The sequence below is a fragment of the Variovorax sp. GW822-FHT04E09 genome (assembly GCF_058800845.1).
In genome coordinates this window covers 380067-433946 of sequence record NZ_JBXAMR010000003.1, presented here as the reverse complement: position 1 = coordinate 433946, position 53880 = coordinate 380067, and the positions used below count along the sequence as shown (strand labels likewise).

The 53880-nt window shown below is 68.9% G+C and carries 58 protein-coding genes (2 of these 58 running past the window's edge); 37 read left to right on the top strand and 21 right to left on the bottom strand.

Features of this window, described 5'->3' with window-relative positions; translation table 11 throughout:
• The 6 genes from efeB to AC1RL8_RS14320 all read left to right on the top strand — a co-directional run.
• Positions 1-1284: the 3' portion of an iron uptake transporter deferrochelatase/peroxidase subunit gene (efeB, locus tag AC1RL8_RS14345; protein WP_369629780.1), read on the top strand. 18 nt of this gene lie to the left of the window's left edge; the window shows 1284 of its 1302 coding nt (coding positions 19-1302); the start codon falls outside the window, past its left edge; the stop codon is at positions 1282-1284.
• 44 nt (positions 1285-1328) lie between these two features.
• A complete protein-coding gene (gene efeO, locus AC1RL8_RS14340; RefSeq protein WP_492684598.1) occupies positions 1329-2165 on the top strand; it encodes an iron uptake system protein EfeO in 837 nt (278 codons plus the stop codon).
• A gap of 140 nt (positions 2166-2305) precedes the next feature.
• The gene (locus AC1RL8_RS14335; RefSeq protein ID WP_070062301.1) at positions 2306-2605 is read left to right on the top strand and encodes a FeoA family protein; all 300 of its coding nucleotides are present in this window, start codon (positions 2306-2308) and stop codon (positions 2603-2605) included.
• Positions 2598-4493 carry a ferrous iron transport protein B gene (feoB, locus tag AC1RL8_RS14330; protein ID WP_492684597.1) on the top strand — a complete coding sequence of 632 codons (1896 nt, stop codon included), beginning with the start codon at positions 2598-2600 and terminating at the stop codon, positions 4491-4493. Before AC1RL8_RS14335 ends, feoB begins: the two co-directional genes overlap by 8 nt.
• Before the next feature lie 27 nt (positions 4494-4520).
• A complete protein-coding gene (locus tag AC1RL8_RS14325; protein ID WP_492684596.1) occupies positions 4521-4823 on the top strand; it encodes a DUF6587 family protein in 303 nt (100 codons plus the stop codon).
• 5 nt (positions 4824-4828) lie between these two features.
• Positions 4829-6013 carry an FAD-dependent monooxygenase gene (locus tag AC1RL8_RS14320; protein ID WP_492684595.1) on the top strand — a complete coding sequence of 395 codons (1185 nt, stop codon included), beginning with the start codon at positions 4829-4831 and terminating at the stop codon, positions 6011-6013.
• Between the two features lie 264 nt (positions 6014-6277).
• On the opposite strand, the gene AC1RL8_RS14315 is transcribed toward AC1RL8_RS14320, so the two are convergent.
• The 4 genes from AC1RL8_RS14315 to kynB all read right to left on the bottom strand — a co-directional run bounded on the left by AC1RL8_RS14315 (position 6278) and on the right by kynB (position 10418).
• Positions 6278-7531, bottom strand: a complete 1254-nt coding sequence (locus tag AC1RL8_RS14315) for an SMI1/KNR4 family protein (RefSeq protein ID WP_492684594.1) — start codon at positions 7529-7531, stop codon at positions 6278-6280.
• 93 nt (positions 7532-7624) lie between these two features.
• Positions 7625-8482, bottom strand: a complete 858-nt coding sequence (gene kynA / locus AC1RL8_RS14310) for a tryptophan 2,3-dioxygenase (RefSeq protein WP_492684593.1) — start codon at positions 8480-8482, stop codon at positions 7625-7627.
• A complete protein-coding gene (kynU, locus tag AC1RL8_RS14305; protein ID WP_492684592.1) occupies positions 8479-9759 on the bottom strand; it encodes a kynureninase in 1281 nt (426 codons plus the stop codon). The genes kynA and kynU overlap by 4 nt, the downstream gene beginning before the upstream one ends.
• A 14-nt stretch (positions 9760-9773) precedes the next feature.
• Positions 9774-10418, bottom strand: coding sequence for an arylformamidase (gene kynB / locus AC1RL8_RS14300; RefSeq protein WP_159273237.1), 645 nt, complete (start codon positions 10416-10418; stop codon positions 9774-9776).
• Positions 10419-10594: 176 nt separating this feature from the next.
• On the opposite strand from kynB, the gene AC1RL8_RS14295 reads away from it, so the two are divergent.
• Entirely contained in the window at positions 10595-11071 is a 477-nt protein-coding gene (locus AC1RL8_RS14295; RefSeq protein ID WP_062477192.1) for an Lrp/AsnC family transcriptional regulator, read from the top strand.
• 12 nt (positions 11072-11083) lie between these two features.
• On the opposite strand, the gene AC1RL8_RS14290 is transcribed toward AC1RL8_RS14295, so the two are convergent.
• The 4 genes from AC1RL8_RS14290 to AC1RL8_RS14275 are packed head-to-tail and all read right to left on the bottom strand — an operon-like array spanning position 11084 to position 14136.
• The gene (locus tag AC1RL8_RS14290) at positions 11084-11401 is read right to left on the bottom strand and encodes a YkgJ family cysteine cluster protein (RefSeq protein WP_492684591.1); all 318 of its coding nucleotides are present in this window, start codon (positions 11399-11401) and stop codon (positions 11084-11086) included.
• On the bottom strand, positions 11398-11958 hold the full coding sequence (locus AC1RL8_RS14285) for a hypothetical protein (protein WP_492684590.1): 561 nt from the start codon (positions 11956-11958) through the stop codon (positions 11398-11400). Before AC1RL8_RS14285 ends, AC1RL8_RS14290 begins: the two co-directional genes overlap by 4 nt.
• 34 nt (positions 11959-11992) lie before the next feature.
• A complete protein-coding gene (gene argF / locus AC1RL8_RS14280) occupies positions 11993-12928 on the bottom strand; it encodes an ornithine carbamoyltransferase (protein ID WP_139706507.1) in 936 nt (311 codons plus the stop codon).
• On the bottom strand, positions 12925-14136 hold the full coding sequence (locus AC1RL8_RS14275; RefSeq protein WP_492684589.1) for an aspartate aminotransferase family protein: 1212 nt from the start codon (positions 14134-14136) through the stop codon (positions 12925-12927). Before AC1RL8_RS14275 ends, argF begins: the two co-directional genes overlap by 4 nt.
• A 160-nt stretch (positions 14137-14296) precedes the next feature.
• Here AC1RL8_RS14275 and AC1RL8_RS14270 point away from each other — a divergent pair, with 160 nt between their 5' ends.
• The gene (locus AC1RL8_RS14270; protein WP_119558463.1) at positions 14297-14635 is read left to right on the top strand and encodes a DUF3579 domain-containing protein; all 339 of its coding nucleotides are present in this window, start codon (positions 14297-14299) and stop codon (positions 14633-14635) included.
• 163 nt (positions 14636-14798) lie between these two features.
• Here the strand turns inward: AC1RL8_RS14270 and rpsT are convergent, their stop codons facing one another.
• On the bottom strand, positions 14799-15113 hold the full coding sequence (gene rpsT / locus AC1RL8_RS14265) for a 30S ribosomal protein S20 (RefSeq protein ID WP_056571937.1): 315 nt from the start codon (positions 15111-15113) through the stop codon (positions 14799-14801).
• 117 nt (positions 15114-15230) lie between these two features.
• On the opposite strand from rpsT, the gene murJ reads away from it, so the two are divergent.
• The 5 genes from murJ to AC1RL8_RS14240 all read left to right on the top strand — a co-directional run bounded on the left by murJ (position 15231) and on the right by AC1RL8_RS14240 (position 19140).
• The gene (gene murJ, locus AC1RL8_RS14260) at positions 15231-16784 is read left to right on the top strand and encodes a murein biosynthesis integral membrane protein MurJ (protein ID WP_070062311.1); all 1554 of its coding nucleotides are present in this window, start codon (positions 15231-15233) and stop codon (positions 16782-16784) included.
• Between the two features lie 64 nt (positions 16785-16848).
• Positions 16849-17700 (top strand): SirB1 family protein, encoded by an 852-nt coding sequence (locus AC1RL8_RS14255; RefSeq protein WP_492684588.1) that lies wholly within the window; start codon positions 16849-16851, stop codon positions 17698-17700.
• A gap of 14 nt (positions 17701-17714) precedes the next feature.
• Complete coding sequence (locus tag AC1RL8_RS14250) at positions 17715-18143, top strand: bleomycin resistance protein (RefSeq protein WP_056571928.1); 429 nt, start codon at positions 17715-17717, stop codon at positions 18141-18143.
• 123 nt (positions 18144-18266) lie between these two features.
• Complete coding sequence (locus AC1RL8_RS14245) at positions 18267-18689, top strand: YciI family protein (RefSeq protein WP_492684587.1); 423 nt, start codon at positions 18267-18269, stop codon at positions 18687-18689.
• A gap of 31 nt (positions 18690-18720) precedes the next feature.
• Positions 18721-19140 (top strand): YciI family protein, encoded by a 420-nt coding sequence (locus AC1RL8_RS14240; protein ID WP_307694765.1) that lies wholly within the window; start codon positions 18721-18723, stop codon positions 19138-19140.
• Positions 19141-19147: 7 nt separating this feature from the next.
• Here the strand turns inward: AC1RL8_RS14240 and AC1RL8_RS14235 are convergent, their stop codons facing one another.
• Positions 19148-20041: a formylglycine-generating enzyme family protein gene (locus AC1RL8_RS14235; RefSeq protein WP_492684871.1), complete on the bottom strand. Its 894-nt coding sequence runs from the start codon at positions 20039-20041 to the stop codon at positions 19148-19150.
• Positions 20042-20184: 143 nt separating this feature from the next.
• Here AC1RL8_RS14235 and AC1RL8_RS14230 point away from each other — a divergent pair, with 143 nt between their 5' ends.
• Positions 20185-21477, top strand: a complete 1293-nt coding sequence (locus AC1RL8_RS14230) for an RNA polymerase sigma factor (RefSeq protein WP_492684586.1) — start codon at positions 20185-20187, stop codon at positions 21475-21477.
• On the opposite strand, the gene AC1RL8_RS14225 is transcribed toward AC1RL8_RS14230, so the two are convergent.
• The 5 genes from AC1RL8_RS14225 to purM all read right to left on the bottom strand — a co-directional run bounded on the left by AC1RL8_RS14225 (position 21474) and on the right by purM (position 25911).
• Complete coding sequence (locus AC1RL8_RS14225) at positions 21474-22469, bottom strand: GlxA family transcriptional regulator (protein ID WP_492684585.1); 996 nt, start codon at positions 22467-22469, stop codon at positions 21474-21476. The genes AC1RL8_RS14230 and AC1RL8_RS14225 overlap by 4 nt on opposite strands.
• Positions 22439-23068 carry a DJ-1/PfpI family protein gene (locus tag AC1RL8_RS14220; RefSeq protein WP_492684584.1) on the bottom strand — a complete coding sequence of 210 codons (630 nt, stop codon included), beginning with the start codon at positions 23066-23068 and terminating at the stop codon, positions 22439-22441. Before AC1RL8_RS14220 ends, AC1RL8_RS14225 begins: the two co-directional genes overlap by 31 nt.
• Positions 23065-23637, bottom strand: coding sequence for an isochorismatase family protein (locus AC1RL8_RS14215; protein WP_492684583.1), 573 nt, complete (start codon positions 23635-23637; stop codon positions 23065-23067). The genes AC1RL8_RS14220 and AC1RL8_RS14215 overlap by 4 nt, the downstream gene beginning before the upstream one ends.
• A gap of 112 nt (positions 23638-23749) precedes the next feature.
• On the bottom strand, positions 23750-24820 hold the full coding sequence (locus AC1RL8_RS14210) for an AI-2E family transporter (RefSeq protein ID WP_492684582.1): 1071 nt from the start codon (positions 24818-24820) through the stop codon (positions 23750-23752).
• A gap of 50 nt (positions 24821-24870) precedes the next feature.
• Positions 24871-25911, bottom strand: coding sequence for a phosphoribosylformylglycinamidine cyclo-ligase (purM, locus tag AC1RL8_RS14205; RefSeq protein ID WP_492684581.1), 1041 nt, complete (start codon positions 25909-25911; stop codon positions 24871-24873).
• Between the two features lie 152 nt (positions 25912-26063).
• Between purM and hda the strand changes: the two genes are divergently transcribed.
• The 5 genes from hda (at position 26064) to AC1RL8_RS14180 (ending at position 30962) form a co-directional block, all read left to right on the top strand.
• Positions 26064-26753, top strand: coding sequence for a DnaA regulatory inactivator Hda (gene hda, locus AC1RL8_RS14200; protein ID WP_492684870.1), 690 nt, complete (start codon positions 26064-26066; stop codon positions 26751-26753).
• A gap of 42 nt (positions 26754-26795) precedes the next feature.
• Positions 26796-28433 carry a polynucleotide adenylyltransferase PcnB gene (gene pcnB, locus AC1RL8_RS14195; RefSeq protein WP_492684580.1) on the top strand — a complete coding sequence of 546 codons (1638 nt, stop codon included), beginning with the start codon at positions 26796-26798 and terminating at the stop codon, positions 28431-28433.
• Positions 28430-29068, top strand: coding sequence for a 2-amino-4-hydroxy-6-hydroxymethyldihydropteridine diphosphokinase (gene folK, locus AC1RL8_RS14190; RefSeq protein ID WP_492684579.1), 639 nt, complete (start codon positions 28430-28432; stop codon positions 29066-29068). The genes pcnB and folK overlap by 4 nt, the downstream gene beginning before the upstream one ends.
• Before the next feature lie 222 nt (positions 29069-29290).
• Positions 29291-29935: a DUF47 domain-containing protein gene (locus AC1RL8_RS14185; protein WP_056571891.1), complete on the top strand. Its 645-nt coding sequence runs from the start codon at positions 29291-29293 to the stop codon at positions 29933-29935.
• A gap of 16 nt (positions 29936-29951) precedes the next feature.
• Positions 29952-30962 (top strand): inorganic phosphate transporter, encoded by a 1011-nt coding sequence (locus AC1RL8_RS14180; protein ID WP_062475084.1) that lies wholly within the window; start codon positions 29952-29954, stop codon positions 30960-30962.
• Between the two features lie 51 nt (positions 30963-31013).
• Here the strand turns inward: AC1RL8_RS14180 and AC1RL8_RS14175 are convergent, their stop codons facing one another.
• Positions 31014-31460 (bottom strand): TM2 domain-containing protein, encoded by a 447-nt coding sequence (locus AC1RL8_RS14175; protein WP_070062592.1) that lies wholly within the window; start codon positions 31458-31460, stop codon positions 31014-31016.
• An 8-nt stretch (positions 31461-31468) separates the two neighbouring features.
• Complete coding sequence (locus AC1RL8_RS14170; RefSeq protein WP_139701981.1) at positions 31469-31993, bottom strand: GNAT family N-acetyltransferase; 525 nt, start codon at positions 31991-31993, stop codon at positions 31469-31471.
• 179 nt (positions 31994-32172) lie between these two features.
• Between AC1RL8_RS14170 and rpsP the strand changes: the two genes are divergently transcribed.
• From rpsP to AC1RL8_RS14130, 8 genes are all read left to right on the top strand, one after another.
• Positions 32173-32436, top strand: coding sequence for a 30S ribosomal protein S16 (gene rpsP, locus AC1RL8_RS14165; RefSeq protein WP_007831311.1), 264 nt, complete (start codon positions 32173-32175; stop codon positions 32434-32436).
• Positions 32437-32451: 15 nt separating this feature from the next.
• Positions 32452-33006, top strand: coding sequence for a ribosome maturation factor RimM (gene rimM / locus AC1RL8_RS14160; protein WP_062475078.1), 555 nt, complete (start codon positions 32452-32454; stop codon positions 33004-33006).
• Between the two features lie 16 nt (positions 33007-33022).
• On the top strand, positions 33023-33769 hold the full coding sequence (gene trmD / locus AC1RL8_RS14155) for a tRNA (guanosine(37)-N1)-methyltransferase TrmD (protein WP_062475075.1): 747 nt from the start codon (positions 33023-33025) through the stop codon (positions 33767-33769).
• A gap of 110 nt (positions 33770-33879) precedes the next feature.
• Positions 33880-34263 (top strand): 50S ribosomal protein L19, encoded by a 384-nt coding sequence (gene rplS, locus AC1RL8_RS14150; RefSeq protein ID WP_056572437.1) that lies wholly within the window; start codon positions 33880-33882, stop codon positions 34261-34263.
• Between the two features lie 127 nt (positions 34264-34390).
• A complete protein-coding gene (locus AC1RL8_RS14145; protein WP_174250200.1) occupies positions 34391-35134 on the top strand; it encodes a CoA pyrophosphatase in 744 nt (247 codons plus the stop codon).
• Positions 35135-35192: 58 nt separating this feature from the next.
• Positions 35193-36194 (top strand): CobD/CbiB family protein, encoded by a 1002-nt coding sequence (locus tag AC1RL8_RS14140; protein WP_062475069.1) that lies wholly within the window; start codon positions 35193-35195, stop codon positions 36192-36194.
• Between the two features lie 4 nt (positions 36195-36198).
• Positions 36199-37275, top strand: a complete 1077-nt coding sequence (gene hisC / locus AC1RL8_RS14135) for a histidinol-phosphate transaminase (RefSeq protein ID WP_492684578.1) — start codon at positions 36199-36201, stop codon at positions 37273-37275.
• 17 nt (positions 37276-37292) lie between these two features.
• Positions 37293-38318 carry a hypothetical protein gene (locus AC1RL8_RS14130; protein WP_492684577.1) on the top strand — a complete coding sequence of 342 codons (1026 nt, stop codon included), beginning with the start codon at positions 37293-37295 and terminating at the stop codon, positions 38316-38318.
• A 25-nt stretch (positions 38319-38343) separates the two neighbouring features.
• On the opposite strand, the gene rsgA is transcribed toward AC1RL8_RS14130, so the two are convergent.
• The 3 genes from rsgA to AC1RL8_RS14115 are packed head-to-tail and all read right to left on the bottom strand — an operon-like array spanning position 38344 to position 40963.
• Positions 38344-39303: a ribosome small subunit-dependent GTPase A gene (rsgA, locus tag AC1RL8_RS14125; RefSeq protein ID WP_492684576.1), complete on the bottom strand. Its 960-nt coding sequence runs from the start codon at positions 39301-39303 to the stop codon at positions 38344-38346.
• A 12-nt stretch (positions 39304-39315) separates the two neighbouring features.
• On the bottom strand, positions 39316-39666 hold the full coding sequence (locus AC1RL8_RS14120; RefSeq protein ID WP_492684575.1) for a 4a-hydroxytetrahydrobiopterin dehydratase: 351 nt from the start codon (positions 39664-39666) through the stop codon (positions 39316-39318).
• Between the two features lie 31 nt (positions 39667-39697).
• Positions 39698-40963, bottom strand: a complete 1266-nt coding sequence (locus AC1RL8_RS14115) for a M48 family metallopeptidase (protein ID WP_492684574.1) — start codon at positions 40961-40963, stop codon at positions 39698-39700.
• 62 nt (positions 40964-41025) lie between these two features.
• On the opposite strand from AC1RL8_RS14115, the gene orn reads away from it, so the two are divergent.
• The 6 genes from orn (at position 41026) to AC1RL8_RS14085 (ending at position 47736) form a co-directional block, all read left to right on the top strand.
• The gene (orn, locus tag AC1RL8_RS14110) at positions 41026-41622 is read left to right on the top strand and encodes an oligoribonuclease (RefSeq protein WP_070062329.1); all 597 of its coding nucleotides are present in this window, start codon (positions 41026-41028) and stop codon (positions 41620-41622) included.
• A gap of 248 nt (positions 41623-41870) precedes the next feature.
• Positions 41871-43778: a DEAD/DEAH box helicase gene (locus AC1RL8_RS14105; protein ID WP_492684573.1), complete on the top strand. Its 1908-nt coding sequence runs from the start codon at positions 41871-41873 to the stop codon at positions 43776-43778.
• A gap of 215 nt (positions 43779-43993) precedes the next feature.
• Positions 43994-45067, top strand: a complete 1074-nt coding sequence (locus AC1RL8_RS14100) for an NAD/NADP octopine/nopaline dehydrogenase family protein (protein WP_492684572.1) — start codon at positions 43994-43996, stop codon at positions 45065-45067.
• Positions 45057-46061 carry a 3-hydroxybutyryl-CoA dehydrogenase gene (locus AC1RL8_RS14095; protein WP_492684571.1) on the top strand — a complete coding sequence of 335 codons (1005 nt, stop codon included), beginning with the start codon at positions 45057-45059 and terminating at the stop codon, positions 46059-46061. The genes AC1RL8_RS14100 and AC1RL8_RS14095 overlap by 11 nt, the downstream gene beginning before the upstream one ends.
• Complete coding sequence (locus AC1RL8_RS14090; protein WP_492684570.1) at positions 46058-46861, top strand: alpha/beta fold hydrolase; 804 nt, start codon at positions 46058-46060, stop codon at positions 46859-46861. The genes AC1RL8_RS14095 and AC1RL8_RS14090 overlap by 4 nt, the downstream gene beginning before the upstream one ends.
• Complete coding sequence (locus AC1RL8_RS14085; protein ID WP_492684569.1) at positions 46858-47736, top strand: quinone oxidoreductase family protein; 879 nt, start codon at positions 46858-46860, stop codon at positions 47734-47736. Before AC1RL8_RS14090 ends, AC1RL8_RS14085 begins: the two co-directional genes overlap by 4 nt.
• 14 nt (positions 47737-47750) lie before the next feature.
• Here AC1RL8_RS14085 and AC1RL8_RS14080 read toward each other — a convergent pair whose 3' ends face one another.
• Positions 47751-48227 (bottom strand): MarR family winged helix-turn-helix transcriptional regulator, encoded by a 477-nt coding sequence (locus AC1RL8_RS14080; protein WP_062475035.1) that lies wholly within the window; start codon positions 48225-48227, stop codon positions 47751-47753.
• Positions 48228-48371: 144 nt separating this feature from the next.
• Here AC1RL8_RS14080 and AC1RL8_RS14075 point away from each other — a divergent pair, with 144 nt between their 5' ends.
• The 4 genes in view from AC1RL8_RS14075 to AC1RL8_RS14060 are tightly spaced (at most 32 nt apart) and all read left to right on the top strand, a layout consistent with a single transcriptional unit that may run on beyond the window.
• A complete protein-coding gene (locus AC1RL8_RS14075) occupies positions 48372-50564 on the top strand; it encodes a thiamine pyrophosphate-dependent enzyme (protein ID WP_492684568.1) in 2193 nt (730 codons plus the stop codon).
• Positions 50565-50568: 4 nt separating this feature from the next.
• The gene (locus AC1RL8_RS14070; protein ID WP_492684567.1) at positions 50569-52074 is read left to right on the top strand and encodes an indolepyruvate oxidoreductase subunit beta family protein; all 1506 of its coding nucleotides are present in this window, start codon (positions 50569-50571) and stop codon (positions 52072-52074) included.
• A gap of 13 nt (positions 52075-52087) precedes the next feature.
• A complete protein-coding gene (locus AC1RL8_RS14065) occupies positions 52088-53074 on the top strand; it encodes a PDR/VanB family oxidoreductase (RefSeq protein WP_492684566.1) in 987 nt (328 codons plus the stop codon).
• A 32-nt stretch (positions 53075-53106) separates the two neighbouring features.
• Positions 53107-53880: the 5' portion of an aromatic ring-hydroxylating dioxygenase subunit alpha gene (locus AC1RL8_RS14060; RefSeq protein ID WP_159273261.1), read on the top strand. It continues 540 nt past the right edge of the window; only the first 774 of its 1314 coding nucleotides appear in the window; its start codon is at positions 53107-53109; the stop codon falls past the right edge of the window.

Sequence of the window (53880 nt, the reverse complement as noted above, 5' to 3'; positions counted from 1 at the left end):
AACGACACCGCTCCTGCCTCGCCGCACCGCCGCCGCATGCTCGGCGCCGCGGGCGTGGCCTTTGCCGGGCTCGCCGCCAGCGCGCGCGCCGGCGCGGCCATTCCGGGCCCGCCCGACACCGGCGCGCAGGTCACCGACGCGCCGCAGAGCACCCACACGCAAGACCGCGTGCCCTTCCGCGGCAAGCACCAGGCAGGCGTCGTCACGCCGCGCCCCACGGCCGGCATGATCGCCTCGTTCTACGTGCTGGCCGAGAACCGCGCCGACCTGGAGCGGCTGATGCGCACGCTCACCGAGCGCATCGCCTTCCTCACGCAGGGCGGTCCGCAGACCGACCCCGACCCCAAGCTGCCGCCCGCGGGCTCCGGCATCCTCGGCCCGGTGGTGCAGCCCGACGGGCTCACCGTGACGGTGTCGGTCGGTGCCTCGCTGTTCGACGAGCGCTTCGGTCTCGACAAGAAGAAGCCGCTGCGCCTGAAGCCGATGCAGCGCCACCCGAACGACGCGCTCGACGCCGCGCTGTGCCACGGCGACCTGTCGATCCAGTTCTGCGCCAACACGCCCGACACCAACATCCACGCGCTGCGCGACATCATCAAGAACACGCCCGACCTGCTGGTGCTGCACTGGAAGCAGGAGGGCTCCGTGCCGCCGATCCCGGCCGTGGCGGGCCAGCCCGCCGAGAGCGCGCGCAACTTCCTCGGTTTTCGCGACGGCTCGGCCAACCCCGACTCGGCGGACGACACGCTCATGAACAAGCACGTCTGGGTGCAGCCGAACGGCGACGAGCCGGCCTGGGCCGTGGGTGGCAGCTATCAGGCGGTGCGCATCATCCGCAACTTCGTCGAGCGCTGGGACCGCACGCCGCTGCAGGAGCAGGAGGCCATCATGGGGCGCCTCAAACCCAGCGGCGCGCCACTGGACGGCGGCAAGACCGAGCACGACGTGCCCGACTACACGAAGGACCCCGAAGGCAAGGCGACGCCGATGGACGCGCACATCCGCCTGGCGAACCCGCGCACCAAGGCCTCGGACGCCAACCTGATGCTGCGCCGGCCCTTCAACTATTCGAACGGCGTCACCAAGTCGGGCCAGCTCGAAATGGGCCTGCTGTTCATCTGCTACCAGGCCGACCTCGAGAAGGGCTTTGTCGCCGTGCAGACGCGCCTCGATGGCGAGCCGCTCGAGGAATACATCAAGCCCATCGGCGGCGGCTTCTTCTTCACGCTGCCCGGCGTGCAGGGCACCGACGACTGGCTCGGGCGCAGCCTGCTGGCCGCCTGATCGCTCCCTTTTTCATCACCACCGCACCGCATCCAAGGAGATCCATGACCGTGCAGTTCCGCCGCCGCTTCCTCGCCGCTTTCGTCGCAGGCTTTGCCGGGCTCTACGCCGTCGGTTCGCAGGCCGCCGTGTCGCCGCTCGAGCTGGTCGGTCCGATCTCGGACTACAAGATCTACGTGACGCAGAACGTGCGCAAGCTGGCCGCCGACGTGCGCGTGTTCACCGCCGCCGTGAAGGCCGGCGACATCGAGAAGGCCAAGAAGCTCTACGCGCCCACGCGCACCAGCTACGAGCGCGTGGAGCCCGTGGCCGAGCTGTTCACCGACCTCGACCAGTCGATCGACTCGCGCGCGGACGACCACGAGAAGGCCGAGAAAGACCCGGCCTTCATCGGCTTTCACCGCATCGAGTACAGCCTGTGGACGCTCAAGAGCACCAAGGACCTGAACCCCGTGGCCGACAAGCTGCTGGCCGACGTGCTCGAGCTGCAAAAGCGCCTGGGCGCGCTGACCTTCCCGCCCGAGAAGGTCGTGGGCGGCGCCGCCGTGCTGATGGAAGAGGTGGCCGCCACCAAGATTTCCGGCGAGGAAAACCGCTACAGCCACACCGACCTGTGGGACTTCCAGTCGAACTTCGAGGGCGCCTACAAGATCGTCGAGCTGCTGCGCCCGCTGGTCGTGAAGCAGGACAAGCCGTTTGCCGAGAAGGCCGACGCCAACTTCAAGGTGGTGTTCGACACGCTGGCCAAGTACCGCACGGCCGACGGCGGCTTCGAAACCTATTCGAAGCTCACCGAGCGCGACCGCAAGATGCTGGCCGGCCGGGTGAATACGCTGGCCGAAGACCTGTCCAAGCTGCGCGGGATGCTCGGATTGAACTGAGTCCGGCCCCGCGGGACGCGCTCATTTCCGGCTGACCCGGTACTTTTTGGGGTTGGTCAGGTTTTCGCGAGTGAGAATTGCTAGCATCTGGCTTTTGCTTACTGGCGTGCCCCGGGGTTTCCGGGGGGCGCACCTCCACCGTGCGAAACAACGACCTCGGCGCAGCGCCGACCACCACCGCGCTGAGCCTCGACCAGCTTCCGTCCCATCAGTGGGCCACCGTGCTCGACGTGGCCCGCCCCGACAGCGCGGACGACCGCGAGTTGGTGCTGCGCCTGACCGAAATCGGCTTCGTGCCGGGCGAGGCCGTGCGCATCGTCGCCACCGGCACTCCGGGCCGCGAGCCGCTGGCCGTGCGCCTGGGCCACACCACCTTCGCGCTGCGCCGCCACGAGGCCGCGCTGATCCACGTCACGCCGGGAGCTGCGAACCATGGTTGAAGCCGTCATCCAGGGGCCGGGCCGCCTCGGCGCCACCGCGCAGCCCGCGCGCATCGCGCTGCTGGGCAACCCGAACTGCGGCAAGACCGCGCTCTTCAACCTGCTGACCGGCAGCCGCCAGAAGGTGGCCAACTACGCCGGCGTGACCGTCGAGCGCAAGGAAGGCACGCTGCGCACGCCCACCGGCCGCCGCGTGTTCGTGCTCGACCTGCCGGGCGCCTACAGCCTGAACGCGCTGAGCGCCGACGAAGCCGTCACGCGCGACATCGTCACCGGCCAGGCGCAGGAAGCGCTGCCCGACCTGCTCGTGTGCGTGACCGACGCCACCAACCTGCGCCTGAACCTGCGGCTCGTGCTCGAAGCGCGCCAGCTCGGCCTGCCGATGGTGGTGGCGCTCAACATGACCGACATGGCCAGGAAGCAGGGCATCGCGGTCGACACCGCCGTGCTCTCGCGCGAACTCGGCGTGCCGGTGATCGAGACCGTGGGTGTCCACACCGGCGGCGCGAAGAACCTGCTCGAGGCGCTCGACGCACCGGTCGCCGCCGCGGCGCCCCAACCCTGGAAGGCGCCCGGGCTGGACGACGTGCTCGCTACGCAACGTGAGGTGCGCCGCATCCTCGGCCTGGCCGTGAAGGAGCCCGTGGGCAGCCTGGACACCAGCGACCGCATCGACCGCGTCGTGATGCACCCGGTGTGGGGCATGCTGGTGCTGGCGGTCACCATGTTCCTGATGTTCCAGGCCGTGTTCAGCTGGGCCAACGTGCCGATGGACGCCATCAAGGCCGGCACCGAAGGGCTGGGCAACCTCATCAAGACGCACATGCCCGAAGGCATGCTGCAGAGCCTGCTGGTCGACGGTGTCATTGCCGGCGTGGGCGGTGTGATCGTGTTCCTGCCGCAGATCCTGATCCTGTTCCTGTTCATCCTGGCGCTCGAAGACTCCGGCTACCTGCCGCGCGCGGCCTTCCTGCTCGACCGCCTGATGGGCACCGTGGGCCTGTCGGGCCGCTCGTTCATTCCGCTGCTGTCGAGCTTTGCCTGCGCCATTCCGGGCGTGATGGCCACGCGCACCATCAGCAACTGGCGCGACCGCATCACGACCATCATGATCGCGCCGCTCATGACCTGCTCGGCGCGGCTGCCGGTGTATGCGCTGCTCATCGCGGCCTTCATTCCGGCGCGCGAGGTGGGCGGCATCTTCAATCTGCAGGGCGTGGTGCTGTTCGCGCTGTATGTGTTCGGCATCGTCTCGGCGATGGCCGTGGCCTGGGTGATGAAGCGCTTTCGCGACAGCACGCGGCACTCGCCGCTCTTGATGGAACTGCCGGCTTACCGCTGGCCGAACCCGCGCAACCTGCTGCTGGGTTTGTATGAGCGGGCCTGGATCTTCATCCAGCGCGTGGGCACGATCATCCTTACGCTCACGATCCTGCTGTGGTTCCTGTCGACCTTCCCGTCGCCGCCCGAAGGCGCGACCGGCCCCGCCATCCAGTACAGCCTGGCCGGCATGATCGGCCGCGGGCTGGAGCACATCTTCGCGCCCATCGGCTTCAACTGGCAGATCTCGATCGCGCTGGTGCCGGGCATGGCCGCACGCGAAGTCGCGGTGGGCGCGCTGGGCACGGTGTATGCGCTCTCGGCCACCGGCGACGACGTGGCCAGCGCGCTGGAGCCGCTCATCGCCGGCAGCTGGTCGCTGGCGACCGCGCTGTCGCTGCTGGTCTGGTACGTGTTCGCGCCGCAGTGCATCTCGACGCTGGCGGCCGTCAAGCGCGAAACCGGCTCCTGGAAATACGTGTGGATCATGGCGGGCTACTTATTCGCCCTGGCATACGTGGCATGCTTCTTGACCTATCGCATTGCACTCGCTTTCGGCGCGGGGTAAAACCACAGGGAAAGGGTTGAAGAAGACATGACACAGCAACTGATCGTCGGATTGATCGTCGCGGCCGCCGCGCTCTACGCGGTCTGGCGCTGGATGCCTGCCGGCTGGCGCCGTGGCGCCGCGCGCAAGTTCGCGGCCGGCACGCAGCGCGCGGGCCTCATCGATCAGGCCCGCGCCGATCAGCTTGCCGCCTCGCTGGCCAAGACCTCGGGCTGCGGCTCGTGCGACAGCTGCGGCAGCTGTGCCCCCAAGAAACCCGCTGGCGCCGACCCGGCCGACAGCCACAGCAGCCCCGCGCTGACTTCCACCACGCCCAGCACCGGACACTGAGTCCGATGCCCGCGCACATCCTCGTCGCCGGGGGCGGGATCGGAGGGCTGGCCACGGCGCTGGCGCTGTCCCGCGCCAAGCACCGCGCCGACGTCTTCGAACAGGCCGCCGAGTTCGGCGAAATCGGCGCCGGTGTGCAGCTTGGCCCCAACGCCACCCGCCGCCTTCAACAGCTCGACCTCGGCCGCGGCCTCGTCGCCATCGCGGCGCGCCCCGAGGCGCTGGTGGTCCACAGCGCCGGCAGCGGCGCCGAACTGGCCCGCATGCCGCTGGGCGATGCCATGCAGCAGCGCTACGGCGCGCCGTACTGCTGCGTGCACCGCGCCGACCTGCACACGCTGCTGCTCGATGCCGTGCGTGCGCAGGGCACGGGCTCGCTGGTCACGGCCGCGCGCATCCGGCAGGTCGAGACCAGCGACGACCTGGTCTGCGTCTCGAGCACCGACGCGCGTGCGTGGGAGGGCGAGGCGCTCGTGGGCGCCGATGGCCTGTGGAGCCTGGTGCGGGCGCAACTCGAATCCGCATCTGCCGAAGCGCCGCCGCGCGTGACGGGCCACACGGCCTGGCGTGCGCTGGTGCGGCAGGCTGACCTGCCTGCGGCGCTGCGTCGTTCGCGCGTCGATGTGTGGCTCGGGCCGCGGTTGCATGCGGTCGCGTACCCGGTGCGCGCGGGGGATGCGCTCAACGTCGTTGTGATTGCCGAATCTGCACCGGCTGGCGATGCGCGCGATTGGGATCAGGCCAGCAGCCTTGTCGCGCTGAAGCAGGCGATGGGGCGCAGCTGTGCGAGCCTTCAGTCATTGCTCGATGCGATGCCGAGTTGGCGTGCGTGGACGCTAAGCGATCGGGCGCCTGTGGCTGGACCTGGCGACATGGCGCATGAGCGCGTCGCGCTGGTGGGCGATGCTGCGCATCCGATGGTGCCGTACCTCGCGCAAGGCGCTGGCATGGCGATCGAAGATGCGGTCGCGTTGGCGGATGCCTTGGGTGATACCTCGGCGCTGGGTGTACCGGCTGCGTTCGCGCGCTATGCCGAGGCGCGCTGGGAACGCAACGCGCAAGTGCAGGCGCGGGCGCGTCGCAACGGCGAGATCTTTCATGCCACGGGTGCGGTGCGCTTCGGGCGTGACATGGCGATGCGCTTGCTGGGCTCCCGGTTGCTCGATCAGCCCTGGCTGTACGGCGGCTGATCCAGGGCGCGTGCCCAGGCCACCGGGTACTTCCCTCCGCGAATGTCCCCCGGGGCTTCGCCCTCCTCCTTGATTTCGCTGCGGGAAGCACCCAGTGTCCTGGGCACGGGACGCCGCGCTGGTGTGTAGCCGATCAACAACCGCACTGCCCAACGCTCACGCCGATGGGGTGCCTTGCGCAGCGAAATCAAGGAGGAGGCCGCAGGCCGGGGGACATTCGCGGAGCAAGGTGCCCCGTCGGCGTGAGCGTCGCCCTGAAAAAAATCAGAGCCGGAACGTCTGCAGATGCTCGATGCGCTCGGCCAAGCCTTCCTGCCCCAGGTAATGCCCATGCGTCCCATCGCGCATCTGCGCGAGCGTGGTTTCCAGTTCGACCAACATCGCATCGCGATCCGCCACGAAGGCCGGCGGCACGTCGATGCCGATCTGCGCGCAGGCGTCGGCGATCAGGTGCGCGCTGGCGGGCGCACCGCAGGCCGCGCACTTCACGATGGCCGCCACGGTGGGCTCGGCGCCGTTGTCCAGCAGGGCGCGCGTGAGTTCGGGCGAGATCTGACCGTCGATGTTGCGCAGCACGTCGGATGCCACCGGCGCGCCTGCGCGCACCAGCGCTGCCGCGGCGGCGAAGGCGCTGTGTCCCACGGCCACGTCGGTGGCGAGTGCACTGCCTTCATGCGGCCCTTCGAAGTTCAGGCCTGCGGCGGCAAGTTCGGCGACCAGCGCAGCGTCGTCGGTGGCAATCGCGTGGCGCAGTGCCGCGCGTGCGAGCGCCGGGTGATGGCGCAGCGTGCCGTCTGCAAGCGGGGTGCGCCAGTCGACGATGGCGCGGCAATAGAAGGTGACCAGCTTGTCCATCAGGTCGAGGTCCAGCCCGTAGCCTTCGTGGCGGTCGTCGAGGTAGGCGAGCAGCGCCTGCCCCGAGAAGTAGTCGCCCGTCGGCGCCAGCGGGTCTTCGTCGAGATGCAGCGCCGCGAAGGCGCCATACAGGTCGGCGGCCACGGGGCTCAGGCCGTCCTCGTGCAACGCGTGGGTCCAGGCCGGCGGCAGGCCCTGCTTCCACGCGATGACCTGACCGTGCGTGGCGCCGGGCTCGACCACCGCGTAGACGCGGTCGCAGTACTCGAAGCCGCCGAAGGGCAGGTGCGTGAGCTTGCCGCTCCAGGGCGTGCCGCCGTCTTCGGCTGCTTCCTCGGCGAGTTCCTGTTCGTGTTCGATCCAGCCCTGCAGGTCGCGGTAGCCGTCGCTGCCGTCCCAGAACAGCTCCGACCAGCTGACGCTCTCGACGTTGCCGTTCATCGGCAACGCGAGGTCGTAGTCGAGGCGCCCGCCCGCCGTGTGCTGCCACAGCGCGACCAGCGCTTCCGGCAGCGGGCCGGCGCACAGGGCCTGCACCGCGTCGATCTGCTGCTGCGGCATCGGCGGTTGCGCGTCGAAGATCACGCGATCGGCGAACAGCACGACGCCGTGTTCGCGCAAGGTGGAGAGCTCTTCAACAGAGAACGAGGTGTTGTTGTTCATGGCGGCAGCCTCCGTGTTCTCCAAAATGTAGCGCTTTGCGCCGAGGGAGCAACCCTCGTTCGCCCGGGGCCACCGCGAGCCCCGCATGTCGCGCTACAAGTCGGTGCGCAGCTTCCAGATCTCGGGGAACAGCACCACGTCGAGCATCTTGCGCAGGTAGCTCACGCCCCCCGTGCCGCCGGTGCCGCGCTTGAAGCCGATCACGCGTTCGACCGTGGTCACGTGGCGGAAGCGCCAGAGGCGGAAGGCGTCTTCGAGGTCGGTGAGTTTTTCGCCGAGCTGGTACAGGTCCCAGTGGTCGTGCGGGTTGCGGTAGACCGTGAGCCAGGCGGCCTCGACGCCGTCGCTCGATTCGTAGGGCTGGGTCCAGTCGCGCTCCAGGCGGTCGGCGGGCACGGGCAGGCCGTGGCGTGCGAGCAGGCGCAGGGATTCGTCGTAGAGCGAGGGCGCGCGGTAGGCCGCGTCCACCTGCGCGAGCAGGTCGGCGCGGTGCGCGTGGGGCTTGAGCATGGCGGCGTTCTTGTTGCCGAGCAGGAACTCGATGCAGCGGTACTGCGCGCTCTGGAAGCCGCTGGAGTTGGCGAGGTAGGGGCGCATGGCCGTGTACTCGGGCGGCGTCATGGTCGAGAGCACGGTCCACGCGCTCACCAGCTGTTCCATGATGCGGCTCACGCGCGCGAGCATCTTGAAGGCGTCGGGCAGCCGCTCTTGCGCGATGCAGCGCACGGCGGCGTGCAGCTCGTGCAGCATGAGCTTCATCCAGAGCTCGCTGGTCTGGTGCTGCACGATGAACAGCATCTCGTCGTGCGCGGGCGACAGCGGGTGCTGCGCGTTCAGGATCTCGTCGAGGTGCAGGTAGTCGCCGTAGCTCATGGACTTGCTGAAGTCCAGCTGTGCCTTCTCTTCGTGGACGATGGACTCGGGGGTCTTGTTGTCGTTGTCGGTGCTCATGTCACTGCGTTCTTGCGGTTGAATTCGGCGCGTCGCCACTCGCCGGTCTCGAGCACCTGCACGAGGTGTTCGACCGAGTGCCACACGTCCTCGAAGCCGACATACAGCGGCGTGAAGCCGAAGCGCAGGATGTCGGGCATCTGCGAATCGCCGGCGCGGTAGTCGCCGATCACGCCGCGCGCGATCAGCGCCTGCACGATGGCGTAGGCGCCTTCCTCGCGGCTCAGGCACACCTGCGAGCCGCGCAGCGCGTGGTCGCGCGGCGTGACGAGCGACAGGCCCTGGCCGGCGCAGCGTTCTTCGACGAGGCGGATGAACAGGTCGGTGAGCGCGAGCGACTTGATGCGCAGCGCGGCCATCGCACCGCCGGTGCCGTTGAAGGCTTCGGCGGCCAGCACGGTGTCGAGGCCGCATTCGAGGCCCGCCAGCGCGATGACCGGTTGCGTGCCGCACAGGTAGCGGCCGACACCCGGGGCAGGGCGGTAGTGCGGCGTGAACTCGAAGGGCGCCGCGTGGCCCCACCAGCCCGACAGCGGCTGCTCGAACTGGCCTGCGTGCTTGGTGTTCACCCAGGCGAAGGCCGGCGCGCCGGGGCCGCCGTTGAGGTACTTGTAGCCGCAGCCGATCGCGTAGTCGGCGCCGCTGTCGTTGAGCGCCACGGGCACGGCGCCCGCGCTGTGCGCCAGGTCCCACACGGTGAGCGCGCCCGCGGCGTGCGCGGCGGCGGTGACGGCCTTCATGTCGTGCATGGCGCCGGTGCGGTAGTTGACGTGCGTGAGCATGAGCACGGCGACTTCGTCGGTCAGTGCGGTGGCCAGTTCGCTCGCATCGATGAGCTTCAGCGTGAAGCCGCGTTCACGGCACAGCGATTCGGCGATGTACAGGTCGGTCGGGAAGTTGCTGCGCTCGCTGATCACCAGCTTGCGGCCGCTCGCCTTCTGCTGTGAGAGCGCGGCGAACAGCACCTTGTAGAGATTGACGGAGGTGCTGTCGGTGCACACCACCTCGCCGGGCGCGGCGCCGATCAGGCGGGCCACCTTGTCGCCCAGGCGCTGCGGCAGGTCGAACCAGCTCGCGGTGTTCCACGAGCGGATCAGGCCTTCGCCCCATTCCTTGGCCACCACCTCGGCGATGCGCGCGGGCGCGGCCTTGGGCAGCACGCCGAGCGAATTGCCGTCGAGGTAGAGCACGCCCTCGGGCAGGGTGAATTGGTCGCGCAGGGCGCGCAGCGGGTCTTGCGCGTCGAGGGCGCGGCAGTCGGCGAGGGTCGTCGTCATGGAAGGGAGGGGTTTCAGCGGGGAAGTTCGCGCAGCACGGCGCGCACGGGGGATGCATCGGCGCTCGTCAGCTTGAGCGGCAGCGCGATGAGTTCGTAGTCGCCCTCGGGCACGTCGTCGAGCACGAGGTTCTCGAGCACGCGCAGGTCGAGGTGGCGGATGCGCTGGTGGCTGTCGAGCGTCTTGCTGTCGGCCGGGTCGATGCTGGCGGTGTCGATGCCGATGAGCTTCACGCCCATGGCCGCCAGGCGTTCGACGGTGGCGGGCGCGTAGGCCGCGAGCTGCGGGTCCCAGCGGTCGACGGGCATGGCCGGGTAGGTGCGCACGAGCACGCGCGGGGGCAGCGTGTCGTTCACGGCATGGGCGATGTGCTCCCAGGTGACCAGCGGGCCGCGGCCGATCGCATGGATCACGCGGCACGGGCCGAGGAAGGGCGTGAGGTCGACCTGGCCGATGGTCTGGCCTTCGGGGGCGTAGTGCAGCGGCGCGTCGGCATGGGTGCCCACGTGCGGCGACAGCGTGATCGCGCTCACGTTGACCGGGCAGCCGGGGCCGATGGTGGCGCACCACTGCTGCGAATACGGCGTGTCGCCCGGGAACACCGGGCTGCCGGCGTGCACGGGGGCGGAGATGTCCCAGAGTCGGAGCGGGGCGGTCATGGCGGGCGGCAGGGCGAAGGAAGAAAAAGGGCAGTGTGGGCCGGTTGGAGTCGGTCCACAAGGGGCCGGCGGGTGTCGAATGCTATGCGCAGTGGCTGCCTTGAGTCGAGAAGTTATCCATCAATCATCGAAAGATTGAATAATCTATTCAATCGACAGGAAATGGAGAACAAATCATGCAAGCCGACCTCGACCGAACCGACCTCCAGCTGCTGCGCGCGCTGCAGGACAACGCCCGCCTGACCTCGGGCGAGCTGGCGCAGATGGCGCACCTGTCGCAGTCGCCGTGCTGGCGGCGGGTGAAAAAGCTGGAGGACGACGGCGTGATCGGCGGCTACCACGCGGGCCTGAACCGGCGCGCGCTGGGCTTCGGCGTGCTGGCCTTCGTGATGGTCGGCATCGACCACCAGACCGAAATTTCGTCGCGCGCCTTCGAGGACGCGGTGTGCGCCATTCCCGAGGTGGTGATGTTCCACGGCATCTCGGGGCCGGCGGATTTCATCCTCGTGGTGGTCGCGAAGGACCTCGATGCGTATTCCGACCTGCTGCAGCGCAAGCTGCACCGGCTGCCGGGCGTGCGCCATGTGCAGACGCATTTCTCGCTGCAGGAGTTCAAGGGGCAGCTCGGCGGGTTACCGGTGCCCGTGGCCTGAGTCGACCTGTCGTCAGTGCAGCTCGTCGGCCAGCAGGGGCAGCCCATGCCGCAGGCGCGCGCGCTGGCAGGCGTCGCTGCCGGCCTGCAGCTCGTGGCAAGGGTTCGGCCGCCATTCGTAGATGCCGCAAGCCACCGACTGGCCGATCTTGCCGGTGAGCGCGGCGCAACGCGCCGGCGTGTGGTCGGTGCCGCGCATGCGGCACAGGGCGTCGTTCACGTCGACCGCCAGGCCCGAGGGCACGCGGCCGCCGTGGTCGTCGAGCTCGTGGACGCTGAAGTCGACGCGGTAGCTGGCGCAGCAGGCGCCGCAGGTCTGGCAGGGATTCATGGGGCGAGCAGCGCGGCGTCACGCACGCGCTGCAGCATGCGGCGGCGGATCAGCCCGCTCGCGGGTCGGATCAGCAGCCAGTAGGCGGTGAAGCGGCGCTGCGCGGCGGCATCGCCACACCAGACCCGGGTCCGGGTGGTGAGGCGCGTGCCCGTGCCCTCGGGCTCGGCCGTGAAGTGAAGCACCAGCTTGGCTAGGCCCGTGGCATCGAGCGCGGCGAAGGCCGGGCCGTCGGCCAGCGGGACCAGGCCGTAGTCGAAGCGCCAGAAGCGGCCGGCCAGGCCGAAGGCCAGTTCGCGCTCGCCGTCGCGTCCCAGCGGCGTGAAGTCGGCAAAACCGAAGGCCTCGCGCTGGCGCAGCGTGGGAGCGGCCAGGCCGAGCCGGCTGGCCAACCGGTTCGGCAGTTCGCGCAGCGCGATCAGGCTGCGCGCCACGGGGTCGTCGGTGATCTCGGGCCGGGCCGCCATGTCGAGCACGCGCGCGGGCGACGCGGGCACGTGGAGGCTGTGCGTCTCCGCGAACTGGTAGCGCGGCAGGTAGCGGTTCATCAGCTCCATGCGGCGCCTGGGTGGTTCAGCGGTTCGGTGCCTGTCAGAGCCTGCCGAGCAGCAGGAACTCCATCAGCGCTTTTTGCGCGTGCAGGCGGTTCTCGGCCTCGTCCCACACGACCGACTGCGGGCCGTCGATGACCTCGGCCTGCACTTCCTCGCCGCGGTGCGCGGGCAGGCAGTGCATGAAGAGGGCGTCGGTCTGGGCGATGCGCATCATGTCCTCGTCGACGCACCAATCGGCGAAGGCCTTGCGGCGCGCCTCGTTCTCGGCCTCGTAGCCCATGCTGGTCCACACGTCGGTGGTGACGAGGTCGGCGCCGCGGCAGGCTTCCATCGGGTCCTGGAAGACCTTGTAGCTGTCGCCCGAGCGGATGCCCGCGATCGACTGGTCGACCTCGTAGCCGCTGGGCGTGCTCACGTGCACCGTGAAGCCCAGGATCTCGGCGGCCTGCAGCCAGGTGTTGGCCATGTTGTTGCCGTCGCCGACCCACGCCACCGTCTTGCCCTGGATCGAGCCGCGGTGCTCGATGTAGGTGAAGATGTCCGCCAGGATCTGGCAGGGGTGGAACTCGTTGGTCAGGCCGTTGATGACGGGCACGCGCGAGTGCGCGGCGAAGGCGTCGATCTTGGTCTGCTCGTAGGTGCGGATCATCACCAGGTCGACCATGCGGCTGATGACCTTGGCGCTGTCCTCGATGGGCTCGGCGCGGCCCAACTGGCTGTCGCCCGTGGTCAGGTGCACCACGCTGCCGCCGAGCTGGTACATGCCGGCCTCGAAGCTCACGCGGGTGCGCGTGCTGGCCTTCTCGAAGATCATGGCCAGCGTGCGGTCGACCAGCGGCTGGTGCTTTTCGTACGTCTTGAACTTCTTCTTGATGATCGCCATGCGATCGAAGAGGTAGACGTACTCGTCGGCCGTGAGGTCCGAGAACTGCAGGTAGTGGCGCAGGGCGTTCGGTGCGGCGGCGGTCGTCATTGCGCAACAGGCTCCGAGAGGAAGGTTTTGACGATCGGCGCGAGGATCGCGACGATCTCGTCGGCTTCGGCAATGCTCAGGATGAGCGGCGGCACGAGGCGGATCACCTTGTCGGCCGTCACGCTCAGCAGCAGGCCGGCGTCGCAGGCGCGGTTCAGGATCGCGCCGCAGGGGCGGTCGAGCTCGATGCCCAGCATCAGGCCCTGGCCGCGGATTTCCTTCACGCCCGGCAAGCTGCCGATTTCGCGTTCCAGCGCGGCCTTCAGGTGGGCGCCGACGGTGGCGGCGTTCTCGAGCAGCTTGTGCTCTTCCATGATGCGGATGGTTTCCACACCGGCGCGCATGGCCAGCGGGTTGCCGCCGAAGGTGGTGCCGTGGTTGCCCGGGCCGAAGATGTTGGCGGCCTTGGGGCCGGCCACGACGGCGCCGATCGGCACGCCCGAGCCCAGGCCCTTGGCCAGCGGCATCACGTCAGGCTTGATGCCCGCCCACTGGTGGGCGAACCACTTGCCGGTGCGGCCCATGCCGCATTGCACTTCGTCGATCATCATGAGCCAGTCGCGCTCGTCGCACAGCGCGCGCACTTGCTTGAGGTAGTCGACGCGCATCGGGTTGATGCCGCCTTCGCCCTGGATGGTTTCGAAGAACACGGCGACCACGTTGGGGTTGCCTTCGGTGGCCTTCTTCAGCGCCTCGATGTCGTTCAGCGGCACGCGAATGAAGCCTTCGACCAGCGGGCCGAAGCCGGCCTGCACCTTGGGGTTGCCGGTGGCCGACAGCGTGGCGATGCTGCGGCCGTGGAAGGCGGCTTCGTAGACGACGATCTCGGGGCGCTCGATGCCCTTGTCGTGGCCGTACTTGCGGGCCAGCTTCAGGGCCGCTTCGTTGGCTTCCAGGCCGGTGCAGCAGAAGAAAGCGTTGGTCAGGCCCGACAGCTCGGTGAGCTTGGTGGCGAGCTGTTCCTGGCCGGTCACGTGGTAGTAGTTGGAGCTGTGGATCAGCTTGGTCAGCTGGTCCTGCAGGGCGGGCACCAGCTCGGGGTGGTTGTGGCCCAGCGTGTTGACGGCGATGCCGCCCAGACCGTCGAGGTAGGCCTTGCCCGTGGTGTCCCAGACTCGGCAGCCCTGGCCGTGCGACAGCGCGATCGGCAGGCGACCGTAGGTGTTCATGACGTGGGGCGAGGTGGGTTGCTGGGCGGTGGCGCTCATTCGGTTCTCCAGATAGGGAACGCGAATTCTAGGCGTGCGGTTTGACGGCTTCGTTGAGGATTCCGCATCACAGCAATGCCCCCCATTCAGGATGCAAAAAGGGCCCCGGATACAATCGCTTGCTGCACCGCAGCACCTGTTCCGGTCGCCTCACTTCACGATGATTTCCCCCAACGCCAAAGAAATCTTCATCCAGGGCATCACCCACGATGGCCGCACTTTTCGTCCCAGCGACTGGGCCGAACGCCTCGCCGGCGTCATGTGCTCCTTCCGCCCCGGCGGCGCCTACCCGGGCAGCCACCTGAGCTACTCGCCCTGGTGCATTCCCACGACCATCAACGGCGTGAAATGCGTGGTGGTGAACCGCGCCCTGCGCGACGCCGAGCCCATGGCCTGGGACTTCTGCGTGAACTTCGCCAAAGACAACAACCTGCAGGTGGCCGAGGCCTGCCTGGTGCCCGACCCGGCGGACACGCCGCCCCCTCCCAAAAAGGCCTGACTTCCAGGCCTTTTTCTTTTCTGTGCAGGCCGCTCTGGCCTGGGTGCTTTTCGAGCACCCATGAAAAAACCGCCCGAAGGCGGTTTTTCACTTTTGCTTGCTGCAGCGCACCCCGATCAAACGGCGGACCGGAGGATTCCGGTCCGGGCTTGCCTGACAGGTGTCAGGCGGCGGCCTTTTCAGGCGCCAGGGCGAGGGCCTTGACCTTGGCCGACAGGCGGCTCTTGTCGCGGGCGGCCTTGTTCTTGTGGAAGATGCCCTTGTCGGCGACGGTGTCGACGATGCTCTGGGCCTTCGCGAACAGTTCGCTTGCCTTGGTCTTGTCGCCAGCCAGAACAGCCTTTTCGACGTTCTTGACAGCGGTACGGTATTTGGAGCGCAGCGAGGTGTTCGCAGCGTTGAGCTTGACGTCCTGGCGGACGCGCTTGCGGCCCGACGCGAGGCGCGGGTTCTTCTTCTTGGGCTTGGCGGATGCCATATTTAGTGTTCCTTAGGTGTCTGAGGATGATGCAGCAAAGCCCTCCATTATAGGCCGGGTTCCGGTTTTTGCCGAATTGCCTGCTTTTGCCACCTTTCGCAGCCCTACACTCGCCCCGTGTCCCTGTTCAAATCCGCCTCCACCGTCTCCCTGCTGACCCTCGCTTCGCGGATCACGGGCCTCGTGCGCGACGTGCTGTTTGCCTCGGTGTTCGGCGTCAGCGCGCTCACCGACGCCTTCAACGTCGCCTTTCGCATCCCCAACCTGTTTCGCCGCGTGTTCGGCGAGGGCGCCTTCAGCCAGGCCTTCGTGCCGGTGCTGGCCGCGCGCAAGACCGAGGCGGGGCAGGAGGGCGCCCGGGAGCTGGTCGACCACGTCGCCACGCTGCTGACCTGGGCCCTGGTGGTGCTGTGCGTGGCCGGCGTGGCCGGCGCGCCGCTGCTGGTCTGGGCCATGGCCAGCGGCCTGCAGGGCTTCGACGCCGCCGTGGTCATGACGCGCTGGATGTTCCCCTACATCGGCTTCATGTCGCTGGTGGCGCTGGCGGGCGGCATTCTCAACACCTGGCGCAAGTTCGCGGTGCCGGCGGCGTCGCCGGTGCTGCTCAACATCGCGCTGATCCTGTCGATCTCCATCGGCGCGCCGCTGTTTCGCCGCTATGGCATCGAGCCGATCTACGCCCAGTGCGTGGGCGTGATGGTCGGCGGCGTGCTGCAGCTGGCCCTGCAGATTCCGGCGCTGCGCGCGCTGGGGCTCCTGCCGCGCATCGGCGCCAGCTTCAAGGCGCTGCGCGCCGCGTGGACCGATCCGACCACCCGCAAGGTCATGAAGCTCATGCTGCCGGCGCTGCTGGGCGTGAGCGTGGCGCAGATCTCGCTGCTCATCAACACGCAGATCGCCTCGCACCTGGCCACCGGCAGCGTGACCTGGGTCACCAACGCCGACCGGCTGATGGAATTCCCCACCGCCATGCTCGGCGTGGCGCTGGGCGTGGTGCTGATGCCGCAGCTCGCGGGCGCCCGCGCCGCCAAGGACGACGCGCGCTACTCCTCGCTGCTCGACTGGGGCCTGCGCCTCGTGGTGCTGCTGGCGGCGCCGTGCGCCGTGGCGCTGCTGCTGTTCGCCAAGCCGCTCGTGGCGGTGCTGTTCCACAACGGCGCCTACACCGGCGAGGACGTCGGCCGCACCACCGTGGCGCTCATGGGCTACGGCGTGGGGCTGGTCGGCCTCGTGGCCGTCAAGGTGCTCGCGCCCGGCTACTACGCCAAGCACGACACGCGCACGCCCATGCTGATCGCCGTGACGGTGCTGGTGTTCACGCAGGTGCTCAACTTCTTCTTGGTGCCGCTGCTGCAGCACGCGGCGCTCACACTGACCATCGGCATCGGGGCGCTGGTCAACGCGCTGTGGCTGCTGATCGGCCTGATCCGACGCGGCAGCTACACCCCCGAGCCCGGCTGGGGCAAGTTTGCGCTGCAGGTGCTGCTGGGCACCGTGGTGCTGGCGGCCCTGCTGGCCTGGGGCGCGCATTATTTCGACTGGGTCGGCCTGCGCGCGCAGCGCCTGCACCGCATCGGCCTTCTGGCCGCGCTCATCGCCGGCGCCGCGCTGCTCTATTTCGCCGTGCTCACCGCCGCAGGCGTGCGCCTGCGCAGTTTCATGCGCCGCTGAAGCGCCGTTGGCGAGCCGGAAAACACTGCCTTGACGCTCCCCGCGGGCTCCTCTACAAAGCCATATGACGTTCAGCTACCAGGTTCCCACGGCACTGGAATATTTCGAGTCGCTGGTCGGCAGCGATGACCACTTTCCGCTGCTCGAAGCGGCCGCCAGCATCGCGCAGGACGAATACCCCGAACTCGACGTGCAGCAGGTGCTGGGCGACGTCGACCAGTTGCTCGCGCGCCTCAAGCGCCGCCTGCCGGCCGACGCCGCGCCGCTGGCCCGGCTGCGCGCGCTGAACCAGTTCTTCTTCAGCGACCTGAATTTCGGCGGCAACGTCAACGACTACTACGACCCCGACAACAGCTACCTGAACGCCGTGCTGCGCACCCGCCGCGGCATTCCGATCTCGCTGGCCGTGCTGTGGATGGAACTGGCCCAGGGCCTGGGCCTGCAGACGCGCGGCATCAGCTTCCCGGGGCATTTCATGGTCAAGGTCACGCTGCCCAAGGGGCAGGTCGTGATCGACCCGTTCTCCGGCAAGTCGCTCTCGCGCGAAGAGCTGGGCGAGCGGCTCGAACCCTACAAGCGTGGCAACGGGCTGGTCGGCGAGTTCGACGTGCCGCTGGGCCTGTACCTGCAGCCCGCGAGCCCGCGCGAGATCATCGCGCGCATGCTGCGCAACCTGAAGGAAGTGCACCACGCGCAGGAAGACTGGCCGCGCTACATCGCGGTGCAGAACCGCCTCATTGCCCTCTTGCCCACCGCCTGGGGCGAGCACCGCGACCGCGGCGTGGCGCATGCCGAGCAGGGCCACGCGGCGCTGGCCGTGCGCGACCTCGAAACCTACCTCGCCAACGCCGAAGACGCGCTCGACATCGATGCGATCGCCGAGCGCGTGGCGCTGCTGCGGCGCCTGGCCAACTGACCAGGCCCAACGCCATGACCGACACCCGCACCGGCGTGAGCGCGGCGCCCGACCTGGGCACGCTGCACGAATTCCACGGCGTGCAGCCGGTGTTGCCGGTGTCCGACGTCTCGCGCGCCGCGCGCTGGTTTTCCGAGGTGCTGGGTTTCGAGATCGACTTCATCGCCGGCGAGCCGCCCAGCTACGCCCGCGTGATGAAGGGCGACCGCAGCTATGGCGACCCCGTGTACCTGCGCCTGTGGCAATGCGGCAGCCGCGAAGCCCGGCCGTGGCGCGGCGAAATCGTGATCCACGTCGGCAAGGACATCGACGGCCTGCACGCCGCCTATGTGAAGCGCGGCGTGACCATCATCGAGCCGCCCACTTCCCAGCCCTGGGGCCTGCGCGAATTCGCGATCCGCGAACCCGACGGCCACGTGCTGCGGTTCTGCGGCTATCTCTGAAACACAAAATTACAAACAGATCGATGCGGCCGTGTCGATCCGTGGCCCGCTCGCGCGACGTGTGAACAGGAGCACGCAGATTCCGGCGTCTCCCGATCCCTACCCACTTTCAGGAGAAACGACATGCGATTCATGGTTCTGGTCAAGGCGAGCAAGGATTCCGAAGCCGGCGTGATGCCGAGCACCGAGCTCCTCACCGAGATGGGCCGGTTCAACGAGGAACTGGTCAAGGCCGGCGTGCTGCTGGCGGGCGAGGGGTTGCACCCGTCGTCCAAGGGCGCGCGCGTGCGCTACGAAGGCAAGAAGCGCACCGTCATCGACGGCCCCTTTACCGAGACCAAGGAACTGCTCGCAGGCTTCTGGCTGCTGCAGGTCAAGTCGAAGGAAGAGGCCATTGAATGGATCAAGCGCAGCCCGTTCCAAGAAGGCGAGATCGAGATCCGCCAGGTCTTCGAGGCCACCGATTTCGGCGAGGCCATGACGCCCGAGCTGCTGGCCCAAGAAGACCGTCTGCGCGCCGAGTCGGCTGCCAAGGCCGGTCGCTGAACTTCATCCATTCCTCGAAGGAGAAACGATCATGCGATTCATGCTGCTGATGATTCCCCACGGCTACGAAAACGCCGCGCCCGGCACCGTGCCCGACGACGTCGAACGCGTGGGGTCGATGATGGCCTTCAACGAGTCCCTGCAGAAGGCCGGCGTGCTGATCGGCTGCGAGGGCCTGCATCCGCCGTCGATGGGCGCGCGCGTGAGCTTTCCGGGCGGCAAGCCGAAGGTGGTCGACGGCCCCTTCGCCGAGGTCAAGGAAGTGCTGGGCGGCTACTGGCTGATCGACGTCGCCTCGCGCGCCGAGGCCATCGAATGGGCGAGCCGCTGCCCGGGCAGCGAGAACGAGGTCATCGAGATCCGCCAGGTGCAGGAGATGGAGGACTTCTCGCCCGAGGTGCAGGACGTGGCGAGCGAGTTCACGTCGATGCAGCAGACGCTGAAGAAGTGAGCCGACTCTAGTCTTCCCGCACCAGCCGGATGCCCACCAGCGTGTAGCGCGTGTCCGGCGCATTCCAGTTGCGGTACGACGAGCGGGCATAGAAAGCCCAGGTGTGCCAGGAGCCCCCGCGGCGCACCCGCACGGTGCCCGTGACCGGGCCCTGGGGGTCGTCGACCGGTGAGCGCGCGTAGTATTCGTCGCCATGCCAGTCGGCCACCCACTCCCACGCATTGCCGTGCATGTCGTAGAGGCCCCAGGCGTTCGGCGCGAAGCTGCCGACCGGGGCGGTGAAGGCAAAACCGTCGTCGCCCGCGAGCGCCATCGCACGCCAGCGCGGCCAATGGGCGGCGCTGCGCGTGTCGAACACATTGGCCCCGCGCAGCAGCGTGGCCGGATCGTCCCCTGTGCTGTAGCGCGTGCGCGTGCCGGCGCGGCAGGCGTACTCCCACTCGGCCTCGGTCGGCAGGCGGTAGCGCCGGCCCTCCGTCTTGCTCAGCCAGGCGGCCAGCGCCTGCGCGTCGTTCCAGCTCACGTTGACGACCGGGTGGTCGTCGCCCTGCGCGAAGCCCGGGTTGCGCCACGAGTAGCGCGGGTCGCGGCCCTCGAAGGCGTCGCCGCGCCGCGTGGTGGCGGGGTCGTAGTCGGCGCGCCAGCCGTAGCCACCGGTGCCGTCGGCCACCGATTCGGGCACGTGGCCCGAGGCCTCGAGGAAGCGCCGGAACTGGCCCACCGTCACCTCGTGCCGGCCCATCCAGAACGCCCGTGTGATGCGCACCTTGTGCACCGGCCCTTCGTCGGCCAGCTGGGTGAAGCGCTCCTTGGGCAGTTGGGGGTAGTCGCGTGCCAGCGCCTCGGGCGCCTCGTCGCTGCCCATGAGGAATTCGCCGGCCGGCAATCGCACGAAGGCCATGCCCAGGCTGTTGCGTTCCACGGCAAGGTCGTCCGCCCGCACGCCGCCGCAGGCGAGGCCGAACGCGAAACCCAGGCTCCACAAGACGAGGCGTGGTGTCATGGCCGCATGCTATCCGGCTCGCCGGGCCGCAGCGAGGCGGCATGAGCCGCGGACCAGACACCGCCGCCATCCACCGCGCCATCGAGGCGGTCTGGCGCATCGAGTCCGCGAAGATCATCGCCGCGCTCGCGCGCAAGGTGCGCGATGTGGGCCTGGCCGAAGAGCTGGCGCAGGACGCGCTGGTGACCGCGCTCGAGCAGTGGCCCGTCGACGGCGTGCCCGACAACCCCGCCGCCTGGCTCACGCAGGTGGCCAAGCACCGCGCCCTCGACCGCCTGCGCCACGTGCAGCTGGCCGAGCGCAAGGCGCCCGAGATCGGCCGCGAGCTCGACGCGCTGCACGCCATGGCGCAGGCCGACTTCGCGCAGGCGGTGGATGCGGCGCTCGACGACGACATCGGCGACGACCTGCTGCGCCTGGTGTTCACCGCCTGCCATCCCGTGCTCTCGACCGAGGCGCGCGTGGCGCTCACCCTGCGACTGATGGGCGGCCTCACGACCGACGAGATCGCGCGCGCCTTTCTCGTGCCCGAGGCCACCGTGGCGCAGCGCATCGTGCGCGCCAAGCGCACGCTGGCGGAGGCGCGCGTGCCCTTCGAGGTGCCGCGACGCCACGAGCTCGAAGCCCGGCTGGCCTCGGTGCTCGAGGTGCTCTACCTGATCTTCAACGAAGGCTACTCGGCCACCGCCGGCGACGACTGGATGCGCCCCGTGCTGTGCGACGAGGCGCTGCGCCTGGGCCGCATCGTGGCCGAGCTGGTGCCCGGCCAGGCCGAGGTGCACGGGCTGGTCGCGCTGATGGAAATCCAGGCCTCGCGCACCGCCGCGCGCGTGGGGGCCTCAGGCGAGCCGGTGCTGCTGCTCGACCAGAACCGCGCGCGCTGGGACCCGATGCTGATCCGCCGCGGCCTGGCGGCGCTGGCGCGCGCCGAAGCGCTGGGCGGCGCGCTCGGCCCTTATGCGCTGCAGGCCGCCATCGCCGCCTGCCACGCCCGCGCGCGCACCGCGGGCGAGACCGACTGGGCCCGCATTGCGGCGCTGTACGACGCGCTGGCCGTGCTGTCGCCGTCGCCCATCGTCGAGCTGAACCGCGCGGTCGCGCTGTCGATGGCCTTCGGGCCGGCGGCCGGGCTGGAGGTGGTCGATGCGCTGCAGGACGAGCCGGCGCTGAAGGGCTACCACCTGCTGCCGACCGTGCGCGGCGACCTGCTCTTCAAGCTGGGCCGCCGCGACGAGGCGCGCCGGGAGTTCCAGCGCGCTGCCTCGCTCACGCGCAACACGCGCGAACAGGCGCTGCTGCGGGCGCGCGCCGAGGCCTGCGGCGACAAGCCTTAGCGGACGGGCGCGGACGTGCCCGCGGAGGGCGAGCCCGGCAACCCGAACTGGTGCCACGCGCGGCGCAGCTGCGTGTCCGAGCCGAAGCCCGACAGCTCGGCCGCCCGCGTCACGCTGGCGCCCGAGGCCAGCGCCAGTTGCGCGGCGGCCAGCCGCAGCCGGCGCAGATAGGCCAGCGGCGCCACGCCCGCGTGCTCGACGAACAGGCGCGTCAGGTGCCGCGCCGAGGTGTGGGCGACCTCGGCCATGCGCGGCACGCTCCAGTCGGCCTGCGGTTGCTCGCTGACCGCGTCCTGCACCCGGTGCAGCGCCGCGTGCAGGTGGTTGCGGTAGGCGAGAAAGGGCGACAGCTCCGGGTCGTGCGGGCCGCGCCGCAGCGCGACCACCATCGCCTGTGCCACCTGGGCCGCCAGCGCCTCGCCGCAGGTGTCGGCGATGCGGTGCAGCATCAGGTCGATGCCCGTCGTGACGCCCGCGCTGCTGTAGACCGGCGGGTCGATCACGAACACGCGGTTGCTCACCACCTCGCAGCGCGGCTCCACGGTGCGCAGCTCGTCCAGGTGATGGTGGTGCGTGGTGACGCGCCGCCCCGTGAGCGCGCCCGCGTGCGCCGCGAGCAGCGCGCCCGCGCAGACCGTGACCAGCTCGACGCCGCCGCGCGTGAAGCGCTGGCCGCGCAGCCAGTGCAGCAGGTCCTGCGCCTCGGGCGTGTCGGTCGCGATGGTGTCGCCCGGCAGGCCGACCAGCACCACCCAGCCCGGGCCGTCCCACTGCGTCGGCAATGGCGACAGCCCCGACAGCGCGACGCCGACCGAGCCCATGACGGTCGGCCGCGGCCCCGCGAATTCGATGACGAAGCGCTCGGGCTGGCCCGCCGCGCGCAGCCGCTGGTTGGCGATGCGCAGCGCCTCGGCCGGCCCGGCCCAGTCGAGCACCAGGCTGTCGGGCAGGAGCACGAAAACTACGCGGAGGGGTGCTCGTTGCGGGTCCATGTGTAGTCCATCTGGCGCGCCGTGCGCTCGGCCAGTTCGCGCCCGGCCAGGCGTTCGACCAGGTGCAGGCTCATGTCGATGCCCGCGCTGATGCCGGCCGAGCTGACGATGCGGCCGGTGTCGACCCAGCGCACGCCGTCGCGCACGTCGAGCTGCGGGAACTGCGCGCGCAGGTCGGCGAGGTCTTCCCAGTGCGTGGTGACCGCCTCGCGCGTCACGACGCCGCTTTGCGCCAGCAGGAAGACGCCGGTACAGACCGAGGCGACGAGCTGCGCGCCGGCCGCGCACCGGGCGATCCAGCGCAGGGTGTCGGGGCTCGCCATGGGCGCGTCGACCACGCCGCCGGGGACGACCAGCACGTCGGCGGTGGCGGCGGCATCGGCCAGCGTGTGGTCGGCGAGCAGCCGCAGGCCGGCGCGCGCCTGCACCGGTTCCCCGGCGCGGGTGTGGGCGACCGAGGCGACCTCGAACGGCGCGGGCGAACCCGGCTGCAGGCGCTGGTGGACGCGGGCAGCGGTGGTGAAGACCTCGAAGGGGCCGGCGAAATCGAGCGCCTCGACGCCGTCGTAGGCCAGGATGCGCACGCGCAGCGGGGTCATGCAGCGGCGCTTTCCGTGGCGCGTTCAAGTGCCTGCGCCACGCTGCAGACCGTGGCGAAGCGCCCGTCCAGCACGGTCGCGGTGCGCGCCTTGATGTCGGCGGCCGACAGCGGCCGGCCGTCGGGCTGCACCATGTCGAAGGTGAGGGTGGCGTCGGTCACATAGTCGACCTCCCAGCCCAGGTCCGAGGCGTGGCGCGTGGTGGTTTCGCAGCATTGCTCGGTGCGGATGCCGCTCACGATCAGGCGGCGGATGCCGTGCTGCGTGAGCCATACGTCCAGGCCGCTGTTGACCAGCGCGCTGTGGCGGTGCTTGGTGAAGGTGGCGGCGGCCTCGAAGGGCGCGAGGCCCTCGATCGGGCGCACGTGGCCCGATTCGAGCGCGAAGGGGTTGGCCGGCGATGGCGGCGCGTCGACGTGGAAGACGCGCACGACGGGCAGTCCGGCCGCCACGGCGCCGGCGATCAGCGCGTTCTGGGCCTCGAGGTAGGGCGCGAGCAGGGCGGCGTTCCAGTAGGGGCGGTGGCGGAACGATTCCTGGGCGTCGATCACAATCAGACAGGTGGTCATGGCGGCGGCGGGCAAGGCAAAGTGGATGATGCCGCCTATTCTTGGACGCCGCCAGCGCTTCGTCCGCGCCGATGCGGACCGGAACCGATCAGATCAGGACATTGCCTGGTCGCTAGACCAGGCCGCCCGCGTGCAGTTCTTTTTTCAGGTACGCGTAGTACAGCGGCGCGGCCACCAGCCCGGCGGGGCCGAACACCGCCTCGGCCACGAACATCACCGACAGCAGCTCCCAGACGCGCATCTGCGTGCGCGCGCCGACCACCTTGGCGTTGATCACGTACTCGGCCTTGTGGATCAGGATCAGGAAGGCCAGGCAGGCCGCGGCCGTGACCGGCGACACCGACAGCGCCACCAGCGTGATCACCGAGTTGCAGACCAGGTTGCCCACGATCGGCACCAGTCCGGCCACGAAGGTCAGCGTGATGAGCGCGGGCGTGTAGGGCAGCTCGAGGCCCCACAGCGGCATCAGGAACAGCAGGAAGATCGCGGTCAGCAGCGTGTTGAAGGCGGCGATCCAGAACTGCGCCGCCACGATCTGGCCGAAGGCCTCGCCGAAGGTGGTGATGCGCTGGAACATCTGCTGCGCCAGTGGCCGGCGCTGGGCCGGCGGCGGTGCCACGGCGGCCAGCGCGCCGATGATCAGGCCCACGTAGGCGAACAGCAGCCCGCCCAGCCAGGCGCGCCCGGCCATGGCGAGCGAGCCGGCCTGCGTGCGCAGGTAGTTGGCGACGATGCGCTGCACCTCGGCCGCGCCCTCGGGCAGGTAGACGGCGATGTCGGGCGGCAGCTTGGAGCGCAGTTCGAGCACCGTGCGGGCCGTGTAGTCGAGCAGTTCGCGGTACTGGTCGGGCGCATCGAGCACGTACTCGCGCGCCTGGGAGAACCCCAGCGTGACCAGGCCGATCGGGCCCAGCAGCACCAGCGTGACCGCCACCACCCGGGCCAGGCTGTCGGCGCCGGAACGCAGGGGCTTCAGGCGCGACAGCCAGCCGCCCAGCAGCCGGGCGAACCAGCGTGCGACCAGGAAGCCGATGCACACGCACAGCAGCCCCGGCAGCAGGTGCTGCCACATCACGAGCATCAGCCCCGCGAGCATCAGCAGGTAGCTGGCCAGTACCACGTGGCGGGAGGCGGCGGCCGGGGGCGGGGCGGCGAGGGTGGCGTCGGGCAGCGGCGTGGCCATCCGGGGAGCGGGGCGTGCGGTGAGAAAAAGAAAGAAGAACGGGCGCGCGATCAGGCGACGACCACGGCCGCGCCGTTGCCGCGCTCGGCGATTACGCCGATCTCGTGCACCGACTCACCGGCAGCGCGCAGCGTGGCGGCGCAGGCGGCGGCTTCGGCTGCATCGATCACCACGACCATGCCGATGCCGTTGTTGAAGGTGCGGTTCATCTCGATGTCGTCGATGCCGGCCACCTTCTGCAGCCAGGCGAAGAGCTCGGTCTGGGGCCAGCTGCCCTTCTTCAGGTGGGCGGCGGTGCCTTCGGGCAGCACGCGCGGGATGTTCTCGAGCAGGCCGCCGCCGGTGATGTGGGCCAGCGCCTTGATCGGGTGCTTGCCCAGCGCTTCGAGCACGGGCTTCACGTACAGGTGGGTGGGTTCCATCACGGCTTCGCGGAAGGGCTTGCCGTCGAGGGTGGCGGGCAGGTCGGCGCCGGCGCGCTCGATCACCTTGCGCACGAGGCTGAAACCGTTGGAATGCACGCCGGCCGAGGCCAGGCCCAGCACCACGTCGCCGGGCTTGACGTTCTGGCCGGTGAGGATCTTGGACTTTTCGACCGCGCCGACCGCAAAACCGGCCAGGTCGTACTCGCCGGCCGGGTACATGCCGGGCATTTCGGCGGTTTCGCCGCCAATGAGGGCACAACCCGAGATTTCGCAGCCGCGGGCGATGCCGCCGACCACGGCCGCGGCCGTGTCCACGTCGAGCTTGCCGCAGGCGAAATAGTCGAGGAAGAACAGGGGCTCGGCGCCCTGCACCAGCACGTCGTTGACGCTCATGGCCACGAGGTCGATGCCGACCGTGTCGTGCATGTTCCATTCGAAGGCCAGCTTGAGCTTGGTGCCCACGCCGTCGGTGCCGCTCACCAGCACCGGTTCCTTGTAGCGCTTGGGCACTTCGAACAGGGCGCCGAAGCCGCCGATGCCGGCGAGCACGCCTTCGCGCATGGTTTTCTTCGCCAGCGGCTTGATGCGGTCGACCAGGGCGTCGCCTGCGTCGATATCGACACCGGCGTCCTTGTAGTTGAGCGGGGTGGGCGTGGAGGAGGTCATGGGCGGGCGGTGTCGAGAAGAAGGAGCGAAAAGGTTCGCGAAGCGGCGAGGAAGGGCGGGCAGGGGAGGCGCCGGCGACCGAGGCGGCCGGGCCGATAGAATTCCTCACGATTTTAAGGGCCCTCCGGGCCCCCTCCATGAACCTTCCCGGGATGAAACAGCTCGCGCTCGATATCGGCATTGCGACGGGCCCCAGCTTCGACGCCTTTTTTGCCGGCCCCAACGAGGCGGCGCTGCGACACCTGCAAGTGTGGGTCGGCGGCGCCGATGGCAGCCCCGCGCTGCACTCGCCGGTGCCGACCTACCTCTGGGGCGACAGCGGCAGTGGCAAGACCCACCTGCTCGAATCCGTGCGTGTCGCACTGGCCGAGCAGGGCGCCAGCGTGGGCTGGCTGCACGCCGGCCTGCTGGAGCCGCCCGAGTTCGACGAGCGCTGGGGCGCCGTCCTGCTCGACGACGTCCACCTCTACACCGCGGTGCAGCAGCACGCGGCCTTCAACTGGTTCGTCAACGCCCAGACCCTGCAGCGCGGCGTGGTCGCCGCCGGCGCCTTGCCGCCGGCCGACCTGCCGCTGCGCGAAGACCTGCGCACCCGCCTCGGCTGGGGCCATGTGTTCCACATGCAGGTGCTGAGTGAAAGCGAACGCCGCGCGGTGCTGCGCCAGGCGGCCGACGCGCGCGGCGTGATGCTGTCCGACGACGTGCTCGACTTCATGCTGCACCGCTTCAGCCGTGACCTGGGCAGCCTGATGGAGCTGCTGTCGCAGCTGGACGGCTACGCCCTGCAGACCCAACGCGCGATCACCATTCCGCTGATCCGCTCCATGCTCGAAAACGAATAGACAGATAAGAAGAAGCGCCTGCTCCTCCTCGAAAAACAACCAATGATCAAGAAATTCATCGACAAGCTGCTCGGCAAGTCCGCCGGCGGCACGCAGGGCAAGAGCCGCTTCGGCAAGCGCCAGGAGGTGCCGGCAGAGGTTCACAAGATCGATCCCGCCCTGGTCGACGAACGCGCGAAGAACGTGGTCACCACGCTGCAGCAGGCCGGCTACGAGGCCTACGTGGTGGGCGGCGCGGTGCGCGACCTGCTGCTGGGCCTGCGGCCGAAAGATTTCGACGTGGCCACCAACGCCACGCCCGAGCAGGTCAAGTCGCTGTTCCGCCGCGCCTTCATCATCGGTCGGCGCTTTCGCATCGTGCACGTGGTGTACGGCCGCGGCCGCGAGCACGAGGTGATCGAGGTCTCGACCTTCCGCGCCTACATGGACAGCGCCGCCGCCGAGCAGGTGGCCGGCAACGAGCGCACCAGCAAGGGCGAACTGGCGAGCATGAAGCACGCCGTGGACGCCAGCGGCCGGGTGCTGCGCGACAACGTCTGGGGCCCGCAGGAAGAAGACGCGGCGCGCCGCGACTTCACCGTCAACGCCATGTACTACGACCCGGCCAACCAGGTCGTGGTCGACTATCACAACGGCATCAAGGACGCCCAGAAGCTCACGCTGCGCATGATCGGTGACCCGGTCACGCGCTACCGCGAAGACCCGGTTCGCATCATTCGCGCCATCCGCTTCTCGGCCAAGCTCGCCGCGCTCGGTTTCAAGATGGAAGCCAAGACCGCCGCGCCGCTCATCGAATCGAGCAAGCTGCTGGCCGACGTGCCGCAAAGCCGCATGTTCGACGAGATGCTCAAGCTGTTGCAGACCGGCCATGCCATCGCCACGGTCGAGCAGCTGCGCAAGCTGGGGCTCGCCACCGGCATCTACCCGTTGCTCGACGTGGTGGTGGAGCGCGCCGACCAGCCCTTCGTGAAGGCCGCCCTGCAGGACACCGACCGCCGCGTCGGCGAAGGCAAGCCCGTGGCGCCCAGCTTCCTCTTGGCCTGCGTGCTGTGGGCCGACGTGCGCGACGGCTGGGCCCAGCGCCAGGAAGGCCGCCACGGCCAGCGCCCGCAGCCGCCGTTCCCGGCGCTGCAGGACGCGATCGACGACGTGTTCAATTCGCGCATCGGCGACGTGTCGGGCCGCGGCAAGCTGGCCGCCGACATGCGCGAGATCTGGATGATGCAGCCGCGCTTCGACAAGCGCACCGGCTCCACGCCGTACAGCCTGGTCGAGCAGGCGCGCTTCCGCGCCGCCTTCGACTTCATGCGCCTGCGCGCCGACGTGGGCGAAGTCGGCGAGGCCATCGCCGAGTGGTGGCAAGAGTTCAGCACCGCCGACGACCTGCGCCGCCAGGACCTGCTCGAACAGGTCCGCGAAGAACAGAAGGTGCGCCAGCGCGTGCGCCTGCGCGACCCGGCCGCTGCGCCCAAGCCGCGCAGCGAGCAGCCGGCGCGCCAGAAACAGGCCGCGACCGAATCGGACGACGGCGACGGACCCGACATCGAGGCCGACGCCGTGCCGCCGGACGGCGAAGCCGCCGCGCCGCGCAAGCGCAAGCGCCGGCGCAAGCCGCGCCCCGTGGGCGGCGGTAGCGGTGGTGGTGGCAGCGAGGGCGGCGGGAGCGCCGCAGGCGAATGAGCGCGCCCGACCGGCCGAAGGACGGCAAGAAGAGCCCCCCGGCTGCCAAGGCCGCCAAGGGGGGCAAGCCCGCGCCGCGCGCCGCAGGCAAGCCGCCATCGGCAGGCAGCAAGAGCGGCCCGCCCGCACGCCGCGCACCGACGAGTCGTCCACGCGGTCCGCGCGAGGACTACCCGACCGTGCAGGCCTTCGTCGCCATCGGCGCCAACCTGGGCGATGCCGAGGCGACCGTGAAGGAGGCCATGGCCGCCATCGGCGCGCTGCAGCGCACCCAGGTCACGGCCCGCTCGTCGCTCTACCGCAGTGCGCCGGTCGAGGCCGAAGGCCCCGATTTCATCAACGCCGTGGTGGCCGTGCGCACCGGGCTGGACGCGGAGCAGCTGCTCATCGCGCTGCAGCGCCTGGAAACGCTGGCCGGCCGTGAGCGGCCCTTTCCCAATGCGCCGCGCACGCTCGATCTCGATCTGCTGATGCACGGCAACTCGGTGATCGAGAGCCCCACGCTGACCCTGCCGCATCCGCGCATGCGCGAGCGCGCCTTCGTGCTCAAGCCGCTGGCCGAGATCGCGCCCGACAAGGTGCCGCGCGCCGCGCTGGCACGCGTGACCGGCCAGGTCATCCAGAAAATCCGCTGACTCTTGGGGCGGCCGGCATGCGGCTGTCCCTGCCCGATTTCGCCGGCGTTGCACGCGTGCGTGCGGCTGGTCGTGGCACGGCGGCTGCCGGCCTGATCGGGCCTGTCGCGCCGGGGCCCGAAGGTCGGCCCGACCGGTCGTTCCGGTCGCGCCCGTTAAACTCGGGAAGTTTTCACGAAGGCGTCATGAAATTGTGATTGGCGCGTCCCAGGAGTTTTTTCCATGTTCGGCAAGCTGCTGCCCCGAGAGGGCAATTTTTTTGAAATGTTCAACCAGCATGCCGAGCGCATCGTGGAGGCGGCGCGTGCTTTCGAGCAGCTCGTCACCCACTATGCGGACGTGCACCTGCGCGAACAGTACAACCGCGACGTCGACAACGCCGAGCGCGCCGCGGACCGCGTGACGCACGACGTCAACCGCCTGATCCACAAGACCTTCATCACGCCCATCGACCGCGAGCAGATCCACAAGCTCATCAACACGATGGACGACGTGGCCGACCTGATCCAGGATTCGGCCGAGACCATGGCGCTGTACGACGTGCGCCACATGACCGACGAGATCGTGCGCCTCACGGCCCTGAGCGTGAAGTGCTGCGACCGCCTCAAGGACGCCGTGAAGTACCTCGGCAAGATCGCCGACCCGGCCGTGGCCGAGGCCACGCTCAAGACCTGCGAGGAAATCGACCGCCTCGAATCCGACGCCGACCGCGTGATGCGCAGCGCCATGAGCAAGCTGTTCCGCGAAGAGCCGGACGTGCGCGAGGTCATCAAGCTCAAGGCGATCTACGAGCTGCTCGAGACGATCACCGACAAGTGCGAGGACGTGGCCAACGTGATCGAGGGCATCGTCCTCGAGAATTCCTGAAAACGGGTAGCAGCCGATGACAACGGTGCAGGTCGCCCTCTGGGTGGTGGTGGTGCTGGTCGCGCTCGCGATCCTGTTCGACTTCATGAACGGCTTCCACGATGCCGCCAATTCGATCGCGACGGTGGTGTCCACCGGCGTGCTCAAGCCGGGGCAGGCCGTGGTGTTCGCGGCTTTCTTCAACCTGATCGCGATCTTCGTCTTCCACCTGAGCGTGGCGGCGACCGTGGGCAAGGGCATCGCCCAGCCCGGCGTGGTCGACGTGCACGTGGTGTTCGGGGCGCTCATCGGCGCGATCAGCTGGAACCTCGTCACCTGGTACTACGGCATCCCGAGCAGCTCGTCGCACGCGCTGATCGGCGGCATCGTGGGCGCGGTGATCGCCAAGACCGGCACCAGCGGCCTCGTGGCTTCCGGCATCTGGAAGACCGTGGCCTTCATCTTCGTGTCGCCGCTGCTGGGCTTCCTGCTGGGCTCGCTGATGATGATCGTGGTGGCCTGGGGCTTCCGGCGTGCCACGCCCTCTCGGGTGGACCGGTGGTTCCGGCGATTGCAGCTGGTCTCGGCCGGCGCCTACAGCCTGGGCCACGGCGGCAACGACGCGCAGAAGACCATCGGCATCATCTGGATGCTGCTGATCGCCACCGGCTACGCCTCGGCCAGCGACGCGGTGCCGCCGACCTGGGTCATCGTGAGCTGCTACGCGGCCATTGCGCTGGGCACCATGTTTGGCGGCTGGCGCATCGTGAAGACCATGGGCCAGAAGATCACCAAGCTCAAGCCCGTGGGCGGCTTCTGCGCCGAGACCGGCGGGGCGCTGACCCTGTTCCTGGCCACCGCGCTGGGCATTCCGGTGTCGACCACGCACACCATCACGGGCGCCATCGTCGGCGTCGGTGCCACGCAGCGCGCCAGCGCGGTGCGCTGGGGCGTGGCGGGGAACATCGTCTGGGCCTGGGTCCTGACCATTCCCGCCTCGGCCTTCGTCGCGGCGATGGCTTACTGGTTCAGTTGGCAGATTTTCTGAAGCACTGAAGCGTCGGCGCCTCGTTCGCAGAGGTCGCCGCGCCCGATCCGGCTACTGTGAGATTTTTCGGCCTTCTTCGATCTGGTGTTCGAAGTAGTGCTGGAAGCTGTACACGATGCTCGCCATCAGGATCGAGCTCCCGAAGAACAAAGACGCGACCACGGCGCCGATCGTGAGCCAGTTGGTCTGGCCCGGCGCGGCGTCGGGCGCTGCGCCGGCGTTGAAGCGGGCATTCCATTTTTCGGGCGTCATCAGGCCGTAGATGATCGCCATCAACGCGCAGCCCGCGATCGTGAAGCCGAGCAGCGGGATCAGCGCCCAGCTCACGCCGTCGTCCACGCCGTACATGCGCAAGCGTTCGATGCCGTAGATGCCCAGCGCCGTGGGAATGGGCAGCAGCCAGCCGAGCCAGTCGCCCATGCCGCGCAGGTAGAAGCGGTGCAGGCCGAGCGGGCCGCCGAGGAAGGAGAGCCAGGCGGCCACGGTCTTGCTTTTCATCTTTTTCATCATTCGGGTTTGGTGCGGCTGCCTTCGCCGAGTACTTTTTCCATCAGGACCACGTCGCGCCAGGCGTCGAATTTCCAGCCGCAGTCCTTCAGCACGCCCACGTGCGTGAAGCCCTGGCTGCGGTGCACGCCGACCGAGCCGGCGTTGGCCGAATCGCCGATCACCGCGATCAGCTTGCGCACGCCGGCCGCTTCGGCCGCCTGCGAGAGCGCCGCCAGCAGCTGCGCGCCCACGCCCTTGCCGCGCGCGGCCTCGGACATGTAGATCGAGTCTTCGGCCGAAAACCGGTAGGCCGGGCGGGGCTTGAACCAGTTGCAGTAGGCAAAACCCAACACTTCGCCGTTTTCTTCGGCCACGAGGTAGGGCAGGTTCTTGCCCAGCACGTCGGCGCGCCGGGCGGCCATGTCGGCCTCGGACGGGGGCTCGGTTTCGAAGGTGCCGGTGCCGTGCAGCACGTGGTGGGCGTAGATGGCCGTGATGGCTGCGATGTCTTCGTCGCGGCTGGGGCGGAGGGTGAGGGTCATGCGGGTGAGGGCGGCGGCGCGGGGCCGGAATTCGGAGAAAAACCCGGGTCGGGCTATAATCGTGGGCTTTTCAGCGTGCGCTGGCCGGGTGGCCATGTCGCGTGTCTCGACGCTGGAAGAACATCGTGAGCGGGCCTCTTTCTATTTGAACTGGCTCGCTGACCACCCAAGGATAAATCATGGTCGTCATTCGACTCTCCCGCGGCGGCTCCAAAGGCCGTCCGTTCTTCAACATCGTCGTGTCGGACAAGCGCGTTCGCCGCGATGGCCGCTTCATCGAGCGCCTGGGTTTCTACAACCCGACCGCCAAGGAAAACGAAGAAAGCATCCGCATCGCACAGGACCGCCTCGCGTACTGGAAGAGCGTCGGTGCCCAGGCTTCGCCCACGGTGCTGCGCCTGATCAAGCAAGCCGCTGCCGCGGCCCCCAAGGCGGCCGCCTAAGCCGCCCGCACGGCGATGCTGCCCACACTCGAAGCCGCCGAACTGCCGGCGGATGCGATCGAGGTCGGACGCATCGCCGATGCCTGGGGCATCAAGGGCTGGTTCAAGGTCCTGCCCCACAGCGCCCAGCCCGAGGCGCTTTTTTCTTCCAAGCGCTGGTTCCTGCAGGCTCCCGGAGCCTCCACGCCCGCCGCTTTCCGGCTCGCGGTCCGCGAAGCCAAAGAACATTCCGACTGCATCGTCGCCTCGTCCGAGGATGTGCCTGACCGCAATGCGGCCGAGGCCCTGCGCGGCGCGCGCGTGTTCGTGCCGCGCTCGAGCTTCCCGACCGCCGGCGACGACGAGTACTACTGGGTCGACCTGATCGGCCTGTCGGTCGTCAACCGCGAAGGCGTCGTGCTCGGCACGGTGCGCGAACTGCTGGCCACCGGCCCGCAGACCACGCTGGTGCTGACGGCCGAAGAAGACGGCAAGACCATCGAGCGCATGGTGCCGTTCGTCTCGGTCTTCGTCGACAAGGTCGACCTGCCCGGCCGCCTCATCACGGTCGACTGGCAACCCGATTTCTGACCCGGGCCGCGCGCGCATGCGCTTCGACGTCCTCACGCTCTTTCCCGAACTGTTCGCGCCCTTCATGGCCAGCGGCGTGACGCGCCGCGCCTACGAATCGAAGCAGGTCGAGGTCGTGCTGTGGAATCCGCGCGATTTCGCCCAGGGCAACTACAAGCGCGTGGACGACCGGCCGTTCGGCGGCGGGCCCGGCATGGTGATGATGGCCGAGCCCCTGGTGGCCTGCCTCGATGCCGCGCTGGCGGCCCGTGGCGCACCGGCGCCGGTGGTGCTGTTCTCTCCCATCGGCGAGGCGCTGCGCCACGAGGCCGTCGAGCACTGGTCGGCGAGCGAGGGTGCGGTGCTGGTCTGCGGACGCTACGAAGGCATCGACCAGCGCTTCATCGACGCGCGCGTCACGCACCAGGTCAGCCTCGGCGACTTCGTGCTGTCGGGCGGCGAGATTGCGGCGATGGCGCTGCTCGACGCCGTGGCCCGCCTGCAGCCCGGCGTGCTGGGCGACGAGGCCAGCCATGTGCAGGACAGCTTCAACCCGGCGCTCGACGGTCTGCTCGACTGCCCGCACTACACCCGGCCCGAGCAGTGGAACGGGCAGGGTGTTCCGGCGCCGCTGCTCTCGGGCCACCATGCGCAGATCGAGCGCTGGCGGCGCGACCAGCGCCTGGCCATCACGGCCGCGCGGCGCCCCGAGCTGATCGATGCCGCACGGGCGGCAGGCAAGCTCAACAAGGCCGATGAGGCCGCGCTGAAAAAAAAGCTATAATCCGCGGTTCCCCGATCCTCTGTCCGGCCGCGCCCGGTTTTCTGGCGGTTCTTCCGCCAAAGCCCACGGCGCCTTTAGTGCAGCCCGAAACGATCGATATCCAGGAAATCATGAACCTCATCCAGACCCTCGAGCAGGAAGAAATTTCCCGTCTCGGCAAGACCATCCCCGATTTCATGCCCGGTGACACGGTCATCGTCAGCGTGAACGTCGTCGAAGGCAGCCGCAAGCGCGTGCAGGCCTACGAAGGCGTCGTGATCGCCAAGCGCAACCGTGGCCTCAACAGCGGCTTCACCGTGCGCAAGATCTCCAGCGGCGAAGGCGTGGAGCGTACGTTCCAGACCTACAGCCCGCTGATCGCCGGCATCGAAGTCAAGCGCCGCGGCGACGTGCGCCGTGCCAAGCTGTACTACCTGCGCGAGCGCAGCGGTCGTTCGGCACGCATCAAGGAAAAGCTGCCGGGCAAGTCGCAGAAGGCTGCGTCGGCCGCTTAATCAGCCGCCGTCCTTTCTGCTCAAAAAGCCGCCGCTCTGGCGGCTTTTTGCGTTGGCGCTGCGCTTCAAGACAGTTTTCCATTTTTACGCTCTACTCCTTTCATCTCGCCACAGGCCGCATCCTCTCTTGACCTCCTCCACTTCCGCCCCCACGTCCTCCGCCGTCGTCGAACCCGTCAATGCCGTGGTGCCGCCCGCGTTGCTGCAGATCGACCCGCGCCAGGCGCCCTTCGTGGACGGAAGCGATGGTCTGCCGGCGGTGGCGCCGGCGCAGCTGACGGCAACGGCCCTGCGCGCGCGCTTTGCCTCGCCGCCCGTGTGGACGCCCGAGCTGCGCCGCGAGCCCCGCATGACCGACCGCGTGCCCGCCCAGGCCGCCGTGCTGGTGCCGATCGTGCAGCGACCGCAAGGCGCGACCGTGCTGCTCACCGAGCGCACCACGCACCTGTCGACCCATTCGGGCCAAGTGGCCTTTCCCGGCGGGCGCGTCGATCCTGAAGACGCCAACATCCAGGCCGCCGCGCTGCGCGAAGCCTGGGAAGAGGTGGGCCTGTCGGCGCAGTTCATCGAAGTGCTCGGCACCTTGCCGACCTACACGACCGTCACGTCCTTCGTCGTGACCCCGGTGGTCGCGCTGGTGCAGCCCGACTTCGTGCTGGACATCAATCCGTTCGAAGTGGCCGAGGCCTTCGAGGTGCCGCTGGCCTGGCTGATGGACCCGGCCAACCACCGCCGCCACGCGGTCAGCGCCACCGATGGGGTCCGACGCGAGTGGTACTCGATGCCGTACGTCGATGGCCCGCACGAGCGCTTCGTCTGGGGCGCCACCGCGGGCATGCTGCGCAACCTCTACCGTTTCCTCGCCGCCTGAGCCGGATCGGGCGCCACCTGGGGTCAAAACCTTCAGGTGCTCTCGCTATCATCGAAGGATGAGCTTCTTTGCCATCCTGTGCGCGTTGCTGATCGAGCAGGTGCGGCCGCTGGGCCCGCACAACCCCGTGTACGGCGGCGTCCTGGCGTGGACGCGCTGGACCAGCCGCAACTTCGATGCGGGCAAGCCGCACCACGGATGGATCGCCTGGGGGCTCGCGGTGTTCGTGCCCACGCTGCTGTCGCTGGGCGTGCACTGGCTGCTGGTGCTCACGCTGGGCCTGCCGTTCGCCGTGCTGTGGAGCGTCGCGGTGCTCTACATGACGCTGGGCTTTCGCCAGTTCAGCCACCATTTCACCGACATCCGCGATGCGCTCGACGAGGGCGACGAGCCGCTCGCGCGCTCGCTGCTGGCGCACTGGCAGGGCGTCGATGCCGCCGAGCTGCCGCGCAGCGAAATCGTGCGCCATGTGATCGAGCATTCGGTCATTGCGGCGCACCGGCATGTCTTCGGCGTGCTGGCCTGGTTCTCGGTGCTTGCGGCTCTCGGCCTGGGGCCGGCGGGCGCGGTGTTCTATCGCATGAGCGAGTTCGTCGCGCGCTACTGGGCCCACAAGAACGGCGCGCCGGTGCAGCCCTCGAGCGTGGCGGTGCAGGACGCGGCCGAGCGTGCCTGGCATGCCGTCGACTGGCTGCCCGCGCGCATCACGGCGCTCGGCTTCGCCGTGGTCGGCAGCTTCGAAGAGGCCATCGATTGCTGGCGCAACGACGCGCGGCGCTTCCCCAACGAGAACGACGGCGTGATCCTCGCGGCCACGTCCGGCGCGGTGAACGTGCGCCTGGGTGGCGGCTCGCTGAGCCCGATCCCGGTGGCCGATCCGCTGCCGCGCGCGCAGGCCGGCGAGTCGCCAAGCGTCGGCCGGCGCCTGGACAGTGGCAGCACGCCGGGGCGCGAGCCCGAGCCCGGCCACCTGCGCAGCGTGGTCGGCCTGGTCTGGCGCTCGGTCGTGATGTGGATGGTGCTGCTGGCCTTGCTCACGCTCGCGCGCTTGCTCGGCTGACCCCATGACCACTCCGCCCTTCTGGAGCCCGCGCATCGGCGCGCTCGAGCCTTACGTGCCCGGCGAGCAGCCGCGCATCGCCAACCTCGTCAAGCTCAACACCAACGAGAATCCGTACCCGCCGTCGCCGGAGGCCATCGCGGCGATCCAGCGCGCGGCCGCCGACGGGTTGGAGCGCTACCCCGACCCCACGTCGCTCGCGCTGCGCGAAGCTGTGGCGCGCCGCCACGGGCTGCAGATCGGTGAGGTGTTCGCGGGCAACGGCTCGGACGAAGTGCTCGCGCACGCGTTCTTCGCCTTCTTCCAGCAGGCGCAGCCGCTGCTGATGCCCGACGTGAGCTACAGCTTCTACAAGGTCTATGCCCAGCTCTACGGCATCGCCTGCGAGCAGCTGCCGGTCGACGACGGCCTGCGCATCGACATCGATGCGTTCGCGACGCGCGCCCGCCAGGGCTGCGGTGGCATCGTCATTGCCAACCCGAACGCGCCGACCGGCATCGGCCAGCCGCTGGCGCGCATCGAGCAGCTGCTGGCGGCGTGCCCGGATCGCGTCGTGCTGGTCGACGAGGCGTATGTCGATTTCGGCGGCGAGAGCGCGCTGTCGCTGATCGGTCGGTATCCGAACCTGCTCGTGGTGCAGACGCTGTCCAAGTCGCGCTCGCTGGCCGGCCTGCGCGTCGGTTTCGCCTGCGGGCAGGCGCACCTGATCGACGCGCTCGTGCGGGTCAAGGACAGCTTCAATTCGTACCCGATCGACCGGCTGGCCTCGGCCGGCGCCGTGGCTTCGCTGGATGATGAGGCGTGGTTCCGCAAGACATGCGACCAGGTCGTCGACACGCGCGAAGGCCTGACTCTGCAGCTCGAGGACCTGGGCTTCGAGGTGCTGCCGTCGCAGGCCAACTTCGTGTTCGCGCGCCACCCGCAGCGCGATGCGGCCGAGCTGGCCGCCTTGCTGCGCGAGCGTGCGGTGCTGGTGCGGCATTTCAAGCAGCCGCGCATCGCGCAGTACCTGCGCATCAGCATCGGCACGCGGGACCAGTGCAGCGCGCTCGTGCAGTGCCTGCAGGACATCCTGGCCTGACACCCCGAGGCAAGCCCATGTCGACCCTTCACGCCGATCCGCGCGCCGTGGCCTGCGCATCGTTCTGGCAAGCCTTGAGCGACAGGCTCGAGAGCCTGCATGCCTTGTCGGGCCCCGCGCTGGTGGAGGCGCTGAACGCGCTGCTGCAGCCCTTCTTTCCGAACCTGGCCGCCGAAGTGCAGGGCGACCCGCCGGCTTTCACGCTCGTGCTGACGGCACACGGCGCCGAAGCCGATTTCGAAGACCTCATGGCGCTGGTGCGCAGCGCGCCCGCGTTGCCCCAGGTCGAGGTGGAGGCCTTCCGGCAGCGCATGCGCGAAGGTTTCAGCATGCGCATGAACGACTTCGAACTTGCTTGCTCGGACGTTCTCGTGAAGCACGAGCCCTACAGGGGGCGGGTGGCGCTGGAGATCGGCTTTGCCAAGCCCATTCCGATGGACATGCAGGACCACGCGCGCCACATGAGTCTGATCATGCTCGACCACATCCTGGGCGAGTACGACTTCGCCGTGAAGGTCGGGCCGGTCGATCACGTCGAGGCGGATGCGCAAGCGGATTTCGATGGCGTGCCGCTCGACGGCTTCGTGCCTCTGTTCGACGCATGCTGGCGCGAGGATCTGGGCCACACCGGCGTGTTTCCCGCAGGCGAGCATGGCTGGTCCGGCCTGACGGCCACGCGCACCGCCGAGGACGGCAGTGAGGTCGAGGCGGTCGTGATGCGAAACGACGCCGCGAATGCGCTGCTCGGGCGTGCCGACCTGGGGCATCGGCTCTCGGCCGCCGTTCCCGTCGAATCGGGCGAAGAACTGGGCGAAGCCCGTGTCTACGAAGACCGGCTGACCGCACTGCTGCAGACGCACGGCGAAGGCTGCTGCACGCACATCGTGCTGGAGGCGGGCGTTCGCACGGTGCACTTCCATGTGGCCGATCCGCAGGCGGCCATTGCGCATGCGCAATCGGTTCAGGAAGCGCTGGAGTTGCCGGTGGCGCTCGACCTGGCCTTCGACCCGACCTGGAAGTCGTACCGCATCTGGCTGGCCTGAGCGCGGCCGGGCCCCCGGTGCGGCGTCAGTAGCGCGTCTGGCTCAGCTCGGCGAACAGCTCGCCGTAGATCTTGTAGCGCGAGGCGCTGATCGGTCCGGGCTGCGTCGCCGTTTCGACGTTCAAGATCACGCCGCAGCCGGGTTCGTGCAGGTGGGTGCAGTTGTAGAACTTGCAGTCGCCCGTGTGCTCGGCGATGTCGGGCATGAGGCCGGCGAGCTGCATCGGCTCGATGTGGTTCAGGCCGAATTCCTGGAAGCCGGGCGAGTCGATGAGGCCGGTGGTGCGGGCCTCGTCGATCCAGTACCAGGTGGTGCTGGTGGTCGTGTGCTTGCCTGAATTGAGCGCTTGCGAAATCTCTTGCGTCAGCACGCTCGCGCCCGGCACCAGCAGGTTGGTGAGCGTGCTCTTGCCCGAGCCCGATGGGCCGAGTACCAGCGTCGACTTGCCCGCCAGCAGCTTCATCAGCGACGCGTAGTCCGTCTCGCCCGAGGCCTTGAGCGACAGCGGCAGCACGCCGTGGTGCATGCGGCGGTAGGGCGCCAGCTTGGCCCAGGCGCGCGCAAAGGGTTCGACGAGGTCGCTCTTGTTGAGCGCGATGATGGGCGTGATGCGCTCGGCCTCGGCCGCGATCAGTGCGCGTGCCAGCTGGTGTTCGGAAAACTCGGGCTCGGCCGCGATCAGGATCAGCACGTGGTCGAGGTTGGCCGCGAACGACTTGGTGCGGATCTCGTCCTGCCGGTAGAAGAGGTTGCGCCGCGGCAGCACCTCTTCGATGGTGCCTTCGTCTTCGGTGGCCTGCCAGCGCACGCGGTCGCCGACCACGGCCTGGCTCTTCTTGCCGCGCGGGTGGCAGATCAGCCGCTCGCCCGTGGGCGTCTCGACGAGGCAGTGACGCCCGTGGCTGGCGACAACGAGGCCGTCGTGGTGCGCCTTCCCCGTGTTGTGCGCAGCGGGGGTGAAGGCGGCGCGGCCCGGCTTAGCCACAGGCGCGTGTCCTCATGCGGCGGGGCTCGCAACCAGCGCGTCGGCCTGCCGAGCGCAGTCGAAATCGGTGATCGACAGACCGTTCACGTCGTGCGTGTTGAAGCGCACCACGCAGCGGTTGTAGTGCACCGACAGGTCGGGGTGATGGTCCTGCGTGTGAGCCACCATCGCCAGCGCATTCACGAAGGCGATGGTCTCGAAGTAGCTCGCGAAGGTGAAGGTCTTCTCGATCGCGACATCGGCACCGTCGCCGGTGAGCTTCCAGCCGTCGAGCTGGGCCAGGCCCGAGACGATCTCGGTGGCGCTCAGGGCCTTGCGGGGCGGGAGGTTCTTCCAGTCCTTGGGTTTGAACATGCTGCTCATGAGGGGCTTCGCTGAAAAGGTGGGTCGAGGGTCACGCCGCGGCCATGCGCGCAAGGCGCTCGGAGGCGGGCGGGTGGGAGTAGTAGAACTTGACGAACACCGGGTCGGGCGTGAGCGTCGAAGCGTTGTCCTGGTAGAGCTTGAGCAGGGCGGCCGACAGGTCGGCGCCGCTGGTCTGCGCCACGGCGTAGGCGTCGGCCTCGAACTCGTGCTTGCGCGACAGGCGCGCCGGCAGCGGGGCGACGAAGAAGCTGAACACCGGCACGGCCAGCATGAACAGCAGCAGCGCCAGCGCGTTGTTGGGCGCGGCCGGCGACAGGTTGGGCTGCACGCCCAGGCCGGCATAGAACCAGACCTGGGTCGACACCCAGCCCAGGAGCGCGAAGCCGGCCAAGCTCAGCGCGAACATCGCGACCAGCCGCTTCACGATGTGGCGGTGCTTGAAGTGGCCGAGCTCGTGCGCGAGCACGGCCTCGACTTCGCCGGCGTTGAGCTGGCGCAGCAGCGTGTCGTAGAACACCACGCGCTTGCTGGCGCCGAAGCCCGTGAAGTAGGCGTTGGCGTGCGCGCTGCGCGTGCTGCCATCCATCACGAACAGGCCCTTGGCCGCGAAGCCGCAGCGCTTCATGAGCGCCGTGACGCGCGCCTTGAGCGTCGGGTCGTCCAGCGGCTTGAACTTGTTGAACAGCGGCGCGATGAAGGTCGGGTAGATCAGCATCAGCAGCAGGTTGAAGCCCATCCACGCACCCCAGGCCCAGAGCCACCAGAGCGTGCCGGCCGCGCCCATGAGCCACAGGATGAGTGCCGCGATCGGCAGCCCGATCAGCGCGCCGAGCAGCGTCGACTTGACGGTGTCGGTGAGCCAGAGCTTCCAGGTCATCTTGTTGAAGCCGAAGCGCTCCTCGAGCCGGAAGGTCTGCCACAGCGTGAACGGCAGCTCCAGCAGGCCGCCGATGAGCGCAAAGGCCGCCAGCAGCGCCAGTTGCTGCACCATGCCGCCGCCCAGCCACACCAGCAGCAGCTTGTTCAGCAGGTCGAGCCCGCCGAGCAGCGTCCAGCCCAGCAGCAGGGCCGCGCCCCAGGCCATTTCGACGAGCCCGAAGCGTGCCTTGGCGATGGTGTAGTCGGCCGCCTTTTGGTGCGCGGCGAGCGTGATGGTCTGCGCAAAAGCTTCCGGCACGGCGCCGCGGTGGCGCGCCACGTGGCGCACCTGGCGGGTGGCCAGCCAGAACTTCACGAGCAGGCCCGCCACGAGCGCCGCCGCGAAGGCAAGGGTGAAGATGAGCGAATAAGACATCATGAAGCGGCGAGTTTAGTCCCCGGTATATCGGGGTGCAGGCCTTCGACGACAATCCTGCGATGCCCGAATCCCTTGACCCGACGCCCCCCGCAGCCGCCCCCACCCTGAAGAAAAGCGACCAGAACCTGGTCTGGCTGGACTGCGAAATGAGCGGCCTCGACCCCGAGAAAGAGCGCCTGCTCGAGATCGCCGTGGTCGTCACCGGCCCCGACCTCACGCCCCGCATCGACGGCCCCGTGCTCGTTATCCACCAGAGCGACGCCGTGCTCGACGCCATGGACGCCTGGAACAAGGGCACCCACGGCCGCAGCGGCCTGATCGACAAGGTCAAGGCCTCCACGCTCGACGAAGCCGCGGCCGAGCAGCAGCTGCTCGAATTCATCGCCAAGTACATCCCCAGGAGCGGCTCGCCCATGTGCGGCAACACCATCGGGCAGGACCGGCGCTTCCTGGTCAAGTTCATGCCCAAGCTCGAGGCGTACTTCCACTACCGCAACCTCGACGTCAGCACCCTCAAGGAGCTGGCCAAGCGCTGGAAGCCCGCGGCCTACACCGCCTTCAAGAAGCAGCAGGCGCACACCGCGCTGGCCGACGTGCACGAGTCCATCGAGGAGCTGGCGCACTACCGGGAAACCTTCCTGCGCTTGGTGGATTGACAACAATTAGGTAAAAACCCGAAGCCGTGCCATAATCGCAGGCTTCGCTGATTTGAACGCGTCTTTGGACACAGATCAGCGTCTCTCGCATCTCCCTATCTTGCACACCGCGCCCGATCGCATTCGCTGATCAAAAAGGGCCGCAGCCTCCGACGAAAGCCGGAAGTTGAATGTCGTTGGATGGTTGATGTTTTTAACCACCAACGGGGCGCCGCCTACGGCAGCGCTCGCGTTTGAGATTGATATTCATGACCGACGCTTTTGAAGCGCAGGGCGAACTCGCGCCTGTGCAATCCGCTACCCATAACGAATTCACCGCTGTCGCGGACACCGTGTCCGAGGCCCCGATCCTCGACGCACTGGACGCCGCAGCCCCCGAGGCCGCCGAAGCCGAAGCGCCTGCCGCGCCCAACGGTTTCATCAAGCTGGGCCTCGCCCCCGAACTGATCGCCGCCGTGGCCGACATGGGTTTCACCCAGCCGACCACCGTGCAGGAAAAGGTCGTGCCGATCGCCATGGGCGAAGCCGGTTCGGCCCGCTTCGTCGACCTGATGGTCTCGAGCCAGACCGGTTCGGGCAAGACCGCCGCCTTCCTGCTGCCCGTGCTGCACACGCTGATCAAGCGCCAGGCCGAAGCCGAAGCCGAAGCCAAGGCCGAGTTCCAGCGCCTGGCCGCTGAAGCCGCTGCCCGTGGCGAAGCGCCGCTCAAGAAGCCCAAGCGCAAGGACCCGACCAACGCCCGTCATTTCAAGGCCGCCACCCCCGGCGCCCTGATCCTGTGCCCGACGCGCGAACTCGCGCAGCAGGTTGCACACGACGCCATCGAACTGGTTCGCCATTGCCGCGGCCTGCGCGTTGCCAACGTGGTGGGCGGCATGCCTTACCAGCTGCAGATCGCCAAGCTGCAGAACGCCGACCTCGTGGTTGCCACGCCGGGCCGCCTGCTCGACCTGCAGCGCTCGCAGCAGCTCAAGCTCGACCAGGTCAAGTTCCTGGTCGTCGACGAAGCCGACCGCATGCTCGACCTCGGCTTTGCCGACGACCTGGCTGAAGTCAACCAGCTCACCATCGAGCGCCAGCAGACCATGATGTTCAGCGCCACCTTCGCGCCGCGCATCCAGCAACTGGCCCAGCGCGTCATGCGCGAGCCGCAGCGCATCACCATCGACAGCCCGCAAGAGAAGCACGCCAACATCAAGCAGTCGCTGTACTGGGCCGACAACAGCCAGCACAAGCGCAAGCTGCTCGACCACTGGCTGCGCGACACCAGCATCAACCAGGCCATCGTGTTCGCCAGCACGCAAGTCGAGTGCGACGGCCTCGCCAACGACCTGCAGCAAGAAGGCTTCAGCGCCGTCGCGCTGCACGGCGCCCTGAGCCAGGGCCTGCGCAACCGCCGCCTGATGGCACTGCGCCAGGGGCAGGTGCAGATCCTGGTGGCCACCGACGTTGCCGCCCGCGGCATCGACGTGCCGACCATCACCCACGTCTTCAACTTCGGCCTGCCGATGAAGGCCGAGGACTACACCCACCGCATCGGCCGCACCGGCCGTGCCGGCCGCGATGGCCTGGCCATCACGTTCGCCGAGTTCCGCGATCGCCGCAAGATCATGGACATCGAGCACTACAGCCGCCAGCAGTTCAAGGCGGAAGTGGTGGCCGGCCTCGAGCCGCAACAGCGCATGCCGCAATCGCGTCCCCCGATGGGCGAGTACCGCGGTGGCCGCGGCGACAACTTCTCGCGCGATCGCAAGTTCGGCAACGGCGGTGCGGGCGGCGGCGGTGGCTACCGCGGCAATAACAACGGCGGCGGCTATGCCGGCGCCAGCGGCTTCAACGACCGCAATTCGCGCGGCCCGGCGCAGGGCCAAGGCCCGCGCGGCTTCCAGGGCGGCCAGAACGCCGGCTTCGGCGGCGGCCGTGACGAAGCCGGCAATGGCGGAGGCTACGGTCGCAAGCCGGGCTGGGGCGACAGCGCCCCGCGCGGCGGCCACGGCCATGGCGGCGGTCGCGGCGACGGCGGTTTCGCACCCCGTGAAGGCTTTGCACCCCGCGAAGGTTTCGCACCGCGCGGCAACGGCGCCGGCCACGGTGGCCCGGGCAAGGTGTTCGTGCCCCGCGACGCGCAAAAGCGCGCGTTCAAGCCCAGCCGCTGATCGCCCTCGCAAGCGGCCCTGAACAAGGCCGCTTCCCCCAAAAAGCCCGCGCTTCTCACGAACGCGGGCTTTTTCGTTGTCGGGTTTCCGAGCACTCCGGCGCCCATGAAGTTGGTTGACACCTGAATCGATGAAAAGTAATGTAATAGCGCATTGCTTCTCCCCGGTCCGTTCGCGGCTGCCGGTTCATCGACACCTGTTCTCGACTTTCGATCATGAAAATTGCGATTCTTGGGGGTGGCCACGGCGCCTATGCGGCCGCCGCGGACCTGTCTGAAACCGGCCATGAAGTGCGCCTGTGGCGCCGCGATGCCGCCGCGCTCGAACCCGTCGTGCAGGCCGGCGCGATCACGCTGAAAGACGCCGCCGGTGCGCGCGAGGTGCCCATCGCGCTCGCTACCGCCGACATCGGCGCCGCGCTGAAGGGCGCCGAACTCATCGTCATTCCCACGCCCGCCATCGCCCAGCATGACATCGCGCTCGCGATGGCGCCGCACCTGGTCGATGGCCAGGTCGTCTTCCTGCCGCCGGGCACCTTCGGCAGCTACGTGATGGCGCAGGCGGTCCAGGCCACCGGCAACCGCGCCGACGTGGCCTGGGCCGAGACCGGCACCTTGCCGTACCTTGCGCGCAAGCACGGCGAGCGCGAAGTCAACGTCACCATCCGCGCCATCCGCCTGCCCACCGGCGTCTACCCGGCGCGCAAGGAGGCGCAGGCCATCGAGGTGATCCGCCGCGCCTACCCGGCCGTGCACGGCTGCGGCGATGCGCTCTCGGGCGCGCTGATGAACGCCGGCCCCGTCATCCACCCGCCGCTGATGGTGATGAACGCCGCACCGCTGCAGCACTTCGAGCGCTGGGACATCCACAACGAAGGCACACAGCGCGCCGTGCGCGACGTGACCGACCGGCTCGACCGCGAGCGCATGGCCGTGCGCGAGGCCTTCGGGCAGGGCGCGCCGCACTATCCGCTGGCCGACCACTACAACAACGACCAGTGGATGTACGGCGACGCGCACAAGCAGCTCGTCAAGTCGGGCGACTGGCGCGAGAACATCGACCTGCACACGCACCGCTACATCACCGAAGACACCGAGCTCGGCCTGGCCTTCCTGGCTTCTGCTGCGCGCCATGCGAGCGTGGATGCACCCATCGCGCACGGCCTGCTGGCCATCGTCGGCGGCTTCCTCGGGCGCGACCTGCGCCAGGGCCCGCGCACCTTCGAAAGTCTGGGCCTGGCCAGCCTGAGCGCGAGCCAACTCAAGCAGAGGCTGCACGATGGCGAATGAGCCCGCGCCGCCGCGCTTCGCCGCCGTGGGGGCCGGCCGCATGGGGCGCGGCATCGCCATCGCATTCGCCTATGCGGGCCACCGCATCGCGCTGATCGACCTGCGCCCGCGCACGCCCGAGGCGTGGCAGCGCTTGCGCGACGAGGCGCAGGCGGAAATCACTGCGAGCCTTTCCGGCCTTGCGCAGCTCGGCGTGATCGATGCCTCGCAGGTCGAGCGCATCGCCGCGCGCGTGGACTTCGTGAATGCAGCAGACGCACCGCACGCGCTGGCCGCCGCCGAGCTGGTGTTCGAAGGCGTGCCCGAAACCATGGACGCCAAGCGCGAGGCCTTCGAGCAGCTCAACCGCCATTGCCGCGACGACGCGATCCTTACCTCGACCACCAGCAGCATCCTCGTGACGCAGCTGGCCGCGCTGGTGCGGCGGCCCGAGCGCTTCCTGAACATGCACTGGCTCAACCCGGCCTACGTGATCCCCGTGGTCGAACTGAGCTGCCACCCCGGCACCGACGCCGGCGTGCTCGCGCGCACGAAGGCACTGATGGAGGCCATCGGCAAGCTGCCCGTGGTCTGTGGCGCGTCGCCCGGCTACATCGTGCCGCGCCTGCAGGCGCTCGTGATGAACGAGGCGGCCCGCATGATCGAAGAAGGCGCTGCCACAGCGGAAGAAATCGACAAGGCCACGCGCTACGGCCTGGGCCTGCGCTTCGCGGCGCTCGGCGTGGTCGAGTTCATCGACTTCGGCGGCTGCGACATCCTGCACCACGCGAGCCGCGAGATGTCGGCCTCGCTCGACGCGGGTCGCTACACGGCGCCGGCCATCGTCGGACGCATGGTCGAGGAAGGGCGGCTGGGCCTCAAGACCGGCAGCGGCTTCTACGACTACGCGGGCCGCGACACCGCCGCCTACCGGCGCGACGTGCTCTCGCGCACGCTCGGCGAACTCAAGCACGCGGGCCTGTGGCGCGCGGCGGCCGACGAGACGCTGTCATGACGATCCGCCGCGCCTTCGCCGACCTGTCGGTGGGGCAGGTGCACCACGCCGTGTGCGGTGATGCGCAGGCGCCGGCCGTGCTGCTGCTGCACCAGTCGCCGCGCAGCTGGGCCGAGTACCGCGACGTACTGCCGCTGATCGCCGGCGCGGGCTACCGCACCATCGCCATGGACACGGCGGGCTTCGGCGATTCGGCCGACGGCGGCGTGCCGGCGAGCATTGCGCAGTGGGCGCGCGTGGCATGCGAGCTGCTCGATGCGCTCGGCATCGCGCAGGCCGACGTGGTGGGGCATCACACCGGTGGCGTGATCGCGATCGAGCTGGCCGCGGCGTTTCCGCAGCGCGTGCGCAGCCTCGTGCTGTCGTCCACGCCGTACACCGACGAGGTGTTTCGCCGCGCCCGCGCGCAGCGTCCGCCCATCGACGAGGTGGCGCCCAGTGACGACGGCAGCCACCTCGCCGCGCTGTGGCAGAAGCGGCAGGCCTTCTATCCGCCGGGGCGGCCCGACCTGCTCGAGGCCTTCGTGCGCGATGCGATGAAGGTCGGCCACCGCGTGGAAGAAGGGCACCGCGCCGTGGCCTCGTACCGCATGGAAGAGCGCATCGGCCGCGTCGCGCAGCCGACGCTCCTCGTGCGCGCCACGCTCGACCCGTTCGCCGCGCCGCATGCGGCAGAGCTGCAGCATCACCTGCCGCAGGCGCGCATCGTCGAGATCGACGGCGGCATGGTGCCCTTGCCCGACCAGATGCCCGAGGCCTTCGCGCGCACGGTGCTCGACTTTCTGGCGACGCGGCCATGAAGGCCGTGCGCATCCATGGCTTCGATGCGGTGCCGGTGCTCGCAGACGTGGCCGATCCTGTGGCGCGACACGGCCGCACCCTCGTGCGCATGCAGGCCGCGACCGTCGGCCACATCGATCGCACCGTGTGGCAAGGCCGCTTCCTGCGGCATCCGCCGTTGCCGTACACGCCGGGTGTGGAAGCGGCGGGCGTTGTCGTCGCGAGCGAGCGTTATGCAGAGGGGCAGCGCGTGTGGTTGCGCGGCAGCGGGCTGGGCACATTGTTCGACGGCACCTGGTGCGAGCTGATCGACGCGCCTGACGACGCACTCGGCGTGTTGCCCGATGCCGTGCCGATGGCACTCGGTGCGGCGTTCTTCTCGCCCACCACGTCGGCGTGGGTGGCCTTGCATGAGGTCGCCCGATTGCAGCCTGGAGAGCAAGCGTTGGTGACGGGCGCGAGCGGCGCAGTGGGTTCTCTGGTGATGCAGCTGGCACGCGATGCAGGCTGCACCGCAACGCCTGTCGATCCCAAAGCCGGCCCGCCTGAAGTCGCCAGCGCCGACCTGCTCATCGACACCGTCGGCGGCGACGTGCTCGCCTCCGCCTTGCCGGCCGTGCGCCCCGGCGGCCGCGCCGTGCTGGTCGGCTACACCGCCGGCCCGACGCTGCAGCTGGACATCGCGCACTTCCTGCAGCGCGACGTGGCGCTGCTGCCGCTCAACATGTTCCGGCGCGAAGGCGCAGGCCGCGCAGCCGCTCCAGAGTTGCTTGCGCGCCTGGCCGACGGCCGCCTGCACCTCGACGTGCAGCCCTTCGCGCTCGCCGATGCAGCCCTCGCGCTCGACTGGATCGCCCAACGCGGCCATCGCGGCCGCGCGGTGCTCGTGCCCTAGCCGGGCCCCGCGCTTCAGTCTTCGTCCGGCACCTCGACCGGCACGTGCACATGCAGGTCGATCATCTGCCGCAGCGTCTGCTTGAGCTCTTCGGCGCGTCGCAGGCCGAAGGGTTCGAGCACGCGGCGCTCGTGCTCGCGCGCCAGTTCCATCAGGTGCTCGACCGCCTTCAGCCCCGCGGGCGTGATGCGCACCAGCGTGATGCGGCGATCACTTTCATGGGGCAGGCGCTCGACCTGGCCGCGCGCTTCCATGCGGTCGAGCAGCCGCGTCACCGTCGGCTGCTTGGTCACCGTCACCTGCGCGAGCTGGCCGATGCTGACCGCGTCGCTGCCGGCCAGCGACGCCATCACGCGCCACTCCGACACCGAAAAACCCTGCTGCCGCGCCACCTCGTGGAACTCCGAAGAGATCAGCTGGCTGGCCTGCGCGAGCAGCGCGGGCAGGTAGTCATCGACGAAGCGATGCGTTTCCTTGGATGGTTCAGACATGAAGGCGCCTCCTGTTTGCCGCAGGCATGCGGATTGCATGGCTAGGGTAATTCATGATTGTGGATACATTCATTTCTAAACATTATAGGAACCGTGATGTGACCCCGGGGCCGCATCCTCCCACGAGAAAGAAGAAGGACATCCATGGCTGAGCGTTCGTTCGTCGAAGAAGTCAAGAAGCTGAGACTTACTGGTGGAGAAGTGTTCCGCGGCGAAGGCATTCTGGCCGTCACCAAGGCCCTGCTGGAGTCGGGGGTGTCGTATGTGGCGGGCTACCAGGGCGCGCCCATCTCGCACCTGATGGACGTGCTGGCCGACGCGCAAGACATCCTGGCCGACCACGGCATCCGCTTCGAGAACAGCGCCAGCGAAGCCACCGCCGCCGCCACGCTGGCCGCCTCCGTCAACTACCCGCTGCGCGGCGCCGTCACCTTCAAGGCGACCGTGGGCACCAACGTGGCGTCCGACGCATTGGCCAACCTGGCCTCGGGCGGCGTGACCGGTGGCGCGCTCATCATCGTGGGCGAGGACTACGGCGAAGGCTCGTCGATCATGCAGGAGCGCAGCCATGCGTTCGCCATGAAGTCGCAGATCTGGCTGCTCGATCCGCGGCCCAACCTGCCGAGCATCGTCGATGCGGTGAAGACCGGCTTCGATCTCTCCGAGGCCAGCAACACGCCCGTGATGCTCCAGTTGCGCATCCGCGCCTGCCACGTGCACGGCCACTTCATTGCCGGGGACAACAAGCGCGCCAAGTTCACGCTGAAAGAGGCGCTGGAGAACCCGCAGCGCGACGTCAGCCGCATCGTGCTGCCGCCCGCGAGCTTCGTGCATGAACAAGAGAAGGTGAAAGACCGCTGGCCCGCCGCCGTGCGCTTCATCGAGGAGCGCCAGCTCAACGAGTTCTTCTCCGAAGACGCCGACGACATCGGCATCATCGTGCAGGGCGGCAGCTACAACACGCTGCTGCGTGCGCTCGAACGCCTGGGCCTGGCCGACGTGTACGGCGAGACCCGCGTGCCGCTGTATGTGATGAACGTGGCCTACCCCGTCATCGAGAGCGAAGTCATCCGCTTCTGCGAAGGCAAGCGCGCCGTGCTCATCGTGGAAGAGGGCCAGCCCAACTTCGTCGAGCAGAACCTCGCCACCATCCTGCGCCAGGCCGGCTCCACCACCGCGCTGCACGGCAAGGACATGCTGCCCGTGGCTGGCGAGTACACGACGCTCGAACTGCTCAAGGGCACACGCACCTTCTGCGAGCGCTACGAACGCCTCGCGCCGCTGCCGGTGCCCGCACCGGTGCGCAAGGTGATTCCGCTGAAGGAAGTGGCGGCCATCGGCGTCGATGCCGCGCCTGAACCCGCTGAGCCGTCGAGTGCGCTCGGCGATGTGGTGCATTCGCGCCCGCCGGGCTTTTGCACCGGCTGTCCCGAGCGCCCGATCTTCAGCGCGATGAAGCTGGTCGAGCGCGAACTCGGTGCGCACCACGTGAGCGCCGACATCGGCTGCCATCTGTTCTCGATCCTGCCGCCTTTCAACATCGGCAACACGACGATGGGTTACGGCCTCGGCGGTGCGGGTGCCTCGGCACTCAACGCACCCGCGGGCAAGCGCGCGATCTCGATGATGGGCGACGGCGGCTTCTGGCACAACGGCCTGACGAGCGGCGTGGCCAACGCGGTCTTCAACAAGAGCGACAACCTCACCATCATCGTCGACAACAACTACACCTCGGCCACGGGCGGGCAGGACATCCTCTCGTCGACCGCCGTCAACAAGACGCGCAGCACCGGTCACGAAATCGAGCGCGCCGTGCGCGGCGTGGGCGTCGAATGGGTGAAGACCATTCGCCGCACCTACGACGTCGCCGGCATGCGCGACGCGCTGAAAGACGCACTCACCACCACGAAGAAGGGCCCCAAGGTCCTCATCGCCCAGTCGGAGTGCATGCTCAACAAGCAGCGTCGCGAGAAGCCGCTGGTGCGCAAGGCCATCGCCGACGGCAAGCGCATGGTGCGCGACAAGTTCGGCGTCGATGCCGACACCTGCACCGGCGACCACTCGTGCATCCGCCTGTCGGGCTGCCCGTCGCTCTCGATCAAGCCCAACCCCGACCCGCTGCGCGTCGACCCCGTCGCCACCGTGCTCGACAGCTGCGTGGGCTGCGGCAACTGCGGCGACGTCTCGCACGCTGCTGTGCTGTGCCCCTCGTTCTACAAGGCGCAGGTCGTGAGCAACCCGACCGCCTGGGACCGCTTCCGCCAGCGCGTGCGCACCACCGTCATCGGTTGGATGCAGCGCGGCGATGCGCGCCGCCGTGACGCCCATGCCTTCTGACGCCATGACGAACAAGGTTCAACCCATCAAGATTGCGATCCTCGCCATGGGCGGGGAGGGCGGCGGCGTGCTCGCCGACTGGATCGTCGACATGGGCGAGGCCAACGGCTACGTCGCCCAGACCACCTCCGTGCCCGGCGTGGCCCAGCGCACCGGCGCGACCATCTACTACGTCGAGCTGTACCCCGATGCACAGGCCCACGCCGACGGCGGGCGCCCCGTGCTCGCGCTGATGCCGCTGCCGGGCGACGTCGACGTGGTGCTCGCCTCCGAGCTCATGGAGGCCGGCCGCGCGGTGCAGCGCGGGCTGGTCACGCGCGACCGCACCACGCTCATCGCCTCCACGCACCGCGTCTTCTCCATTGCCGAAAAAAGCGCCATGGGCGACGGCCGCGTCGACAGCGACCAACTGCTCGCCCACACCGCGCGCGCCGCCAAGCGCTTCATCCGCTTCGACATGGCGCAGGCCGCCGAAGCCTCGGGCAGCGTGATCAGTGCCGTGCTGTTCGGCACGCTCGCGGGCTCGGGCGTGCTGCCCTTCGGCCGCGCGCAGTTCGAGGCCACCATCGAGCGCGGCGGCGTGGGCGTGAAGCCCAGCCTCAAGGCCTTCGGTGCAGCATTCGATCGCGCGCAGGACGGCGACGACGGCGAGCCCGCCAAGGTCGCACCAGCCGCCACGCCCGCACCGCAGCCGCGCCACCCGGCGGTGCGCGCGCTGGTCGAACGCGTGCAGCGCGACTTTCCGCAGCCCGCGCACGACTTCCTGCTCGAAGGCGTGCGCCGCCTCATCGATTACCAGGACCTGGCCTACGCCGGCCTCTACCTCGACCGCATGGACGCCGTTGCCAAGCTGCCCGACGACGCCCACCGCCTGCTGCGCGAAACCGCGCGCCACCTCGCGCTGTGGATGTCCTACGAAGACACGGCCCGCGTCGCCGCCCTGAAGACCCGCGCGACCCGTTTCGAGCGCGTGCACGGCGAGGCCGGCGTGCAGCCGGGCCAGCTGCTCGCCATCCACGAGTACATGCACCCGCGCCTGCAGGAAATCTGCGAGACGCTGCCCGGCGGCCTCGGCCGCTGGCTCATGCACTCCACGCTGCCGAAGAAGATCGTCGAGCGCTTCACGCAGCACGGCCGCGTGATTCGCACCAGCTCGCTGCGCGGCTACCTGATGCTGCGCATGGTCGCGGCCTGCAAGGGCTGGCGCCGCTCGACGATGCGCTACGCCGACGAGAACCGCCGCATCGAAGAGTGGCTGCAACGCATTGCCGCCACCGCGCCACGCAACCCCGCGCTGGCCGTCGAACTCGCCCAGTGCCAGCGCCTGGTCAAGGGCTACAGCGACACGCACGAGCGCGGCCTGCGCAACTACGACACCGTGATGCGCGCGTTCGAGCGTGCAGGTGCCGCGCTGGCGCCCGCCACTCTGCGCGAACTGCGCGACGCGGCGCTGGCCGACGAACACGGCCACAAGCTGCAGGCCGCGCTGGTGCAGCACGCCTTGGCCTGAAGGGACCCGAACCATGACCGCCCCCACGCTCCAGCTTCGCGTCGCCGAAGCGCGCACCCTCAACCCGCTGATCCGCCTGCTGCGCCTGCGCGCCGAAGACGGCCGCGCGCTGCCCGGTTTCGCCGCCGGCGCGCACATCCGCGTGCAGGTGACGCTGGCCGACGGCACCACCGACTGGCGCCACTACTCGCTCATCAACTTCGCCACCGAGCGCAACGCCACCAACGCCCCGACCGACTACGTGATCGCCGTGCGCAAGGAGGCCGACGGCCGCGGCGGCTCGCGCTTCATGCACGAAGGTCTGGCCGAGGGCAGCGTGCTCACCATCGAGCCGCCGAAGAACGACTTTCCGCTGCACACCGGCCCCGGCGGCACGGTGCTGGTGGCCGGCGGCATCGGCGTGACGCCGCTGGCGTCGATGGCCGCGCGCCGCCGCGCCGAGGGCGCCGCCGTGCGCATGCACTACGCCGGCCGCAGCCGCGACCTGATGGCCTTCCTGCCCGAACTGCAGGCGCTGCTGGGCGACGACCTGCGCGTGCATGCCGACGCCGAGGCCGGCGCGCCGCTGGACATCGACGCGCTACTCGACGCCGTGCCCGCCGGCGACCGCCTCTACGTGTGCGGCCCCAAGGTCATGCTCGACGCCGTGCTCGCCCGCACCCAGGCCCGCGGCTGGGAACACGACCGCGTGCACTTCGAGCTCTTCACCGAACCCGTCGTGGAGGAGGGCGACCAGCCTTTCGAGGTGGAACTCGCCCAGTCGGGCCAGCGCTTCACCGTGCCGGTCGGCCAGAGCATCCTCGACTGCCTCATCGAACACGGCTGCGACCCGATGTTCGATTGCAAGCGCGGCGAGTGCGGCGTGTGCGCCGTGCCCGTGATCGAGGGCGAGATCGACCACCGCGACTACGTGCTCACCGCCCGCGAGAAGGCGGAAGGCACCGTCATGCAGATCTGCATCTCGCGCGCCAAGGGAGCGCGCCTGGTGCTCGACCTCTGAGAAAAGCCAGCCAGGAAGGAGCCAGGAGAACCATGCCTTCGTACCGAGACAACCCCGATGCCGTTCGCGCGCTCGTGCAGAACGACCGTGTGCACCGCGACCTGTACACCAGCCAGGAGCTTTTCGAGCTGGAACAGGAGCACTTCTTCGCCAACACCTGGAACTACGTCGGCCACGAGAGCCAGCTGCCGAAGTCGGGCGACTGGATCACCAACGAGATCGCGGGCCGCCCGCTGATCGTCGTGCGCCACAGCGACGGCAGCGTGCGCGTCATGATGAACCGCTGCGCCCACAAGGGCTCGCGGCTGGTGAACGGACCCTGCGGCAACACCGGCAAGTTCTTTCGCTGCCCCTACCACGCCTGGACCTTCAAGACCGACGGCGCGCCGCTGGCCATTCCGCTGAAGACCGGCTACGAGCACACGCAGCTGCACGAGTGCGAGTCGGGCAAGGGCCTCACCCCCGTGAAGCACGTGCGCAGCCACCGCGGCTTCATCTTCGTGAAGATCAACGACGCGGGCCCGGACTTCGAAGAGTACTTCGGCGATTCGCTCAGCTCCATCGACAACATGGCCGACCGCTCGCCCGAAGGCGAGCTGGAAATCGCCGGCGGCTGCCTGCGCTTCATGCACCAGTGCAACTGGAAGATGTTCGTCGAGAACCTCAACGACACCATGCACCCGATGGTGGCGCACGAGTCGTCGGCCGGCACCGCCAAGCGCATGTGGGCCGACAAGCCCGAGGACGAGCCCAAGCCCATGGCCGTGGAGCAGTTCGTGCCCTTCATGTCCGACTACAAGTTCTTC

Excerpts from the sequence above, each read along its gene's own strand:
- AC1RL8_RS14080 (WP_062475035.1), bottom strand. The coding sequence starts at position 48,227 with ATGTCTGAACCATCCAAGGAAACGCATCGCTTCGTCGATGACTACCTG.
- kynA (WP_492684593.1), bottom strand. The coding sequence starts at position 8,482 with ATGAGCACCGACAACGACAACAAGACCCCCGAGTCCATCGTCCACGAA.
- rpsT (WP_056571937.1), bottom strand. The coding sequence starts at position 15,113 with ATGGCATCCGCCAAGCCCAAGAAGAAGAACCCGCGCCTCGCGTCGGGC.
- rpsP (WP_007831311.1), top strand. The coding sequence starts at position 32,173 with ATGGTCGTCATTCGACTCTCCCGCGGCGGCTCCAAAGGCCGTCCGTTC.
- AC1RL8_RS14090 (WP_492684570.1), top strand. The coding sequence starts at position 46,058 with ATGACGATCCGCCGCGCCTTCGCCGACCTGTCGGTGGGGCAGGTGCAC.
- hisC (WP_492684578.1), top strand. The coding sequence starts at position 36,199 with ATGACCACTCCGCCCTTCTGGAGCCCGCGCATCGGCGCGCTCGAGCCT.
- AC1RL8_RS14320 (WP_492684595.1), top strand. The coding sequence starts at position 4,829 with ATGCCCGCGCACATCCTCGTCGCCGGGGGCGGGATCGGAGGGCTGGCC.
- AC1RL8_RS14270 (WP_119558463.1), top strand. The coding sequence starts at position 14,297 with ATGATTTCCCCCAACGCCAAAGAAATCTTCATCCAGGGCATCACCCAC.
- AC1RL8_RS14070 (WP_492684567.1), top strand. The coding sequence starts at position 50,569 with ATGACGAACAAGGTTCAACCCATCAAGATTGCGATCCTCGCCATGGGC.
- AC1RL8_RS14290 (WP_492684591.1), bottom strand. The coding sequence starts at position 11,401 with ATGAATCCCTGCCAGACCTGCGGCGCCTGCTGCGCCAGCTACCGCGTC.
- AC1RL8_RS14225 (WP_492684585.1), bottom strand. The coding sequence starts at position 22,469 with ATGGACCCGCAACGAGCACCCCTCCGCGTAGTTTTCGTGCTCCTGCCC.
- AC1RL8_RS14100 (WP_492684572.1), top strand. The coding sequence starts at position 43,994 with ATGAAAATTGCGATTCTTGGGGGTGGCCACGGCGCCTATGCGGCCGCC.
- AC1RL8_RS14250 (WP_056571928.1), top strand. The coding sequence starts at position 17,715 with ATGACCGACACCCGCACCGGCGTGAGCGCGGCGCCCGACCTGGGCACG.
- AC1RL8_RS14085 (WP_492684569.1), top strand. The coding sequence starts at position 46,858 with ATGAAGGCCGTGCGCATCCATGGCTTCGATGCGGTGCCGGTGCTCGCA.
- AC1RL8_RS14295 (WP_062477192.1), top strand. The coding sequence starts at position 10,595 with ATGCAAGCCGACCTCGACCGAACCGACCTCCAGCTGCTGCGCGCGCTG.
- trmD (WP_062475075.1), top strand. The coding sequence starts at position 33,023 with ATGCGCTTCGACGTCCTCACGCTCTTTCCCGAACTGTTCGCGCCCTTC.
- AC1RL8_RS14115 (WP_492684574.1), bottom strand. The coding sequence starts at position 40,963 with ATGTCTTATTCGCTCATCTTCACCCTTGCCTTCGCGGCGGCGCTCGTG.
- AC1RL8_RS14065 (WP_492684566.1), top strand. The coding sequence starts at position 52,088 with ATGACCGCCCCCACGCTCCAGCTTCGCGTCGCCGAAGCGCGCACCCTC.
- kynU (WP_492684592.1), bottom strand. The coding sequence starts at position 9,759 with ATGACGACGACCCTCGCCGACTGCCGCGCCCTCGACGCGCAAGACCCG.
- AC1RL8_RS14170 (WP_139701981.1), bottom strand. The coding sequence starts at position 31,993 with ATGACCCTCACCCTCCGCCCCAGCCGCGACGAAGACATCGCAGCCATC.
- argF (WP_139706507.1), bottom strand. The coding sequence starts at position 12,928 with ATGACGACCGCCGCCGCACCGAACGCCCTGCGCCACTACCTGCAGTTC.
- AC1RL8_RS14210 (WP_492684582.1), bottom strand. The coding sequence starts at position 24,820 with ATGGCCACGCCGCTGCCCGACGCCACCCTCGCCGCCCCGCCCCCGGCC.
- AC1RL8_RS14105 (WP_492684573.1), top strand. The coding sequence starts at position 41,871 with ATGACCGACGCTTTTGAAGCGCAGGGCGAACTCGCGCCTGTGCAATCC.
- AC1RL8_RS14245 (WP_492684587.1), top strand. The coding sequence starts at position 18,267 with ATGCGATTCATGGTTCTGGTCAAGGCGAGCAAGGATTCCGAAGCCGGC.
- AC1RL8_RS14220 (WP_492684584.1), bottom strand. The coding sequence starts at position 23,068 with ATGACCCCGCTGCGCGTGCGCATCCTGGCCTACGACGGCGTCGAGGCG.
- AC1RL8_RS14315 (WP_492684594.1), bottom strand. The coding sequence starts at position 7,531 with ATGAACAACAACACCTCGTTCTCTGTTGAAGAGCTCTCCACCTTGCGC.
- AC1RL8_RS14235 (WP_492684871.1), bottom strand. The coding sequence starts at position 20,041 with ATGGCCTTCGTGCGATTGCCGGCCGGCGAATTCCTCATGGGCAGCGAC.
- AC1RL8_RS14230 (WP_492684586.1), top strand. The coding sequence starts at position 20,185 with ATGAGCCGCGGACCAGACACCGCCGCCATCCACCGCGCCATCGAGGCG.
- AC1RL8_RS14180 (WP_062475084.1), top strand. The coding sequence starts at position 29,952 with ATGACAACGGTGCAGGTCGCCCTCTGGGTGGTGGTGGTGCTGGTCGCG.
- AC1RL8_RS14175 (WP_070062592.1), bottom strand. The coding sequence starts at position 31,460 with ATGAAAAGCAAGACCGTGGCCGCCTGGCTCTCCTTCCTCGGCGGCCCG.
- rplS (WP_056572437.1), top strand. The coding sequence starts at position 33,880 with ATGAACCTCATCCAGACCCTCGAGCAGGAAGAAATTTCCCGTCTCGGC.
- feoB (WP_492684597.1), top strand. The coding sequence starts at position 2,598 with ATGGTTGAAGCCGTCATCCAGGGGCCGGGCCGCCTCGGCGCCACCGCG.
- AC1RL8_RS14215 (WP_492684583.1), bottom strand. The coding sequence starts at position 23,637 with ATGACCACCTGTCTGATTGTGATCGACGCCCAGGAATCGTTCCGCCAC.
- efeO (WP_492684598.1), top strand. The coding sequence starts at position 1,329 with ATGACCGTGCAGTTCCGCCGCCGCTTCCTCGCCGCTTTCGTCGCAGGC.
- AC1RL8_RS14325 (WP_492684596.1), top strand. The coding sequence starts at position 4,521 with ATGACACAGCAACTGATCGTCGGATTGATCGTCGCGGCCGCCGCGCTC.
- AC1RL8_RS14185 (WP_056571891.1), top strand. The coding sequence starts at position 29,291 with ATGTTCGGCAAGCTGCTGCCCCGAGAGGGCAATTTTTTTGAAATGTTC.
- kynB (WP_159273237.1), bottom strand. The coding sequence starts at position 10,418 with ATGACCGCCCCGCTCCGACTCTGGGACATCTCCGCCCCCGTGCACGCC.
- AC1RL8_RS14255 (WP_492684588.1), top strand. The coding sequence starts at position 16,849 with ATGACGTTCAGCTACCAGGTTCCCACGGCACTGGAATATTTCGAGTCG.
- AC1RL8_RS14130 (WP_492684577.1), top strand. The coding sequence starts at position 37,293 with ATGTCGACCCTTCACGCCGATCCGCGCGCCGTGGCCTGCGCATCGTTC.
- AC1RL8_RS14275 (WP_492684589.1), bottom strand. The coding sequence starts at position 14,136 with ATGAGCGCCACCGCCCAGCAACCCACCTCGCCCCACGTCATGAACACC.
- orn (WP_070062329.1), top strand. The coding sequence starts at position 41,026 with ATGCCCGAATCCCTTGACCCGACGCCCCCCGCAGCCGCCCCCACCCTG.
- folK (WP_492684579.1), top strand. The coding sequence starts at position 28,430 with ATGAGCGCGCCCGACCGGCCGAAGGACGGCAAGAAGAGCCCCCCGGCT.
- rimM (WP_062475078.1), top strand. The coding sequence starts at position 32,452 with ATGCTGCCCACACTCGAAGCCGCCGAACTGCCGGCGGATGCGATCGAG.
- AC1RL8_RS14240 (WP_307694765.1), top strand. The coding sequence starts at position 18,721 with ATGCGATTCATGCTGCTGATGATTCCCCACGGCTACGAAAACGCCGCG.
- purM (WP_492684581.1), bottom strand. The coding sequence starts at position 25,911 with ATGACCTCCTCCACGCCCACCCCGCTCAACTACAAGGACGCCGGTGTC.
- AC1RL8_RS14285 (WP_492684590.1), bottom strand. The coding sequence starts at position 11,958 with ATGGAGCTGATGAACCGCTACCTGCCGCGCTACCAGTTCGCGGAGACG.
- hda (WP_492684870.1), top strand. The coding sequence starts at position 26,064 with ATGAAACAGCTCGCGCTCGATATCGGCATTGCGACGGGCCCCAGCTTC.
- AC1RL8_RS14140 (WP_062475069.1), top strand. The coding sequence starts at position 35,193 with ATGAGCTTCTTTGCCATCCTGTGCGCGTTGCTGATCGAGCAGGTGCGG.
- AC1RL8_RS14120 (WP_492684575.1), bottom strand. The coding sequence starts at position 39,666 with ATGAGCAGCATGTTCAAACCCAAGGACTGGAAGAACCTCCCGCCCCGC.
- pcnB (WP_492684580.1), top strand. The coding sequence starts at position 26,796 with ATGATCAAGAAATTCATCGACAAGCTGCTCGGCAAGTCCGCCGGCGGC.
- AC1RL8_RS14075 (WP_492684568.1), top strand. The coding sequence starts at position 48,372 with ATGGCTGAGCGTTCGTTCGTCGAAGAAGTCAAGAAGCTGAGACTTACT.
- AC1RL8_RS14095 (WP_492684571.1), top strand. The coding sequence starts at position 45,057 with ATGGCGAATGAGCCCGCGCCGCCGCGCTTCGCCGCCGTGGGGGCCGGC.